Annotated in this window: 53 protein-coding genes and 1 tRNA gene (1 of these 54 cut by a window edge); 34 read left to right on the top strand and 20 right to left on the bottom strand. The window is 71.3% G+C overall.

The window, feature by feature from the left end:
- The 5 genes from EDF23_RS13080 to EDF23_RS13060 form a co-directional block, all read right to left on the bottom strand.
- Window positions 1-562 carry the 5' portion of a FadR/GntR family transcriptional regulator gene (locus EDF23_RS13080; RefSeq protein ID WP_111086323.1) on the bottom strand. 116 nt of this gene lie to the left of the window's left edge, so the window shows 562 of its 678 coding nt (coding positions 1-562); it begins with the start codon at window positions 560-562; the stop codon falls past the left edge of the window.
- 87 nt (window positions 563-649) lie between these two features.
- Entirely contained in the window at window positions 650-1,477 is an 828-nt protein-coding gene (locus EDF23_RS13075; protein WP_131921886.1) for an SDR family oxidoreductase, read from the bottom strand.
- A complete protein-coding gene (locus tag EDF23_RS13070) occupies window positions 1,477-2,346 on the bottom strand; it encodes a fumarylacetoacetate hydrolase family protein (protein ID WP_131921885.1) in 870 nt (289 codons plus the stop codon). Before EDF23_RS13070 ends, EDF23_RS13075 begins: the two co-directional genes overlap by 1 nt.
- A gap of 42 nt (window positions 2,347-2,388) precedes the next feature.
- Window positions 2,389-3,228, bottom strand: a complete 840-nt coding sequence (locus EDF23_RS13065) for an amidohydrolase family protein (protein ID WP_131921884.1) — start codon at window positions 3,226-3,228, stop codon at window positions 2,389-2,391.
- Window positions 3,229-3,622: 394 nt separating this feature from the next.
- Window positions 3,623-3,898: a glutaredoxin domain-containing protein gene (locus EDF23_RS13060; RefSeq protein WP_123340820.1), complete on the bottom strand. Its 276-nt coding sequence runs from the start codon at window positions 3,896-3,898 to the stop codon at window positions 3,623-3,625.
- A gap of 49 nt (window positions 3,899-3,947) precedes the next feature.
- Between EDF23_RS13060 and EDF23_RS13055 the strand changes: the two genes are divergently transcribed.
- From EDF23_RS13055 to EDF23_RS13025, 7 genes are all read left to right on the top strand, one after another.
- Window positions 3,948-5,636 (top strand): adenosylhomocysteinase, encoded by a 1,689-nt coding sequence (locus EDF23_RS13055; RefSeq protein ID WP_165901126.1) that lies wholly within the window; start codon window positions 3,948-3,950, stop codon window positions 5,634-5,636.
- 92 nt (window positions 5,637-5,728) lie between these two features.
- Window positions 5,729-7,069 carry an amidohydrolase family protein gene (locus EDF23_RS13050; RefSeq protein ID WP_243648926.1) on the top strand — a complete coding sequence of 447 codons (1,341 nt, stop codon included), beginning with the start codon at window positions 5,729-5,731 and terminating at the stop codon, window positions 7,067-7,069.
- Window positions 7,066-7,563, top strand: a complete 498-nt coding sequence (locus tag EDF23_RS13045) for a cupin domain-containing protein (RefSeq protein WP_235035774.1) — start codon at window positions 7,066-7,068, stop codon at window positions 7,561-7,563. Before EDF23_RS13050 ends, EDF23_RS13045 begins: the two co-directional genes overlap by 4 nt.
- Before the next feature lie 25 nt (window positions 7,564-7,588).
- Entirely contained in the window at window positions 7,589-8,386 is a 798-nt protein-coding gene (locus EDF23_RS13040) for a DUF3800 domain-containing protein (protein ID WP_131921882.1), read from the top strand.
- 243 nt (window positions 8,387-8,629) lie between these two features.
- Window positions 8,630-9,451, top strand: coding sequence for an ABC transporter substrate-binding protein (locus tag EDF23_RS13035; protein WP_131921881.1), 822 nt, complete (start codon window positions 8,630-8,632; stop codon window positions 9,449-9,451).
- A gap of 4 nt (window positions 9,452-9,455) precedes the next feature.
- Complete coding sequence (locus EDF23_RS13030; RefSeq protein ID WP_131877411.1) at window positions 9,456-10,334, top strand: amino acid ABC transporter permease; 879 nt, start codon at window positions 9,456-9,458, stop codon at window positions 10,332-10,334.
- A complete protein-coding gene (locus tag EDF23_RS13025; protein ID WP_123936818.1) occupies window positions 10,331-11,107 on the top strand; it encodes an amino acid ABC transporter ATP-binding protein in 777 nt (258 codons plus the stop codon). The genes EDF23_RS13030 and EDF23_RS13025 overlap by 4 nt, the downstream gene beginning before the upstream one ends.
- A 15-nt stretch (window positions 11,108-11,122) precedes the next feature.
- Here the strand turns inward: EDF23_RS13025 and EDF23_RS13020 are convergent, their stop codons facing one another.
- A complete protein-coding gene (locus EDF23_RS13020; RefSeq protein ID WP_123936817.1) occupies window positions 11,123-12,565 on the bottom strand; it encodes a DHA2 family efflux MFS transporter permease subunit in 1,443 nt (480 codons plus the stop codon).
- Between the two features lie 76 nt (window positions 12,566-12,641).
- On the opposite strand from EDF23_RS13020, the gene EDF23_RS13015 reads away from it, so the two are divergent.
- Entirely contained in the window at window positions 12,642-13,301 is a 660-nt protein-coding gene (locus EDF23_RS13015; RefSeq protein WP_134195304.1) for a TetR/AcrR family transcriptional regulator, read from the top strand.
- Here the strand turns inward: EDF23_RS13015 and EDF23_RS13010 are convergent.
- On the bottom strand, window positions 13,298-14,263 hold the full coding sequence (locus EDF23_RS13010) for an NAD(P)H-quinone oxidoreductase (protein ID WP_131921880.1): 966 nt from the start codon (window positions 14,261-14,263) through the stop codon (window positions 13,298-13,300). The two genes, EDF23_RS13015 and EDF23_RS13010, sit on opposite strands and share 4 nt — an antisense overlap.
- Before the next feature lie 114 nt (window positions 14,264-14,377).
- On the opposite strand from EDF23_RS13010, the gene EDF23_RS13005 reads away from it, so the two are divergent.
- Entirely contained in the window at window positions 14,378-14,788 is a 411-nt protein-coding gene (locus EDF23_RS13005) for a hypothetical protein (RefSeq protein ID WP_123936814.1), read from the top strand.
- Window positions 14,788-15,273: a hypothetical protein gene (locus EDF23_RS13000; protein ID WP_131921879.1), complete on the top strand. Its 486-nt coding sequence runs from the start codon at window positions 14,788-14,790 to the stop codon at window positions 15,271-15,273. The genes EDF23_RS13005 and EDF23_RS13000 overlap by 1 nt, the downstream gene beginning before the upstream one ends.
- A 95-nt stretch (window positions 15,274-15,368) precedes the next feature.
- On the opposite strand, the gene EDF23_RS12995 is transcribed toward EDF23_RS13000, so the two are convergent.
- From EDF23_RS12995 to EDF23_RS12980, 4 genes are all read right to left on the bottom strand, one after another.
- Window positions 15,369-16,247 (bottom strand): aldo/keto reductase, encoded by an 879-nt coding sequence (locus EDF23_RS12995; RefSeq protein ID WP_123936812.1) that lies wholly within the window; start codon window positions 16,245-16,247, stop codon window positions 15,369-15,371.
- A 145-nt stretch (window positions 16,248-16,392) separates the two neighbouring features.
- Window positions 16,393-17,640, bottom strand: coding sequence for an FAD-dependent oxidoreductase (locus tag EDF23_RS12990; RefSeq protein WP_131921878.1), 1,248 nt, complete (start codon window positions 17,638-17,640; stop codon window positions 16,393-16,395).
- 108 nt (window positions 17,641-17,748) lie between these two features.
- Window positions 17,749-18,216 carry a DUF6264 family protein gene (locus EDF23_RS12985; protein ID WP_131921877.1) on the bottom strand — a complete coding sequence of 156 codons (468 nt, stop codon included), beginning with the start codon at window positions 18,214-18,216 and terminating at the stop codon, window positions 17,749-17,751.
- Window positions 18,217-18,226: 10 nt separating this feature from the next.
- Window positions 18,227-19,099, bottom strand: coding sequence for a CoA ester lyase (locus EDF23_RS12980; RefSeq protein WP_111086303.1), 873 nt, complete (start codon window positions 19,097-19,099; stop codon window positions 18,227-18,229).
- Window positions 19,100-19,240: 141 nt separating this feature from the next.
- Here EDF23_RS12980 and EDF23_RS12975 point away from each other — a divergent pair, with 141 nt between their 5' ends.
- Together EDF23_RS12975 and EDF23_RS12970 are read left to right on the top strand one after the other, a co-directional pair.
- Window positions 19,241-23,113: an ATP-binding protein gene (locus EDF23_RS12975; RefSeq protein ID WP_131846099.1), complete on the top strand. Its 3,873-nt coding sequence runs from the start codon at window positions 19,241-19,243 to the stop codon at window positions 23,111-23,113.
- 367 nt (window positions 23,114-23,480) lie between these two features.
- Window positions 23,481-24,065, top strand: coding sequence for a CDP-alcohol phosphatidyltransferase family protein (locus tag EDF23_RS12970; RefSeq protein WP_131921876.1), 585 nt, complete (start codon window positions 23,481-23,483; stop codon window positions 24,063-24,065).
- An 88-nt stretch (window positions 24,066-24,153) separates the two neighbouring features.
- Here EDF23_RS12970 and mscL read toward each other — a convergent pair whose 3' ends face one another.
- The 3 genes from mscL to EDF23_RS12955 form a co-directional block, all read right to left on the bottom strand.
- The gene (mscL, locus tag EDF23_RS12965; protein WP_131921875.1) at window positions 24,154-24,654 is read right to left on the bottom strand and encodes a large conductance mechanosensitive channel protein MscL; all 501 of its coding nucleotides are present in this window, start codon (window positions 24,652-24,654) and stop codon (window positions 24,154-24,156) included.
- A gap of 71 nt (window positions 24,655-24,725) precedes the next feature.
- On the bottom strand, window positions 24,726-25,010 hold the full coding sequence (locus EDF23_RS12960; protein ID WP_131921874.1) for an FmdB family zinc ribbon protein: 285 nt from the start codon (window positions 25,008-25,010) through the stop codon (window positions 24,726-24,728).
- A gap of 1 nt (window position 25,011) precedes the next feature.
- Window positions 25,012-25,596, bottom strand: a complete 585-nt coding sequence (locus EDF23_RS12955; RefSeq protein WP_131921873.1) for a 5-formyltetrahydrofolate cyclo-ligase — start codon at window positions 25,594-25,596, stop codon at window positions 25,012-25,014.
- 115 nt (window positions 25,597-25,711) lie between these two features.
- Between EDF23_RS12955 and galU the strand changes: the two genes are divergently transcribed.
- The 5 genes from galU to EDF23_RS12930 all read left to right on the top strand — a co-directional run bounded on the left by galU (window position 25,712) and on the right by EDF23_RS12930 (window position 30,735).
- On the top strand, window positions 25,712-26,602 hold the full coding sequence (gene galU / locus EDF23_RS12950; RefSeq protein WP_111086297.1) for a UTP--glucose-1-phosphate uridylyltransferase GalU: 891 nt from the start codon (window positions 25,712-25,714) through the stop codon (window positions 26,600-26,602).
- A gap of 87 nt (window positions 26,603-26,689) precedes the next feature.
- A complete protein-coding gene (locus EDF23_RS12945) occupies window positions 26,690-27,349 on the top strand; it encodes a GNAT family protein (protein WP_111086296.1) in 660 nt (219 codons plus the stop codon).
- A gap of 99 nt (window positions 27,350-27,448) precedes the next feature.
- Entirely contained in the window at window positions 27,449-28,540 is a 1,092-nt protein-coding gene (locus EDF23_RS12940) for a hypothetical protein (RefSeq protein ID WP_131921872.1), read from the top strand.
- A gap of 73 nt (window positions 28,541-28,613) precedes the next feature.
- Window positions 28,614-28,689, top strand: a tRNA-Ala gene (locus EDF23_RS12935).
- 213 nt (window positions 28,690-28,902) lie between these two features.
- A complete protein-coding gene (locus EDF23_RS12930) occupies window positions 28,903-30,735 on the top strand; it encodes a hypothetical protein (protein ID WP_131921871.1) in 1,833 nt (610 codons plus the stop codon).
- A gap of 87 nt (window positions 30,736-30,822) precedes the next feature.
- Here the strand turns inward: EDF23_RS12930 and EDF23_RS12925 are convergent, their stop codons facing one another.
- Window positions 30,823-31,206, bottom strand: a complete 384-nt coding sequence (locus EDF23_RS12925) for a hypothetical protein (RefSeq protein WP_131921870.1) — start codon at window positions 31,204-31,206, stop codon at window positions 30,823-30,825.
- Window positions 31,207-31,316: 110 nt separating this feature from the next.
- Here EDF23_RS12925 and EDF23_RS12920 point away from each other — a divergent pair, with 110 nt between their 5' ends.
- Window positions 31,317-32,366 carry an amidase domain-containing protein gene (locus tag EDF23_RS12920; RefSeq protein ID WP_243648918.1) on the top strand — a complete coding sequence of 350 codons (1,050 nt, stop codon included), beginning with the start codon at window positions 31,317-31,319 and terminating at the stop codon, window positions 32,364-32,366.
- 30 nt (window positions 32,367-32,396) lie between these two features.
- Here the strand turns inward: EDF23_RS12920 and EDF23_RS12915 are convergent, their stop codons facing one another.
- The 4 genes from EDF23_RS12915 to EDF23_RS12900 form a co-directional block, all read right to left on the bottom strand.
- Entirely contained in the window at window positions 32,397-33,626 is a 1,230-nt protein-coding gene (locus EDF23_RS12915; RefSeq protein WP_207895500.1) for a hypothetical protein, read from the bottom strand.
- 151 nt (window positions 33,627-33,777) lie between these two features.
- Complete coding sequence (locus tag EDF23_RS12910) at window positions 33,778-35,640, bottom strand: glycoside hydrolase family 2 TIM barrel-domain containing protein (RefSeq protein ID WP_131921869.1); 1,863 nt, start codon at window positions 35,638-35,640, stop codon at window positions 33,778-33,780.
- 87 nt (window positions 35,641-35,727) lie between these two features.
- Entirely contained in the window at window positions 35,728-36,183 is a 456-nt protein-coding gene (locus EDF23_RS12905; protein WP_123293369.1) for a MaoC/PaaZ C-terminal domain-containing protein, read from the bottom strand.
- 49 nt (window positions 36,184-36,232) lie between these two features.
- Complete coding sequence (locus tag EDF23_RS12900) at window positions 36,233-37,693, bottom strand: CHAD domain-containing protein (RefSeq protein WP_131921868.1); 1,461 nt, start codon at window positions 37,691-37,693, stop codon at window positions 36,233-36,235.
- 141 nt (window positions 37,694-37,834) lie between these two features.
- Between EDF23_RS12900 and EDF23_RS12895 the strand changes: the two genes are divergently transcribed.
- Window positions 37,835-39,151: a phosphotransferase gene (locus EDF23_RS12895; protein WP_131921867.1), complete on the top strand. Its 1,317-nt coding sequence runs from the start codon at window positions 37,835-37,837 to the stop codon at window positions 39,149-39,151.
- 102 nt (window positions 39,152-39,253) lie between these two features.
- On the opposite strand, the gene EDF23_RS12890 is transcribed toward EDF23_RS12895, so the two are convergent.
- Window positions 39,254-39,610, bottom strand: a complete 357-nt coding sequence (locus EDF23_RS12890) for a DUF1844 domain-containing protein (RefSeq protein ID WP_173170823.1) — start codon at window positions 39,608-39,610, stop codon at window positions 39,254-39,256.
- Between the two features lie 288 nt (window positions 39,611-39,898).
- Between EDF23_RS12890 and infC the strand changes: the two genes are divergently transcribed.
- The 15 genes from infC to tyrS all read left to right on the top strand — a co-directional run bounded on the left by infC (window position 39,899) and on the right by tyrS (window position 56,204).
- A complete protein-coding gene (infC, locus tag EDF23_RS12885) occupies window positions 39,899-40,594 on the top strand; it encodes a translation initiation factor IF-3 (RefSeq protein ID WP_123293372.1) in 696 nt (231 codons plus the stop codon).
- Between the two features lie 60 nt (window positions 40,595-40,654).
- A complete protein-coding gene (gene rpmI / locus EDF23_RS12880; protein ID WP_111086286.1) occupies window positions 40,655-40,849 on the top strand; it encodes a 50S ribosomal protein L35 in 195 nt (64 codons plus the stop codon).
- 27 nt (window positions 40,850-40,876) lie between these two features.
- Window positions 40,877-41,260, top strand: a complete 384-nt coding sequence (rplT, locus tag EDF23_RS12875; RefSeq protein ID WP_111086285.1) for a 50S ribosomal protein L20 — start codon at window positions 40,877-40,879, stop codon at window positions 41,258-41,260.
- A gap of 65 nt (window positions 41,261-41,325) precedes the next feature.
- Window positions 41,326-42,189, top strand: a complete 864-nt coding sequence (locus tag EDF23_RS12870; protein ID WP_123293373.1) for an RNA methyltransferase — start codon at window positions 41,326-41,328, stop codon at window positions 42,187-42,189.
- A 92-nt stretch (window positions 42,190-42,281) separates the two neighbouring features.
- The gene (gene pheS / locus EDF23_RS12865; protein WP_111086283.1) at window positions 42,282-43,322 is read left to right on the top strand and encodes a phenylalanine--tRNA ligase subunit alpha; all 1,041 of its coding nucleotides are present in this window, start codon (window positions 42,282-42,284) and stop codon (window positions 43,320-43,322) included.
- Window positions 43,322-45,814 (top strand): phenylalanine--tRNA ligase subunit beta, encoded by a 2,493-nt coding sequence (gene pheT, locus EDF23_RS12860; protein WP_131921866.1) that lies wholly within the window; start codon window positions 43,322-43,324, stop codon window positions 45,812-45,814. Before pheS ends, pheT begins: the two co-directional genes overlap by 1 nt.
- A gap of 78 nt (window positions 45,815-45,892) precedes the next feature.
- Window positions 45,893-46,990 (top strand): NAGSA dehydrogenase family protein, encoded by a 1,098-nt coding sequence (locus tag EDF23_RS12855; RefSeq protein ID WP_123293375.1) that lies wholly within the window; start codon window positions 45,893-45,895, stop codon window positions 46,988-46,990.
- Window positions 46,987-48,195 carry a bifunctional glutamate N-acetyltransferase/amino-acid acetyltransferase ArgJ gene (argJ, locus tag EDF23_RS12850; protein WP_243648917.1) on the top strand — a complete coding sequence of 403 codons (1,209 nt, stop codon included), beginning with the start codon at window positions 46,987-46,989 and terminating at the stop codon, window positions 48,193-48,195. Before EDF23_RS12855 ends, argJ begins: the two co-directional genes overlap by 4 nt.
- Complete coding sequence (gene argB / locus EDF23_RS12845) at window positions 48,195-49,247, top strand: acetylglutamate kinase (protein ID WP_123293376.1); 1,053 nt, start codon at window positions 48,195-48,197, stop codon at window positions 49,245-49,247. The genes argJ and argB overlap by 1 nt, the downstream gene beginning before the upstream one ends.
- On the top strand, window positions 49,244-50,467 hold the full coding sequence (locus EDF23_RS12840; protein ID WP_131877375.1) for an acetylornithine transaminase: 1,224 nt from the start codon (window positions 49,244-49,246) through the stop codon (window positions 50,465-50,467). The genes argB and EDF23_RS12840 overlap by 4 nt, the downstream gene beginning before the upstream one ends.
- On the top strand, window positions 50,464-51,390 hold the full coding sequence (argF, locus tag EDF23_RS12835; RefSeq protein ID WP_131921865.1) for an ornithine carbamoyltransferase: 927 nt from the start codon (window positions 50,464-50,466) through the stop codon (window positions 51,388-51,390). Before EDF23_RS12840 ends, argF begins: the two co-directional genes overlap by 4 nt.
- Before the next feature lie 5 nt (window positions 51,391-51,395).
- On the top strand, window positions 51,396-52,592 hold the full coding sequence (locus EDF23_RS12830; RefSeq protein ID WP_131921864.1) for an argininosuccinate synthase: 1,197 nt from the start codon (window positions 51,396-51,398) through the stop codon (window positions 52,590-52,592).
- 42 nt (window positions 52,593-52,634) lie between these two features.
- The gene (gene argH / locus EDF23_RS12825; protein ID WP_123293380.1) at window positions 52,635-54,071 is read left to right on the top strand and encodes an argininosuccinate lyase; all 1,437 of its coding nucleotides are present in this window, start codon (window positions 52,635-52,637) and stop codon (window positions 54,069-54,071) included.
- Window positions 54,068-54,763 carry a DNA-3-methyladenine glycosylase gene (locus EDF23_RS12820; RefSeq protein WP_131921863.1) on the top strand — a complete coding sequence of 232 codons (696 nt, stop codon included), beginning with the start codon at window positions 54,068-54,070 and terminating at the stop codon, window positions 54,761-54,763. Before argH ends, EDF23_RS12820 begins: the two co-directional genes overlap by 4 nt.
- A 127-nt stretch (window positions 54,764-54,890) precedes the next feature.
- On the top strand, window positions 54,891-56,204 hold the full coding sequence (tyrS, locus tag EDF23_RS12815) for a tyrosine--tRNA ligase (protein WP_123936793.1): 1,314 nt from the start codon (window positions 54,891-54,893) through the stop codon (window positions 56,202-56,204).
- The last annotated feature ends 542 nt before the right edge of the window (window positions 56,205-56,746 follow it).

Below are 56,746 nucleotides of genomic sequence, written 5' to 3'. Positions count from 1 at the left end.
CGAGGGTGCGTTGCACAGAGCCGTTCTGCGTCAGCCCGCGCCAGACCCGCACCCGCACGGTCTTGCTCGACAGCGCGTCGAGCAGCCCGGACAGGTACTGGTTGCCGCCGATGCCCGCGATGGTCGAGTGGAACAGCAGGTCGTGCGCGACGAGGTCCTCGACGCCGGTGTCCTCACCGACGGACTGCATCAGCGTGGCGAGCTCGTCGATCTGCTGCTCCGAGGCCCGCGCGGTCGCCAGGACGGCGGACGCGGGCTCGAGGATGCGGCGGACCTCGAGCAGGTCGACGAGGGACCGGTCGTGGTGCATGTCGACGACGAACGACACGGCCTCGAGCAGGACACCGGGTTCGAGCGACGTCACGTAGGTTCCGTCGCCGCGGCGGACGTCGAGCACGCGGATGAGTTCGAGGGCCTTCACCGCCTCGCGCAGGCTGTTCCGCGACAGGCCGAGCGACTCGCTCAGTTCCTTCTCGGGCGGGAGGCGCTGCCCGGGTTGGAGCTCACCGCTCACGATCATCTGCTGGATGCGTGCGATCGCATCGTCGGTCAGCGACGCCACGTCACCACCTCCTGATCCCGGCCCGCTCGCGGACGCGAGCCGACAGGTCGACGATAGCCGGGCCTCCCGGTCGTCACGGCCGGACCATCAGGCGGGCCGCAGCCGGAGGGCCTGCATCCCGCCGTCGACGGCCAGGTCGACGCCCGTCGTGGACCGGGCGAGCGGGCTCGTCAGGTAGGCGACCGCCTCGGCGACCTCCTCCGCCTGGACGAGCCGACCGTGCGGCTGCCGGGCCTCGAGGGCAGCGCGCTCGGCGGCCGGGTCGCCCGCCGTGGACAGCAACCGCGCGACCCACGGGGTGTCGGCCGTGCCGGGGTTGACGGCGTTGACCCGGATGCCCTCGCGGATGTGGTCGGCGGCCATCGCGCGGGTCAGGGCGGCGATCGCACCCTTGGTCGCCGAGTACAGCGCCCGCTGGGGCAGCCCTGCGGTGGCGGCGATCGAGCAGGTGTTCACGATGCTCGCGTTGCCCGATGCCCGCAGGTGGGGGAGCGCAGCGCGCGACAGTCGCACGGCCCCGAGGACGTTGACCTCGTACACGCGGCGCCACTCGTCGTCGTCGTTGTCCTCGACCGTGCCCTGGGCGCCGATGCCGGCGTTGTTGACCAGGACGTCGAGGCCGCCGAGTTGCTCGACGGCGGTTGCGACGGCGGTGCGGACCGAGGCGTCGTCGCTGACGTCGCACGTGACCGAGAGGAACCCCTCGGCGGTCGACGGCTGTAGGTCGAGCACGGCGACCGTCGCACCGCGGTCCCGCAGGGCGGCGGCGATCGCCGCGCCGATGCCGGACGCGCCCCCGGTGACGATGGCCCGGACGCCGTCGTGGCTGCCGGCGCTGCCGGAGCCGGTTCCGCCGGCGCTGCTAGTGCGGCCGGCGCCGCCGCCGGTGCCGGCGCTGCCGGTTGCGTCCGCCATCAGGCTGCTCCGACCGTCTGGCGCTGCGAGCCGAGCCCGTCGGCGGTGAGCTCGACGACGTCGCCGGGCTGCAGGTAGGGCGCGTGTCCGGCCAGCGCGACGCCCGCCGGGGTCCCCGTGCTGATGACGTCGCCGGGGTACAGCACCATGAACTGCGACAGGTACCGGACGATCTCCACAGGACGGAAGATCATGTCGGCGGTGGTGCCGTCCTGCCGGACCTCGCCGTTGACGGTCAGCCGGAGCGTGAGTGCCGCGGGGTCGAGGCCGGCGGCGGTGAGCGACCCGGGCGTCACCAGCCACGGTCCGAGCGGGTTGAAGGTCTCGCAGGACTTCCCCTTGTCCCACTGCCCGCCGCGTTCGAGCTGGAACTCCCGCTCGGACACGTCGTTCGCGATGGCGTAGCCGGCGATGGAGGCCTCGGCGTCCGCATCGGTCTCGCAGTACCGGGCCGTGCGGCCGATGACGATCGCGAGCTCGATCTCCCAGTCGGTCTTCGTGCTGTTCCGGGGGATCAGGACCTCGTCGTCGGGGCCGATCACCGTCATCGGGTCCTTCATGAACACGATCGGTTCGGTGGGGATGTCGGCGCCGGTCTCGGCGGCGTGGTCGCGGTAGTTCAGGCCGATGCAGACGACCTTGCCGGGGCGGGCGATCGGTGCCCCGCGCCGCATGCCGTCGGCCCGGTCTCGCCCGATGATCGTCAGGTCGCCGGCGCTGCGGGCGTGGTCGACGCGGCCGACCGGGTCCGAGGCCAGGAAGGCCCCGCTGATGTCACTGGTGATCGAGCGGAGGTCGAAGACCTCGCCGTCGGTGTCGATGGCCACGGGGATCTCGCTCCCCGCCGGGCCGAGTCGTGCGAACTGCATCGTTCCTCGCTCTCCGGCTGCGCCAGTGCAGCCAGAAACATCCTATGTCTGCGTGGTCATCGGGACAAGGTAGATGCGCTCCGCGGTTCCGCCGAAGACGGCGTCGTGCTCGGTCGTCGACAGGTCGGCGAGTGCGTCCGTCGTCCGCTGCACGACCTCGGCGTACCCGGTCGCCAGGGTCGACACCGGCCAGTCCGAGCCGAACAGCGACCGCTCGGGGCCGAACTGCTCCACGACCGCGCGGACGTACCGGTCGACCGGGCGGTCGCGCCAGTCCGGTCCGGCCTCGGTGAGCAAGCCGGAGACCTTGCACGTGACGTTCGGGCGTGCAGCGAAGTCGGCCATCCGTCCGCGCCAGGCCGGGTCACCCGTGTCGATCGATGGTTTGCCGGCGTGGTCCAGCACGAACGATGCGTCGGGGACGGCGTCGACCAGGGCCAGCGCGGCCGAGTGCTCTCGGGCGCGGACGAGCAAGTCGAACACCAGGCCTGAACCGGCGAGGACTCGCACCCCGCGGGCGACGTCGGGGCGGCCGAGCCAGCCGGGGTCCGGTTCGTCCTGTGCCAGGTGCCGGATGCCGACGAGGCGATCACCGCCGGGGAGCGCACGGACGGCGGCGATCCGGTCCGCCACGTCCGGTGCGGTCAGGTCCACCCAGCCGACGACGCCCGCGACCGGTCGGGGCTGCTCGAGGAGCCAGGCCGTCTCGTCGGGATCGTGCACGGCCTGCACGACGATGGTCCGCGTCACGCCGGTGTCCTGCGTCGCTGCGCGGAGGTCCTCCACGTCGAACCGGCGGCGGATCGGGGCGACGGAGTCGTCCATCCAGGGGTACGGCCGGTCGGCGGGGTCCCAGAGGTGGTGGTGAGCGTCGATGATCACGCCCTCATGATGCCCGATTCATCCGATGTCCGCCCGGTTGCTCGGTGTGCTTGGTGCGAAAGCGACAGAAGTCGCCGTCATCTGCCGGTCGGTCCGCCAGAGCGACAGTGTGCCGCCGATGTTCGGCGGCACACTGTCGCTTTCGCGGAAGCGCAAAGCGTCACCCTCGCTCGACCACGCAGGTGGGCCCTGGACACGACCACGGCCGGGAGGCACGGTGCGGGTCGGGCGCGCACCGCGCCTCCTGGCCGGGTTGATCCCAGAGCATCCTGCGAAGGCGACAGATCTCGTCCCGTCGCACGGTCGGTGCCGCCAGCGCGACAGACTGCCGCCGATGTTCGGCGACAGACTGTCGCTTTCGCGGAAGCGGCCGGCCGGCCGAGCCGCCCGCAGCTCAGACGGCGCCGGAGGCCTCGAGCTCGGCGCGCAGCTCGGCGTCCGACGGCTCGACGAAGTGCTTGCCGTTCGGCAGCACCACGACGGGGATGTTCTTCCGCCCGCTGATCGCCTCGGCACGGTCGGCCGCCGACAGGTCCTGCTCGACGTCGACGTACTCGTAGTCGACGCCGAGGGTGTCGAGCAGCGCCTTGGACCGGCGGCAGTCGCGGCACCAGTCCGCACCGAACATCGTCACCTTGTCGAACACTTCGGTCGTGGATGCATCGCTCATGCCCAGAGAGTACGTCGGCGGACCCCCGCGCATTCCCTACGATTGGGGCATGCCGCCAGGACCCGACCCCGAGACGCGATCCTGGGCGTCGGCGGCCGTCCGGCGCTTCGCCGCGGTCACGAACCTGCTCGTCGCGGCCCGTCGGTTCCGCATCGTCGGTGGCGACCTCCGCGACGCGTCGGCGCTGCACGGCCTGCTGACCGGCCTCGGTGCGCGCCCGGCCGCGGAGCACGAACCGATCGACCAGCTCTGGTGCCTCGGTTCCCCCGAGGACTCCACCCCCGTCATCGAGCGCGAGGCCGACCGCCCCCGCGGCGCCACGCTCATCGTGATCGACGCCGGCCGGCACCTGCCCGCGGTCGACGAGGACGCCTTCGGCCCCGTCGTCACCGCCCGCCCGGGCGTGCTCGGCGTCCCAATGCTCTCCGACGACGTCTTCCTGGTCTCCACCGGCCGCGACCCCGAGGACGACCCGGCCGCCGACGCCCGGCTGCGCTGGGCGCGACGCTCGATGCCCGTCTCGCGCGCGGTCGCCGCCGAACTCCGCGACGGTGGACTGCTCCGCGGCACCCGCATCGGCGTCGCGATGTTCCTCGAGCCGAAGACGGCGGTGCTGAGCCTGCTCCTCCGCGACGCCGGTGCGGAGGTCGTCGTCTACGCGCACGCCGACGAGACCGACGACGCCGTGGCCGCGTCGCTCCGGGCAGCTGGTCTCACGGTGCACGCGAGCAGCGCGGCCTCGCTGCCGGAGCAGAAGTCGCTCGCCCTCGCGATGCTCGACACCCGCCCGCACATCCTGCTCGACGACGGTTCCCACGTCATCCGGCTCGCCCACCAGGAGCGTCCGGACCTGCTGCCGACGATGCTCGGCGCGGCCGAGGAGACCACGAGCGGCCTCCGACCCCTGCGCGTGATGGCGTCGCGGGGCGAGCTCGGCATCCCCGTGGTCGCCGTCAACGACGCCCGCACCAAGACGTTCTTCGACAACCGGTACGGCACCGGGCAGTCGACGGTGTTCGCGATGCTCGACCTGGTCGACGGGCTCCCGTCCGGTACGCACCGAGCGATCTCGGGAGGCGCGGCGGTCGTCGCCGGGTTCGGGCACGTCGGCGAGGGGGTCGCGTTGGTGCTCACCGCCCTCGGTTTCCGGGTCACGGTCGCCGAGACCGACCCGGTGCGCGCCCTGCAGGCGCTGTTCGCCGGCCACGCCGTCGCGCCGCTCGCCGAGGCCGTGCAGGACGCCGACCTCGTGGTGAGCGCCACCGGGGTCGCCGACACCATCGACCTGCGCGTGCTGCGCTCGTGCGCGGACGGGGCCGTCGTCGCCGTCGCGGGTGGGGTCGACCACGAGGTCGCGCTCGACGACGCCCGCGCCGCCGGAGCCGGACTGCGGCCAGTGGGTCCGAAGGCCGAGCGCCTAGTGTTCCCCGACGCCGAGGGCGGACCGATCGTGCTCGACCGCGGCGGCTGCATCAACATCACCGCGGCCGAGGGCAACCCGATCGAGATCATGGACCTGTCCTTCGCCGCGCAGCTCGGGGCCGTCCGCATGCTGCTGGAGCGCGGCGACGAACTGGAGCGAGCCGTCGTGCCCATCGATCCCGCGGTCGACGACGCGACCGCCCGCGTGGCGCTCGCCGCGTTCGGAGCGCGCCCCGTTCCTCCCGGCCTTCCCGCCGAACACCCTGCGGACCGCGAGCCGGACGTCCGGACGCGTCGTTTCGGAGACCCCGCATGAGCGCCGTGCACCCGAGCGACGTGCACCCGATCGCCGCGCACCCGCGTGCCGACCACTCCGTCGTCGTGCACTCGGCGCGCGTCGTCGTGCCGATGACCGCGCCGCCGATCGCCGACGGCGCGGTCGCGGTGCAGGACGGCCGCATCCTGCACGTCGGCGACCGTTCCTGGGTCGTCGACCAGCTCGCCGGCTCGGGTGCGACGTTCACCGAACGGCAGTGGCGCGGAGCCCTCCTGCCGGGTCTCGTCAACGCGCACTCGCACCTGCAGTACACCGGCATGGCCAGTGTTGGCCGAGGTCAGTACGACGGTTTCGAGGACTGGGCGTCCGCGTTCAACCGGGACTACGCCGAACCGCACGACTGGCGGGCCGAAGCAGCCGCTGGCGCCGCCGCCTCGATCCGCGCGGGCGTGACGAGCATCGCGGACATCGTCACCGACATCGAGGCCTCCACCGCGCTCGAGGATGCCGGGCTCGGCGGCATCGCCTACTGGGAGGTGATGGACTGGGAGAACGACGCCTGGCAGTCGCACGGCCGCGACCAGGTGCTCGACGAACTCGCCCGGATCCCGACGAACCCCGGCGCCGGTCTGTCGCCGCATGCGCCGTACTCGCTCGAGGTCGCGCCCCTCCTCGAACTCCCCGACATCGTCCGGCAGCGTGGGCTCCGCCTGCACCTGCACCTCGGCGAGGCCGCCTTCGAAGGTGAGCGCATCGCCCTCGGACCGGTCCCCGGACTCGACGGCGTCGACGGCGTCGGCCACGGCAACGACTGGCACCTGGCGAACGTGCCCTCGTTCCGGGCGCTCCGGGCACTCGGGTTCGGGGCGAGCGCCACCGCGTTCGTCGACCGGCTCGGGGTGCTCGGCCCGGACTGCCACATCGCGCACGGCGTCTACATGACCGCTGCCGACCGGGCGCTCCTGCGCGCTCGCGGCACCGCAGTCGCACTGTGCCCGCGCTCGAACGCCGTCATCGGCCTCGATCCGCCACCGGTCGCCGACTACCTGCGCGAGGGCAGCCCGATCGCCATCGGCACCGACTCGCTGTCGTCGTCACCGTCCCTCGACCTGATGGCCGACGTCACGGCGTTGCACCGGATCGCCCGTGCTCAGGGGTACGGCCACCGCGACCTGCACGAGCGGCTCCTGGCGGCGGCGACCCTCGGCGGTGCGCACGCCATGGGACTCGCCGTCGGCCCGGACCGCATCGGCCACCTCGCAGTGGGGGCCCGCGCCGACCTGGCCGTCTTCGACGTCGACGCCCGGACCGTGCCCGACGCACTCGCCGAACTCGTCGAGGACGGAGCCGGGCGTGCGTCCGCGACCGTCATCCGCGGGGTCGTCCGCGCCGTCGACGGGGCACTGACCGGCGTGCCCACGTCGTCGCCCGACCGCCCTGCCCGCCCTGTCATCCCTGTGGAGGAATCATGACCGAGACCGCACCCCGCCCCGGCATGGCCGCCCGTCGCACCGTCGACGGCGAACTGATCGAGTGGCTCGACGTGCCGAAGCGCGCCATCGCCCTCGGCATGGAGCCGCACCCCGAAGGTGGTTGGTACGTCCGCACCTGGACCTCGCCGGCCACGGTGACGACGCCCGCGGGGGACCGCCCCGCCGCGACCCTGATCCACTTCCTGCTGCCCCCGGGCGAGGCCTCGGCCTGGCACCGGGTGACGAGCGACGAGATCTGGATGTGGCACGGTCCGGACACCGTCGAGCTCGAACTCGGCGGCTCCGGCGATGCTCCCGAGCCCGGTGCGCGGATCACCCTCGGGCCCGACGCCGGACGTGACCGGGTGAACGACGCACAGGCGTTCGTGCGCGGCGGCGTGTGGCAGCGGACGATCCCGAACGACGGCGAGGTGCTGCTGAGCTGCCTGGTGTCGCCGGGCTTCTCGTTCGAGGACTTCACGATGGCCGACTGACGTACCACATTGGTATGTTGGTCGGATGGAATCCGGTCGCGTTCCCGCCCTCGCCCGTGCGGCGCTCGACGCTCCGTTCGAGTTCGAGTTCGCGTACGTGGACGAGACCGGTGACAAGGGGGATCCGGCTGTGTCCCCGGGCGCGACGCGCACCTGCACGCTGGGATGCGTGCTCGTCCCTGGCGGTGACTGGACCGATCGTCTCGACTGGCTGACGGGGGTCCGTCGCGAGATCCGGGACACGTACGGCATCCTCCTCCGCCATGAGCTCAAGGCGAACGTGCTCCTGCGCGGGCGAGGGGACCTCCGCCACCTCGGGCTCGGTGGCGGCCAGCGTCGCGACGTGTTCCGCAGATCGCTCGGTGCGCTGAGCGTCGTGGCCTCCGGGGTCTTCGCCATCGTCATCGACAAGGAAGCCCGGCCGATGGACTACCGGCCCGAGGACCGGGCTTGGACCTACCTGCTCCAGCGTCTCCGGATCCGGTCCGAGCAATCCGGCAAGCCGATCATCCTCGTGCACGACGCGGGCGACGACGCGACGGTCCGCGCGATCCACCGGCGCTTCCGGCGGCACAGCTTCGCACCAGGGGGTTCTCGCGTCAGCGCGCCGCTGCTCGTCGAGGATCCGGTCCCTCGTGACTCGGCGTCGTCCTACTTCGTCCAGGCGGCCGACCTGGTCGCGTACGCGGGGTTCCGGCGGTTCCAGGCACCCGGCGCGAAGAGCGGCAGCGTCTGCGACGAGACGATGTGGGACGAGCTGCGGCCCGTCTGGCGCACCGAGGTGACGAACGCTCGGCGCGACGCCATCGTCGTCTGGCCGTGATCGCGTTCGGGAGCGTTCCGAGAACAGAAAGGGGGCGCCCCGTGCTGGGACGCCCCTTGATCTCAGACCTCAGCCGAGCATGCGCTCGGTTCAGCCCGCGTCGCCAGATTACCAGCCAGACGTCGACCCGTCGACTGGTGTGTGACACGAGACCGGGTCACGAGGAGCGCCCGGAGTCGCGTTGGTATCCCACCGCGAAGTACACTTCGACCTGCCCCCACCCCCTCGCACGAAGGCCCGACCGTGACCCGATCCCTCCGCCTCACCCTCGCCGTCGCAACAGCCGCGGTCGCCGCCCTCGCCCTGACGTCGTGCGCCGCCGGCAGCGGCAGCAACGAAGACGGCACCGTCACCGACGGCAAGCTGACGGTCGCCACCGGTGAGCCGGCGTACTCGCCGTGGATCGAGGACAACAAGCCGGAGTCCGGCAAGGGCTTCGAGTCCGCCGTCGCCTACGCGGTCGCGAAGGAGATGGGCTACAGCAAGTCCGACGTCGTGTGGAAGCGCAGCACCTTCGACAGTGCGATCGCACCGGGCCCGAAGGACTGGGACCTCAACGTCCAGCAGTTCTCGATCGACGCGAAGCGCAAGAAGGCCGTCGACATGTCGAGCGCGTACTACACGACCACGCAGGCCGTGGTGACGACCAGCACCTCGAAGGCCGTCGACGACACGAGCATCGCCGCGCTCAAGAAGGACGCCATCGGCGTCGCCACCGGGTCCACGTCGATCGCGAGCGTGAAGAGCGTGCTCGGGATCACCCCGCAGGTCTTCAACTCGAACGACGACGCCGTCCTCGCACTGAAGTCGGGCCAGATCGACGCGATCGTCACCGACCTGCCGACGGCGTTCTACATGGCCGCAGCGCAGCTCGACGACGGCACGGTGTCGGCGCAGTTCCCGTCCGACGGCACGGGCGACCAGTTCGGTTTCGTCCTGCCGAAGGGCTCGGAGCTCACGAGCAAGGTCGACAAGGCGCTCAAGTCGCTGACGGACGACGGCACGCTCGAGGACCTGCAGACCAAGTGGCTCTCCTCGGAGACCAACACCCCGGTCCTGAAGTAACCGCATGACCGTGCCAGCAGGCGCCGGGACCCCGGTCGCCGCAGCCGCGCCGAGCCAGGTCGAGCTCGAACGTCGGCTCTACCGCCGCCAGCGCGGACGCCGGTCGATCGTGGTGTCGGTGGTGTCGACGCTCGTGGTGATCGCGATCGCCTACTTCGGTGTCGTGAACACCCCCGGCTGGGCAGCGGTCCAGCAGTCGTTCTTCGACCCGCAGACCGCGATCGACACGTTCCCGGACATCCTGCTGGGCCTCTGGCTGAACGTCCGGATCCTGTTCTTCAGCGCCATCGGCGTCGCCGTGTTCGGCACCCTGCTCGCAGTGGTGCGGGGCCTGCGGAACCCGGTCTTCTTCCCGCTGCGGATGCTCGCGACCGGCTACACGGACCTGTTCCGCGGCCTGCCGCTCATCATCGTGCTGTACCTGGTCGGCTACGGGATCCCCGGCCTCGGGGTGTTCCCGCGGCTGCCCGCCGAGGTCTGGGGCACCATCGCGATCGTCCTGACGTACTCGTCGTACATCGCCGAGGTCCTGCGCGCCGGCATGGAGGCCGTGCACCCCTCGCAACGTCTGGCCGCCCGGTCGCTCGGGCTCTCGCACGCCAAGACCCTGCGGCTCGTGGTGCTGCCGCAGGCGATCCGCAAGGTCACGCCGGCACTGATGAACGACTTCGTCTCGATGCAGAAGGACGTCGGCCTGGTGTCGATCCTCGGCGCGGTCGATGCGGTCCGTTCGGCGCAGATCGCGCAGGCGGAGACCTACAACTTCACGCCGTACTTCGTCGCGGGGCTGCTGTTCGTGGTGATCAGCCTGCCGCTGATCCGCGTCACGGACGCGATCGCGCGCCGCCAGCAGCGGCGCGAGCAGATCGGAGGAACCGTATGAGCGAGGTCGGCCAGGAGGCCCGTGGTGCGTCGGGTGCGGACGCTGCGGTCCTCGAGCTGCGCGGGTTGCGCAAGGCCTTCGGCGAGCACGAGGTCCTGCGCGGCATCGACCTGACGCTGCACCGCCACGAGGTCATCTGCGTCATCGGGGCGTCCGGCTCGGGCAAGTCGACCCTGCTCAAGACGGTGAACCTGCTCGAGGGCATCGACGACGGCGAGATCCTGCTGCAGGGCACCGACATCGCCGATCCCCGCGTCGCGGTCGACGGTGTCCGTGCGCGGATCGGCGTGGTCTTCCAGCAGTTCAACCTGTTCCCGCACATGCGCGTGCTCGACAACGTGACACTCGCCTCACGGCAGGTGCACGGCGTCGGCCGGGCCGAGGCGGAGGCGACCGCGCGTCGGCTGCTCGAACGGATCGGGCTCGCGGAGTTCGCCGACGCCTACCCGGACCGGCTCTCCGGCGGCCAGCAGCAGCGTGTGGCCATCGTCCGGGCGATCGCGTCCGACCCCGAGCTCCTGCTGCTCGACGAGGTCACGAGCGCCCTCGACCCCCAGCTCGTCGGCGAGGTGCTCGACCTGGTCACCGAGCTGAAGCGGCAGGGGTCGACGATCCTGATGACCACGCACGAGATGCACTTCGCGCGGAACGTGGCCGACCGGATCGTGTTCCTGCACCGGGGCGAGGTCGTCGAGCAGGGCGTCCCCGCCGAGGTCCTCGACGCCCCGCAGCACCCGGCGCTGGTCGAGTTCCTCTCCCGCGTCCACGCCTAGGACCAGACCGGGCGCTTACGCGACGGGAGCCGGGACGGCGGGCGTGGGGCGCGCCTCCCGAGCATCATCGGCGACCACGTCGGGGACGTGGGATCCGCGACCCGCCGGCAGGAACACGGCGACGAGCGCCGAGGCTGCGACGACGGCCGCTCCGACCAGCACGGCGGGCTGTGCCGCGTCGACGTAGCCGGTGGGCGTGAGCTGGCCGCCGGCACCGGTGAACACGGCGGTGAGCACCGCGATGCCGAGTGCGACGCCGATCTCGCGCAGGGTGGAGTTCGCGCCGGAGGCCTTCGCGTGGTCGTCCTGCGGCATCCGCGCGAGCACGGCGGTCGAGATCGGCCCGAACACGGCGCCCATGCCGATGCCGGCGAGCAGGAAGCCGGGCAGGAGGCCGGTGAAGGTGACGTCGGCGGACATCGTGGCGGCGATCCAGAACAGTCCGGCGGACAGGAACGCCATGCCGCCGGCGATGAGCACCCGGGTGCCGACCCGTGGTGCGATGATCCCGGCGAGCGGCGCGACGATCATCGGTGCGAGCGTCCACGGCATCGTCCAGACGCCGGCCTCGAGCGGTGACCGGCCCTGCACCACCTGCAGGAACTGGATCAGGATGAAGACCGACCCGAACGCGCCGAACGAGAACGTCATGGCGACGAGGTTGGCGAGGGTGAAGCTGCGGTCGCGGAAGAACCGGAGCGGCAGGAGCGGTGCGGCCGTCGTGGCCTGGCGGACGACGAACGCGACGAGCAGTGCGCCGCCACCGATGAGGCCGACCAGCACCTCGGTGCTCGTCCAGCCCGCGTCGTTGCCGCGGACGATGCCGAACACGACGCCGAGCACCCCGAGACCCGCGAACACGACGCCGAGGACGTCGGTCCGGACCCGGGCGCCACGGGTGTTCGGCAGGGCGAACAGGGCGAGCGGGATCGCGATCACGCCGACGGGGACGTTGAGCCAGAAGATCGCCTCCCAGCTCCAGCTCTCGACGACGGCTCCGCCGATGAGCGGGCCGAGCGCGACGCCGAGGCCGGAGATGCCGCCCCAGACGCCGATGCCCACGGTCCGCAGGCGGTCCGGGACGCTGCCGACGAGCAGGGTCAGCGACAGGGGCATGATCGCCGCGGCGCCGGCCCCCTCGACCGCGCGCCAGACGATGAGGGCGGTCGGGTCGGTGCTCATCGCCGCGAAGGCCGACGAGACGGTGAAGACGCCGATGCCGGCGATGAACAGGTGGCGGCGGCCGATGCGGTCGCCGAGGCCGACGGCCAGCAGCATCAGGGCGGCGAAGGCGAGCGTGTAGGCGTTGGTGATCCACTGCAGCTCCTCGACCGAGGCGCCGAGGTCGGCGTGCACGGCGGGGAGTGCGCTGGTGACGACGAGGTTGTCGAGCGTCGCCATGAACATCGGGAGGGATGCGGCGGCGATCGCGAGCCACACGGGGATGCGTCGGGACATGGTGTCTCCAGTCGTTGGTAATCCGATGATTACTTGTCTCGACGGACTGTAGTAATCGACTGATAACATGTCAACCATGAGCACGGAGACAGCCGTCCGGATGCCGGCAGCGCAGCGTCGCGCGATGATCCTCGAAGCCGCACGCGGGGTGTTCGGCCGCCAGGGGTACCACGGCACCACCACCGACCAGATCGCCTCGGCGGCGGGCATCAGCCAGCCGTACGTCGTCCGGATGTTCGGGTCGAAGGAAGCGCTGTTCCTCGAGGTCTTCCGCGACACCCTCGGCATCCTGCTCGACGCCTGGCGCGAGACCCTGACGACCCTCGGCCCGGACGACGTGCCGGCGCACGTCATCGGTGAGCAGTTCGTCGACCTCGCTGCCGAGCAGGGCCTGCACACCGTGCTGCTGCAGGGGTTCGTCTCCGGTGCCGAGCCCGCGATCGGTGCGGCCGCACGCGACGGCTTCCTCGAGATCTACCGGTTCCTGCGGGACGAGGCGGGGATCCCGGACGACCAGGTGCAGGGCTTCCTCGGCAGCGGGATGATCTTCGCGATCATGCTCGCGATCGACATGCCCGCACGGTTCGACGAGGACCGCGACGCGGCGGACCTGCTCCGTGCGACGTTCGGCGCGAAGTGCGGGCAGGTACTCGACCTGGTGCGGCCGAGCGCGGCAGACCCGGGCGCAGCGCACCCGGGCGCAGGGCACCCGGGCGCAGCCCGCCCACGCGCCTAGAGCGTCAGCAGCACCTTCCCGACGACCTCGCCGTCGCGGACCTTCCGGTGCGCCTCTTCGACCTCGGCGAGCGGAAGGACAGTGTCGATGACCGGGCGGACGCTGCCGTCGGCGACGAAGGGCCAGACGTGCTCACGGACGGCGGCGACGATCGCGGCCTTCTCGGCGAGCGGCCGGGCGCGCAGGGTCGTCCCGCTGATCGACGCCCGCTTCCGCATCAGCGCACCGAGGTCGAGCTCGGCGGTGCTGCCGCTGCCCGAGGCGATGACGGCGATGTGCCCGTTGGGTGCGAGGGCCTGCAGGTTCCGCGCCAGGTACGACGGTCCGACGACGTCGAGCACCACGTCGACCCCGACGCCGTCCGTGAACGCGAGGACGCGCTCGACGAAGTCCTCGGTGCGGTGGTCGACCACCAGATCGGCACCCAGGTCACGCGACGCCTGGACCTTGCGGTCACCGCCGCTCGTCGCGATCACCGTGGCACCGAGGGCCTTCGCCCACAGGACGGCGTGCGAGCCCATGCCGCCGGTGCCACCGTGCACGAGCAGGGTCTGCCCGGGGCGGAGTCCGGCGAGCGTGCCGATGTTCGAGTACACGGTGCAGGCGGCTTCGGGCAGGCCGGCAGCCTCGACCAGGTCGACCGCGTCGGGGACCGGCAGCACCTGCGTCGCGGGAGCCACGACGAGCGAGGCGTAGCCGCCGCCGGACAGCAGGGCGCACACGCGGTCGCCGACGGCCACCGAGGTCACGCCGTCGCCGAGTGCCCGGACGGTGCCGGAGACCTCGAGCCCGAGGATCTCCGAGGCTCCGGGCGGCGGCGGGTAGTTCCCCGCGCGCTGCTGCAGGTCGGCGTTGTTCACCCCGGCGGCGGCGACCTCGATGAGCACCTCGCCCGCGGCGGGCACCGGGTCGGGCAGGTCGGTCACGGACATGGTGGTGTCGTCGAACGTGATGGCGCGCATGCCCTCGACGGTACGCCGGGCGGCCGGTCATCCTGTGAGTGCCGCATGTACGCTCGATGACGGATCTGCACCTCATCCGGGGGAGTGCGGACCGATCGAGGGGGACTCTCCACCATGCCGAAGAACAAGTTCATCGCGCTCGCCACCGCTGGCCTCGCGCTCACCCTGCTCGCCGGTTGCTCGACCGGGCCGTCGAAGGCCGACCAGTGCACCCAGTTCGAGAAGACGGTCAAGTCCGCCGCCGAGGGCGTGCAGTCCGAAGCCGCGAACCTGCAGTCCGACCCGGACGCCGCCGTCACGAAGCTCAAGGAGCTCGACGAGAAGATCTCCGACGGCGTCGACGACCTGTCCGACGACGCCCTGCAGGACAAGGGCGAGGCGTTCGAGGACGCCTACGGCGACCTCGTCGACCAGATCGAGGACATCGCGAAGGACCCGCAGTCGGCGGACGTCTCGGCGCTCACGAAGTCCAGCACCAAGGTGCAGGACGCCGGCAATGCCTTCCAGAAGGAGTGCAACTCCTGATGCGCCGCACCCTCACCGCGGTGACCACGGCGCTCGTCGCCGTGGCGCTGCTGGCGGGCTGCTCCGGCGGCTCGTCCAGCGACGGCGGCTCGTCCGACGACGGCGCCTCGACGGAGACGTCGAAGACGTCCGCCCCGTCGAAGACCTCGGCCGCCGCTCCCGCGCAGACGAAGGCCGAGGCGTGCACCCTGGTCGAGAACGAGCTCAAGTCGTTCATCGCCGAGCAGACGTCTTCCTCGGCACCGGCGGACCCCGCTGCGCGGGCGAAGCTCGTCGGCGAGTTCACCGACCGTCTCGACGCGGCACTGCCGAAGGTCACCAACGACGACGTCCACGACGCCTTCGAGGACTTCACCGAGGACGCGAAGGCGTACGCCTCGGCGCTCACCTCCAGCGGCTCGAGCGACTCCGCCGAGGCGAAGGACGCCCAGACCGACGTGCAGTCCTCGCTCAACGAGGTCTCGGCGGTCTGCCCGAGCAACTAGTCGCCACACCCGGCCCCGACACCACGACGCCCCGCAGCTCCGACCGGAACTGCGGGGCGTCGCCACGCGCCGTGGAGCGGCAGGACGACGCCGCCTCAGACGGCCGCCGGCTGCGACGCGTCCAGACGGGCGACGTCCTCCGGCCGCAGCTTCACGGTCGGTGCGGTCAGCGAGTTGAGGATCGACTGCGGCCGCGACGCCCCGGGGATCGGGACGACCACGTCGCTCTTCTGCAGCTCCCACGCGAGCGCGATGACCTGCGGGGTCACGCCACGGTCGCGTGCGATGTACGCGAAGTCCTCGTAGGCGGTGCCGAGGTCGGCGGCGTTCGCGATGCCACCGAGCGGGCTCCACGGCAGGAACGCGATCCCGAGCTCGTCGCAGAGCTCGAGTTCCGGCTCGCTCGACCGGAACTTCGGCGAGAACTGGTTCTGCACCGAGGCGAGTCGTCCGTCGAGGACCTCGTTCGCCGTCCGGATCTGGTCGGGGTCTGCGTTCGAGATGCCGGCCATCCGGATGACGCCCTCGTCGAGCAGCTCGCCGAGCGCGCCGACGGATTCGGCGTAGGGCACCGCGGGGTCCGGACGGTGGAACTGGTACAGGCCGATCGCCTCGACGCCGAGGCGCTTCGCCGACGCCTTCGCCGCCTGCTTCAGGTACTCCGGGTGGCCGTCCTGCGCCCAGGCGCCAGCTTCCGGTCGCAGGTGTCCGCCCTTCGTGGCGATGAGGATCGACTCGGTGTCGCCGTGGAACTCGCGGACCGCCCGGGCGATGAGCTCCTCGTTGTGCCCCACCTCGTCGTGGGCGGCCAGGTGGTACGCGTCCGCGGTGTCGATGAGCGTGACACCGTTCTCGAGCGCGGCGTGGATGGTCGCGATGGACTGTCGTTCGTCGGGGCGCCCCTCGATCGACATGGGCATCCCGCCCAGACCGATGGCGCTGACCGACACGTCTCCGATGACTCGTTGCTTCATGGCCCCAGCATGCGCCGGGGGTGCGCGGTCGCGCACAGGGTGCGTCGCGCAGTGGTGGTGACCACCCGCCGACCGGGAGGCCCGTGGCGGCCCCGCCCCGCGCCTCCCGTCCGCCGTCCGGTCCCGTCCACCGCGCCCGCTCCGTTCAGCGCCGCGCCCAGCTCGGCGCGTGCTCCGGAAGCGGCCCGAACGCGATGCCCCGGGCGTAGAGACCCCGCGACGGCGGCACGTACCGGGCGAGCAGCACGGGCAGCAGGGGAGGCCCGTCCTGCAGTCGTCCGGCGAAGGCCCGCTCGAACACGACGCGGTGCAGCACGGCCTGCGCCGACTGGACGATCACTGCCGGCGGCCTCCGGCGGCGTTGCACCGCGGCCAACGCACCGTCCAGCCCTGCACCTCGGAGCTCGTGCCGCAACGACGGGACCAGGATCCCCGCGGTCGCCACGGCGTCCTGCACCGCCAGGTTGATCCCCACCCCGCCCGCGGGCGACATCGCGTGCGCCGCGTCGCCGATGCACAGCAGCCCCGGCCGCCACCACCGCCGCAACCGGTCCATCCGGACGTCGAGCACGTGCACGTCGTCCATCGACCCGATCGCGTCGACCCGGTCGGCGAAGTCCGGACGGAGCCGCGCCACCCGCTCCCGGAAGGCGTCGATCCCCTCAGCCCGCAGCGCCGCGTCCGAGCCCTTCGGAGCGAAGTACGCGACCTGGTGGTAGTCGGGCCGCGGGAAGCTCAGCAGCACGTCGTTGCCCGAGAACGCGGGGGTCAGGGCGCTCGCCGCGTCGCCCGACCGACGGGGGAGCCGGAACCACCAGGTGTCGAACGGCACCGGGAACGCCCGTGGCACGAGCCCCGCTGCCCGGCGCAGGACCGAGTTCCGTCCGTCGCACGCGATCACGACGTCGGCGCGGAGCTCCTCGGGTTCGCCGCTGCCGTCGCATGGGCGGAGGTGGACCCCGGTGACCACACCGTTCTCCTCGATCAGCCCGGTCGCCGCGCGGCCCATCGCGATGTCGAACGACGGTTCCTGCCGGGCAGCGGTCACGAGCAGGTCGAGCAGGTCCCACTGCGGCACCATCGCCACGTGGTCGTACGGGGGGTCGAGCCGTGAGAAGTCGCCGAGCAGCAGCCGTGACCCGTCGGGCATGGGCAGGGAGAAGTCGTCGAGCCGTGACTGCGGCAGGGCCCGGAAGCGGTCGCCGAGGCCGAGCTCGTCGAGCAGCCGGATCGTCGAGGCGTGCACGGTGTCGCCCCGGAAGTCCCGGTTGAAGTCGTCGTGCTGCTCGATGACGCGCACCGCGATGCCGGCCCGGGCGAGCAGCAGGCCGAGGACGACACCGGCGGGGCCACCACCGACCACCGCGACCGTCGTCCGCGACACCGTCACCATGCCGTGGACGCTACGCCCTGTCGGACCCGCGCACTGTGCGCACGCACAACGCGACAGGACACGAGGTGATCACCTCGTGTCCTGTCGGAGAAGTGGTGCGCGACGGGGCTAGGCGCTCGCGGACACCGAGGACGACGCGGTCTCGTCGTCGGCGGCGTTCGCGAAGACGACCCCACCCCACGTGATGACGGCGATCGCGAGCACGAAGCCGACCGCGGCGATCCACCACGACGACTTCCGACGGATCCACGCGCCGATCGCCAGCACGATCGTGGCGACGCCGATCACGAACGCGCCGCCGACCGCGATGGCCGTGCCGCCGATGTACCCGCCGGGCGAGCACCCGGCCGAGGCATCGCAGGTCGCGGTCGCCGAGATGACCGCGATGATGCCGACGACGGCGGTGACGATCGTCATCACGGCGCCGAAGGCCAGCAGCAGCACGGTCGAGATCCGGTCGGCGAGCCTCGCCGGCGGGAACAACGTGGTGCCGCTGTGCTCCCAGGCCGCGCGCTGCGGGTCCTGGGGGCCGGGCGAGGACTGCGGCGGACCGCCGGGGACGTTGGACCAGGTCATGGGAGCAGTCCTACCGCGCTTCCACGCCGAACGCCTGTGCGAGCCGCTGGATCTTCTGCGCCCGACCCAGGCGGGGCAGGTCGGAACCGTCGCGGATGACCTTGCCGCGGGCCTCGAAGTCGTCGAGGAAGTCCTGCGCCCAGGCGACGTCGGTCGGGGTGGGGGAGATGACCTCGTTGATGACGGGCAGCTGCTCGGTGTCCAGGCAGAGCTTGCCGGTCAGGCCGAGTGACACCGCGACCTGGGACTGCTCGCGCAGGATCGGGTGCGACGACCCCACCGTCGGGCCGTCGATCGGGCCGGGCAGGTCGCCGACGCGCGAGGCGACGACGAGCTTCGACCGCGGGTACGCCATCGCCAGGGTGTCGGCGCTCGTGCCGGTGTCGCGGCGGTAGTCGCCGGAGCCGAACGCCAGCCGGAACGCGCCCTGGGCCCGCGCGATCGAGACGGACTCCTCGATGCCGAGCGCCGACTCGACCAGGGCGATCACCGGGGTCTGGCCGCCGAGCCGGTGCCACGTGTCGGTGACCTGGGCCGGGGACTCGGTCTTCGCGAGCATCACGCCCTGCAGTCCGGGCAGGCCGCGGAGTTCTTCGACGTCGTCGGCCCAGAAGTCGGTCGTGACGTCGTTGATCCGGACCCAGGCCTCGCCGCCTCCGGCCAGCCACGCGGCGACGCCCTGCCGTGCCGAGGGCTTGGCGGCGGGGTCGACGGCGTCCTCGATGTCCAGGATGATCTGGTCGGCGCGGGACCGCTGGGACTTCTCGAACCGGTCGGTCGCGGTGCCGGAGACGAGCAGCCACGAGCGGGAGATCTCGGCGGGGACCGATCGACGCCGGTTCGGCGTGGGGGCGGACGGGGTGGTGCGGTCGTCGATGGCCATGCCCCGTTGGTACCACATCGGGCGCGTCGGGCGCGGACCCTGAGCGCTTCACCGTGCACCGGAAACCCCGAAACCTCGGTTCATTGCCAGAGAGGGCGCTCGTTCCCGCCTACAGTGTCGGATGTGTGGCGAGCGGACAGGGTGACCGACGGTGAGGACGACGTGAACGACGACGTCCCCGTCGAGGGTGCCCACGAGCGCCCCGACGACGAGCGAGACGACCGCGGTCAGCGCGACCACCGCGACGAGCGAGACGACCGAGACGAGCAGCAGGACGTGGACGAGGACCGGACCGACGACGAACCGGACCGCACGCTCCGCCCGGAACTGCAGCTGACCAGCCCGCAGGCGATCAGCCTCGGCGATCCCCGGCTGCAGGCGGGCAACGCGGCCGAACCGACGTGGGACGGCTGGCGCGGCCAGCTCACCGGCGTCGGCGGAACGAGCCCGCTCACCCACTTCAGCGACCACCCCCGCGCGCGCATCGAACTGTCGACGACGCACCCGGGCGGCCTCGCCCAGTTCATCACCGGCAAGACCACCCTGCTGTCCAGCCTGATCCGCGACGAGGTGGCGCTCCGTGCCGCCCGCGTCGCCGCCGGCCAGGTCGAGGCGAAGGGCACCGAGCTCGCCACCGTGCGTGGGATCGACGCCGTGAAGCTCGGCATCGGCATGGCCGACTGGAAGCACGGCGACGAGCAGTTCCGCGGCCCGGTGCTCCTGCGCCCGCTGGCGATCCGCCGCCACGGCCGTGACTTCGAGGTCCGGCTCCTCGGCGAACCCGTGCTCAACCCGGGTCTCGCCGACGCCCTGCACGAGCAGTTCGGCGTCATCCTCGACGCGCAGTCCTTCGTGGCGCTCGCGCAGCAGGACGGCTCGTTCACCCCGAACCCCGTCATCGACCGCCTGCGTGGCCTCACCGCGCACATCCCCGGCTTCTCCGTGCACGCCCGGCTCGTGGTCTCCACGTTCGCCGAGGTCGCGACCGGTCTGGTCGAGGACACCGGCGACCTGTCCCACCCCGTGCTCGACGCCCTGGCCGGCAACCCGAGCGCCAAGTGGCAGGTCGAGCAGTCGTACCACCCGGTCGAGCAGACCCCGTCGGACGAGCGCAGCCCGGAGACCGACACGCTGCTGCTCGACGCCGACGACGAGCAGGAGAACGTGATCGCGCAGATCGCGGCCGGCAACTCCATCGTCGTCAAGACCCTGCCCGGCACCGGCGGCACCCAGACGATCGTGAACGCGCTGGGCGGTCTGGTCGCCGCGAACAAGCGCGTCCTCGTGGTGAGCCCGCGCCGTGCGACCCTGCGGGGCATCGCGGCGCGCTTCGGCGAGGTCCAGCTGCCCGGCGTCGCGGTCACGCCGTCGACCCTGCGCCGCGACGTCGTCCGTGCCATCGCCCGGAACGAGAAGGCGGCCCGTCCGAACCTGCGCGAGGTCGACGACGCCCTGGTCCGGCTCCGCAAGGTCCTGAAGGACTACCGCGGTTCGCTCACCCGCAAGGACGCCGACTTCGGCGTCTCGGTGCTCGACTGCCTGGTCGAGCTCTCGCGCCTGTCGCTCCTGCCGGTCCCGCCGTCGACGACCGCGCGGCTGTCGAAGCAGTCCGTGGCGTCCATGGTCGAGGGGCGCTCGCGCGTCGCCGAGACGATGGTCAGCGCGGCCAACCTCGGTGAGTTCCGCTACGGCCCCGACGACTCGCCCTGGTACGGCGCGAAGTTCTCCACCAGCGACGGTGCCCAGCGCGCCCACCGCATCGCGAAGGACCTCGACTCCGACGGGCTGCCGACGCTGCTCCGCCGGGCGCACGACCTGGTGAGCTCGACGCACATGCGCCAGTTCACGACGATCAACGAGCTCGGCATCTACCTGCGCCTGCTCACCGAGATCCGTGACACCCTCGACCGCTTCCTGCCGGTGGTCTTCGACCGTTCGGTGTCCGAGCTCGTCGCCGCCACCGCCCCTCGTGGCGAGGGCGCTCCGATGTCGTCGACGAACCGCCGTCGCCTGAAGAAGCTCGCTCGCGAGTACGTCCGCCCCGGCGTGCACGTCTCCGACCTGCACGAGGCCCTGACCCGGGTGCAGCAGCAGCGCGTGCTCTGGCAGCGCTACGTCGCCGCCGGCGTGAACCCCGAGGTGCCCACGGGCATCGCGGACGTGCAGGTGCTGTTCTCGAACGTCGCCGAGGACCTCGCGCGCCTCGACGAGCCGCTCGGCCGGACCGAGCGCGACCGTCAGCTCGCGAACACCCCGGTCGACCAGCTCGTCCCCACCATCGCCGAGCTCGCGGCCGAGTCCGACGTCCTGCACAACCTGCAGGAGCGCACCGAGCTCATGCAGACCCTGCGCGACCTGCAGCTCGAGCCGCTCATCACCGACCTGGCGAACCGGCACGTGCCGGACCTGCAGGTGCCGGCCGAGCTCGAACTGGCCTGGTGGCAGTCCGCGCTCGAGACCATGCTCGAGTCCGACCGGGCGCTGCTCGGCGCGAACACCGACATGCTCGACCGGGTCGAGGCCGACTTCCGCCTCGTCGACGACGCCCACGCGGCCGGGGTCTCCCAGGGCCTGGCGTGGCAGCTCGCCGAGAACTGGAAGGTCGGACTCGTCGACTGGCCGGAAGAGGCCACGGCGCTGAAGACCCAGCTGCGCGAGGGTGCGATCACCTCGCGGCTGCTCCAGGACTCCGCACCGCACCTGTCCCGGTCGATCGCACCCGTGTGGCTCGCGAGCCCGTACGAGGTGTCGCAGATCGCCGACACGATGCCGTTCGACACCGTGATCCTGGTCGACGCCGGCGCCGTGACCATCGCCGAGACCGTCGGAGCCGTCCGTCGTGCGCGCCAGACCGTCGTCTTCGGTGACCCGGTCACGCAGACGCCGTCGCCGTTCCGCATCGCGGTCGACCCCGAGCACCGTGCGCTGCAGGTCGACGAGGGCACCCTCGACGCCTTCCACGCCGACTCCGCCCTGGCGAAGCTCTCCACGCTGCTGCCGACCCTGTCGCTCTCGCGGTCGTACCGCGCCGGCGGCGAGGACCTGGCCGAGCTCGTGAACCGTCGCTTCTACGGCGGCAAGATCGAGTCGCTGCCGTGGGCAGGCTCGTTCCTCGGGCACGGCTCGATCGCGCTCGACTACGTCAGCGACGGCAAGGCCGTGCCGGACCCCGAGTCCGGCGCCGTCGAGAGCGTCGACGCCGAGGTGGACCGCGTCGTCCGCCTCGTCATCGACCACGCCCGCACCCGCCCGTCCGAGTCGCTCATGGTCATCACCGCCTCGGCGAAGCACGCCGTGCGCGTCGAGCAGGCCGTGCTGACCGCGGCGCAGGGCCACAAGGACCTGACCGAGTTCGTCATCGGCGACCGCGCCGAGCCGTTCATCGTGGCGACGCTCGAGCAGTCGGTCGCGCAGAGCCGCGACCGCGTCGTGTTCTCCATCGGCTACGGCCGCACCCCGCACGGCCGCGTCCTGCGGGACTTCGGTCCGCTCGGCAAGCCCGGCGGCGAGCGGCTGCTCGCGGTCGCGATGACCCGTGCGCGCCGCTCGATGGTGATCGTGACGTGCTTCCAGCCGTCCGACATCGAGGCCGAGCGCATGGGCCACGGCACCGTCGCCCTCGCCGAGATCCTGGCCGAGGTGCGTGCGCGCACCACCGCCGAGTACGTGCCGGACGACTCCGACCCGCTGCTCGTCGACCTGGCCCGCCGACTCGAGATGCGCGGCATCCCGGTCGCACTCGGGCACCGCGGCAAGCTCGGCCTGGTGGCCGCGCACGGCGGGGTCTGCGTCACGATCGAGACCGACGCGTCGCTTGTCAAGGGGTCGCTGCGCGAGTCACTCCGCCTCCGCCCGGAGGTCCTGCGCCGACTCGGCTGGCACTACGTCCGCGTGCACGCGTTCCAGCTGTTCTCCGACCCGGACCGCGTCGCGAACACCGTCGCCGCCGTGCTCGGTGTCGACCGTGGCGCCACGCAGGAGATCTCGATCCCCCCGATCCCCGCCCGCCGGTGAACACGCAAGATCTCGATCCCCGCGTGCCCGCCATCGGCCCCGCACGCCGATGACCGACCGGCCGAGTCGGCGGGCCTCCCGGCCCGCCGGTCCGGTGACGCCGGAGACGGACCAGCTGGTGGGCACGTGGACGCGAGCCGACGACGCGTCGTCAGCCGCGCCTCCCGTCCGGTCAGCGTCTCCGGAACGCGACACGGACGACCTGTCGGGAGGCCCGGTGCGGCGCCGCAGACGCGTCACCACCCAGCCGGTGCCGGGCTCGGACCCCACCCCCGCGCCGGAGCCGGCGCGGCACGGAACCGGCGAGAACGATGTCCGTCTCCGGGCGGACGTCCCGCCCCACTGGTAGCAGGTAGCCTGGCCTGCGATGACTGACACCGTGCGGGAGCGCCCCGACTGGCAGACCTGGCCGAACCTGATCTCGCTGTTCCGGCTGCTGCTGATCCCGGTCTTCGTGTGGCTCGTCGTCGCCGGACACCCGGGCTGGGCGTTGGTCGCACTCGTCGTCATCGGCGTGAGCGACTGGGCGGACGGCTTCATCGCGCGCAAGTTCGACCAGGGCTCGAAGCTCGGCAAGGCGATCGACCCCGTCGCCGACCGACTCGCCATCATCGCGACCGTGCTGTCGCTCGTGCTGACCGGCCTGCTGCCGTGGTGGGTCGTCGCCGTCGTCGTGCTCGTCGACCTGGTGCTCGTGGTGCTGTCGAGCGTGCTGTTCCACGGCAACCCGGACCTCGACGTCACGTGGACCGGCAAGATCCGCTCCGCGCTGCTCTTCGTGGGCCTGCCGGTGCTGCTGTTCTCGGCCGTGCACGCCGTCGACGAGAACGCGCCGTGGGTGCGGGTCGTCGCACTGGTCTTCGTCTACCTCGGCACCGTGGGCCACGTCCTGGCGGGTATCCAGTACGCGACGGCGATGTTCGCCAAGCGCCGCCGCGTGCCCGTCGCCTGACGCCCCCCCCCCCCGAACGAACCCAGGTTCCGGACACAGCACCGCGGATCTCCGTGGTGTCGTGTCCGGAACCTGGTTCCGGGTCGCGCTAGAGCTTCGTCGAGCCGCCGATGCCGGGGCCCTCGGGCGCGGTGTTCGGGGCGATGTGCGCGCCGGTCCCCGTGCTCGTGGAGACGCCGTTCTGGGAGCGGAGCAGGTCGCGGATCTCGAGCAGCACCTCGACGTCGGTCGGGGGCACGTCCTGCGGGGTCTGCTCCTCGTCGTTCTTGACGCGCTCGAACGCCACCTTCTTCAGGTGGTTCACGGGCACGACGAGGGCGAAGTACACGACGGCGGCGACGATCACGAAGTTGATGACCGCGCCGATGATCGTGCCGAACAGGATCTTCGCGCTTCCGCCGGACACCGTCGGGATGGACCAGACGAGCGCCTTGTCGAGGCTCGACGCGTTGAAGACCGCGCCGATCAGGGGGTTGATGAGGCTGGTGACGATCGCGGTGACGATCGCGGTGAACGCAGCACCGATGACGACTGCGACGGCCAGGTCGATGACGTTGCCGCGGAGCAGGAACTCCTTGAAGCCCTTCACGGGACTCCTTCCGGTCGAGGACAGTCGCCGGACGGCGACCCCCTCAACCTATCGGCGAGGAGTGCTCGTGGTCAGGAGGCGCTGGGCTTCGGCGTGCTCGGCTTCGACTCGGTCTTCGCCGGGGCGGACTTCGTCTCCGACTTGGCCGGCGTGCTCGACGAGCCCTCGGACTTCGGCGCCGGGCGGGAGTCGGTGCGGTAGAAGCCGCCCCCGTTGAACGTCACGCCGACGGGGGAGAACACCTTGCGCAGGACACCGCCGCACACCGGGCACTCGGTCAGGGTGGCGTCGGAGAACGACTGCTTGATGTCGAACGCGTTGTCGCACTCGGTGCAACGGTACGAGTAAGTAGGCACGTCAGCTCCGGAACGTGATGATGCGCGACGGCGTGATGATGCCGTCGACGGGTTCGTCGTGGGGTTCGCGCGGGACCTCGTCGAGGTACTCCGCGTCGAAGATCACAGCATAGACGGGCGGGCGCTTCGCCATGGAGCCGAGGGTCTTGTCGTAGTAGCCGCGACCCCATCCCATCCGGACGCCGTCGTGCCCGACCGCAGCCGCGGGGGCGAGGATCGCGTCGACGTCGTTGATGGCGATCGGGGACAGGACCTCGCCGACGACCTCGGGCATGCCGAAGATTCCCTCGGTCTCGCTCTCACCGTCGCCGACCGCCCAGTCGAGCAGCCCGTCCTCGCGCGTGACCGGCAGGAGCACGCGGATGTCGTGCGCGAACGCCCAGTTCAGGAACGGCCGCACGTTCGGCTCGTCCGACGCCGACAGGTAGAGCGCCAACGAGGTGACCTGGCGCTCCTCGGCGAAGCGCTGCAGGGTCGCGGTGAGCGCCGCGGTGTCCGCGTCGCGTTCCGTCGTGGTCCGGGTGCGCCGCCGCTGCCGGAGTTCGGCTCGCAGGGCGCGCTTCTCGTTCCCGAGATCAGCGATCATGCGCAGGAGTCTACCGAGCGCATCCGTTGCGGCTTCCCGCCGGGAAACGCGCTGATGCCGTGTCCCCAGTAGCGATGACATGCCCCGGAAACCCGGATCGGATACGGTCTGGGGCATGGGCTTCCAGATTTCCAAGGCGGTGATCCCAGCGGCAGGGCTGGGCACTCGCTTCCTCCCCGCGACCAAGGCGATGCCGAAGGAGATGCTCCCCGTCGTCGACAAGCCAGCCATCCAGTACGTGGTGGAAGAGGCTGTCGACGCAGGACTCACCGACGTCCTGATGATCACGGGCCGCAACAAGAACGCACTCGAGAACCACTTCGACCACGTGTCGGAGCTCGAGGAGACCCTGAAGAAGAAGGGTGACCACGAGAAGCTGCAGAAGGTCAACCAGTCGACGGACCTCGCCGACATGCACTACGTGCGTCAGGGTGACCCGCTCGGCCTCGGCCACGCGGTGCTCCGCGCGAAGATGCACGTCGGCCGCGAACCGTTCGCCGTGCTCCTCGGCGACGACATCATCGACGCCCGCGACCCGCTGCTCAAGCGCATGATCGAGGTCCAGGGCGAGAAGAACGCCACGATCGTGGCGCTGCTCGAGGTCCCCGAGTCGCAGACACACCTGTACGGCATCGCCACGGTCGAGCCGACCGACACCGACGACGTCGTGAAGATCACCGGGCTCGTCGAGAAGCCCCCGCAGGGCGAGGCGCCCTCGAACCTGGCCATCATCGGCCGCTACGTCATCCGCCCCGAGGTCTTCGACGTCCTCGAGAAGCAGGAGCCCGGCAAGGGCGGCGAGATCCAGCTCACCGACGCGCTCATGAAGATGGCGAGCGCCGAGGAGTGGACCGGCGGCGTGTACGGCGTCGTGTTCCGTGGACGCCGGTACGACACCGGTGACAAACTCGACTACATCAAGGCGATCGTGCAGCTCGCCTCGGACCGCGAAGACCTCGGCCCCGACCTCAAGTCGTGGCTGAAGGAGTTCAACGCGGGCGAATGAGTCGGCCATCCCGCCCGGGACCGTGCACACGGACCCGGGCGGGACACCCCGTCCCGCACAGCGGCGGGATCCCGGAGGAACCAAGCGATGACGACGATCCCGACCCTGTCCCACGGGCGGGTCACCATCCGGCCCCTCCGGCTCCGTGACACGCGCGACCTCGACCTCGCGCTGGCGTCCAACCGTTCGTGGCTCCGCACCTGGGAGGCCACGAACCCCTCAGGACACGTCTCCACCGACGTCCGCGGCAGCATCCGCGCGCTCCAGGCCAACGCCCGCGCGGGACTCGGACTGCCGTTCGCGATGGAACTCGACGGCCGGTTCGTCGGGCAGCTGAACGTCTCCGGCATCACCTACGGGTCGCTGGCCAGCGCCTCGATCGGCTACTGGGTCGTCGAGGACGCCGCCGGACACAACGTGACCCCGATCTCGGTCGCCCTGGCCGTCGACCACTGCTTCCGCGCGGTCGGCGTGCACCGCATCGAGATCTGCATCCGACCCGAGAACGCCCCGTCGCTCCGCGTCGTCGAGAAGCTGGGCTTCCGGTACGAAGGGCTGCGCCGCCGGTACATCCACATCAACGGCGATTGGCGCGACCACTTCTGCTTCGCGCTCGTCGCCGAAGAGGTCCGTGAGGGCGTCCTCGAGCGCTGGGTCCGCGGGCAGGTGCCGCCCGGCCTCGGTGCCGTGCCGCTCGCGGCCCGTGACGAAGCGGCGCTGCCGATCACCACCACGCCGCGTCTCTGACGGGAGGCCCGTGGCACGTCCCACGGATTCCGCCGCGACACGCGCAACACGCGTTCCGCAATCACGCGACGGGGATACCCCCGCCCCTACCGTGTCCCCATGGCAGGAATCGGCTCGTGGGGTGGCGGCATCGTCCTGCTCGTCGCGGCCGTCCTCTGGCTCGTCTACCTGATGCCGTCGTGGGCTGCCCGACGCCAGTACCTGGCCACCGAACGCAACGCGATCCGACTGCAGCAGACCCTGCGGATCCTGGCGCAGACCGCTGAACTGCCCGACGAGGTCCGTGTCGAGATGAACGCGAAGTCCCTGGCCGAGGCGCAGCGCGTCGCCCGGTCCGAAGAGGCGAAGCGCACCGCCATCGTCCGCGCCCACGAGGCCGCACGCCAGCGCGAGATCACCCGCCGGCTCGCCGAGCAGGCCCCCGTCCTCGAGCGTGCGTCGTCGGTGCCCGCACTGACCGCGATGCGCATGCGACGCTCCCGGCTCGGAGCCACCCTGTTCGGCACGCTCGGCGTCGTCGTCGCGCTCGTCGTCTTCGTCGCAGCACCCGCCCTGTGGCTCGTCGGTGTCGCGGGGCTCCTCGCCGCGGGTGGGTCCGCAGCCGTCCTGGCCCAGCTGCACCAGGTGGCGACGGCACGGAAGACCCGTGTCGCGGCGGCCGAGGCGGGCGCGACCCGTGCCTCCCGGCCTGCGAGCACGTGGACGGACCCGGCGCCGCCGCTGACGACCGAGCAGTCCGCAGAACCCGCGCAGGACCGCAGCTGGACCCCGAACCGGGTGCCGAAGCCGCTGTACGTGGAGCGACCGACAGCGCCCGCTGCCTCACCGGAGTCGTCCGCCGAGCTCGCCGCGCGACTCAAGGAGCGCGTCGCCGAGGCCAAGGCGGAGGCGGATGCCGAAGCCGCTGCCATCCGAGCGGCCGAGGCCGACCCGTCGCTCGCCCGGGTGTCACGCATGCGGCCCGAGCTCGAGGAAGCTGCCGCGTCGCTGTCCGCCCACGACCAGGGGCGTCTCGCCGAACGGCTGGGGCTCCGTGCTCCCGCCGTCCCGGAGCTCGTCTCCGAGACGCCGGACGAGCCGACCACGCCGACTGGTCCGCCGAGCAAGTGGGCCGGCATGGGTGTCCTGGACGACGACGCGTACCAGCAGGCCGACCTCGACGCGATCATGCGTCGGCGCCGCGCGGTCTGAGTCGCGGCTCGCCCGACCGGCTGTCCACGATTTCGGATCGGCCGAACGGTGGTGCTAGTGTGGTCGAGCACTTGGGGCTATGGCGCAGTTGGTAGCGCGTCTCGTTCGCAATGAGAAGGTCAGGGGTTCGAATCCCCTTAGCTCCACCAAGGCAATGCAGAACGGCCCGGAACCGACAGGTTCCGGGCCGTTCTGCGTTCGTTGAGTTCCACAGGCTTGCGCCACTGTGTCGTCGTGCACAGTTCGCGAACAGGGGTGGTGTGTTGCTGAGCGCATCGTTCTAGACTCCCGGTGCGCCAAGGGGGCGCGGGGAACGGGGGAACACGTTGCGCTTCAGGACTGCCATCGCATCGATCGGGACGGTGCTCGCCGTCACTGCCGGGCTGCTCGTGGTCGCCCCGGTGGCACCGGCGTCCGCCGCAGCGCCGACCACCGGCAGGTTCACGCCGGTGGCACCCGCGCGAGCCTGGTCCGGCACCGCGACGAGCAAGCTGACGACCGTCACGCTCGGCGGTCGCAACGGCATCCCGTCGAACGCGACCGCGGTCGTGCTGACGGCGACCGTGACCTCCCCGAGCGCGGCGGCGTACGTGAGCGTCGCCCCGTTCGGCAGCACCGCCAGCCCCGCCATCCAGAACTTCGCCAGGGCGCAACCGATCTCCGGCACCACCACGGTCGGACTCACCAGCGGCAAGGCCCAGGTGAAGGTCTCGGCCGGCAAGGCGACCGTCGCCCTCGACGTCGCCGGTTGGTACGGCACCAGCGCCACCGGGTCGACCTACACGCCGCTCGCGCCGACGAACGTGCTGAACGGCACCGTGACCACCGGCGCCAAGCGCATCGTCGTCGCGGGCAAGGCGGGCGTGCCGTCGAACGCCACCGCCGTCGTGCTGCAGGCCGACGTGTCCCGTCCTGCGACGAGCGGCCGGCTGCGCCTCACCCCGTACGGCAACAACGCGGGCGTCGTCTCGCTCATGTACTCCAAGGGCACCACCGTCGCGAACACGACGACGGTCCGGCTGTCCGGCGGTGCCGTCCAGGCCAAGGTCTCCTCCGGGTCCGCGCGCGTGCTCGCCGACGTCGTCGGGTACTACGCACCGAACGCCAACGGATCCGTGTTCGTGTCGGCGCACCCGGTTCGCGCCGCGACCGTCGCAGCGGGCACCACCGCTACGAAGGTCACCGTCGCCGGGACCGCGGGTGTCCCGCGCAACGCAACCGCGGCCGTCATCAACGCCAAGGTCGGCGGCGGCAGCGTCGGGGGATCGCTCCGCGTCGTCGGTGCGGGGCTCGCCTCGAGCGTGCCGACGCAGATCTACGCCAAGGGGCAGACGATCGGCAACGCGCTCATCGCGCCGCTGGCGTCCGGTGGGCAGGTGCAGGCGAAGGTGTCCGCGGGCAGGGCCACCGTGTACGTCGACGTCGTGGGGTACTTCCTCAACGGCAACAGCGGGTCGGGGACGGGCGTGGACGTCTCGTACCCGCAGTGCGGCAAGAGCGTGCCGACCGACCAGTCCTTCAGCATCGTCGGGGTGAACTCGAGCCTCGGCAACACCACGAACCCGTGCCTGCAGCAGCAGCTGTCCTGGGCGGCGGCATCGGCGGGTGGCACCGCGCAGCCGAAGACGCAGGTGTACGCGCTGTTCGCCAACCCCGGGGCAGCGGCAGCATCGGTCTGGCCGACGTCCAACGCCGCGCCGAACGGGCAGTCCGTGACGAACCCGTACGGCACGTGCACGGCACAGTCCGGCGCGAAGCCGACCTGGAAGACGACGTCGGCGTGCTCGTACATGTACGGCTACGCCAGGGCCTACGAAGCAGCGAACACCCGGGGCGTCGCCAACCCGGGGCAGTACCGCTGGTGGCTCGACGTCGAGACCGGCCTGTCCCACCTGAGCGACACCGGTCAGAACCGGGTGGCACTCGAGGGCATGGTCGCGGCCCTGAAGAGCAGCGGTGTCACGCAGATCGGCGTGTACTCGACCTCGTACCAGTTCCGCACGATCATGGGCACCGTGCCGACCACGAGCCCGCTCCGGCCGCTGCCGAGCTGGATCGCGATCGGCGACGGCCGTCTCGACCAGGCGCAGGCAGCATGCTCCGGCGCACGGCTGCTCGGTGGCCCGATCGCGATGACGCAGTACAAGACGCCGTTCGGCTCGACGGAGATCGACCGCAACTGGTCCTGCTCCTGACGAGGCCGCACGCGGTTCGCGACGATCCACGAGTCGTTCGTCGGGTGTCCTGTCGGAAAACGCGTGCCAGCGCCCGCGGCGACCGCGTCAGCTCGCGAAGCTGTCCGTCAGGACACCCGTCCGCGCGAAGGACGTGTGGATCGCGTTCGCGGCCTGCTCGAACGCGCGGTTGCCACGCGAGATCCCGATCGCCCCGCCCTTGATCGCGGACTTGCCGGAGCCGCGCAGCAGTCGAGCGACGGTGCGGCCGTCCGCGGTGACCATGATCTGCACGTCGAGCCGGGTGTGGAAGGTGCGGTCGTTCGCGAGACCGCCGATGAGGAGCGTCAGGCCCATGCTGCCGCGGGTGGCCCGGAGCGCGCCCTGTTCGGCGTCGTCCACCGTGTAGCCCTCGCGGCTGAGGGCGAGTCGGACCTGACCGCGAGCAGTCTCGGGGTCGGTGGCGACGAAGAAGTCGTGGCTCTCGGGCATGGTCTGCTGATCCTCTCGAAAGCGTCCGTGCGGACACGGAGGACGCTCGCCCCCCGGAGACGATCATGCCGTGTCGGAACGTCAGGTGCGTCGCTTACGCTGACTGTGTCATGACTGCCTCGATGAACCGCCGCGCACTCCTGTCCCTCGCCGGTGTCGCCGGGATCGGGCTCGCGGTCGCCGCGTGCTCGTCCGGCAGCGACGATGCCGGCAAGAAGAGTGGCAGCAGCGGCACGGACGACAACGCCGAGGGCGGCACGAGCACGACCACCCCGAAGCCCGCCGCGAAGTCCCTGACCCCGGCGCAGGTCCCGCTCGTCGGCGGCGTCACGGTCACCGTCGCGGGCACCGGTCTCGCCGCGGTCAAGGGCGTCACCGTCGGCGGGGTCGCTGCCCGCGACGTCACGGCCACCGAGTCGAAGGTCACCTTCACGGCTCCACACCAGGCGATGTACACCGCCGGTGACGCCGCCGTCGCGCTCTTCACCGAGTCGATCGAGCCGACCCCGTCCGCCAACCAGTCGTCCGACGGCAACGGCAGCGCCGCGAACGACGGGCAGACCGGCGCGACGCAGGACTCGGCCACTGCGACGCCGACCCCCACGGCAGCGCCGGTGCCCGATGCGTCCACCGCGGTGGCGACGTCGTCGATGGCCTACGCCGCGTTGACCGACGTCGACCGGCAGCTCCAGTACGCGATGGCGCACTGGAAGGACTACAACCTGTCCGAGTACGGCACCATGAACCCGATCGGCGGCGACTGCGCGAACTACGTCAGCCAGACGCTCATCGCCCGCGGCTGGGAGCAGCGCTCCGACTGGTACAACCGGGCCGCCGGCGCCGAGCACAGCGCCACGTGGACGTACTGCCCGACGATGGACCCGTGGCTCGAGACGAACGCTGCGGAGTTCGGGCTCACCCGGCGCTCCTCGGACGAGCGTGACAAGGTCAAGGTCGGTGACATCGTGTTCTACGACTGGAACGCGAACGGTTCGCCGGACCACACCACCATCGTGTCCGAGGTCTTCACCGAGTCGGACGGCACCATCCGCATCAAGTCGGCGAGCCACAACCAGGACGGCCCGTACCGCGACCTCGACGAGATGATCACGGTGCAGCACCCGGGCGGAAGCGCCTGGTTCCACACCTTCGACGCGTAGCCCGACAGGCCGGCAGCATCGGCCCGCCGCTCAGGGGTACCCGAGGAACCAGAGCAGCACGATCGCGACGGGCTGCAGGCACACGCCGACCACGAGCCACGTCACCGCTCGCCGCCGCGTCCGCACGAACACGTCCGACCCGAGCAACGGCGCCATCGGCATGAGCAGCCGCGGCAACGACTGCTGCGGCAGGAACACCGCGACCAGGTACAGCCCGTACGACGCCGTGAACGCGAGCACGTCGGTGCCCAGGGCCCTGGTGCTCCTGCGCGAGAACAACCACACCGCGCCGACGAGCACCGCGACGACGAGCACGATGCCGAGCGGTCCGAGCCACGTCGATGCCATCGTGAACCACGGCGTCAGCGGGGCGAAGTGCTGTCGCCCGACGAACCCCACCCACCACGACAGTTCGGTGTCCAGGTAGGCGTTCGGCCGCCCGGTCACCGCCGAGGCGATCACCGGCCAGGCCAGACCCGCCGCCGCGACGACGAGCCCGGACGCCACGATCGTGATGCGGTCACGCCACGGGAACAGCTCGGCAGGTCGAGCAGACCGGCGGGACCCGACCCACCGGACGACCAGGTGCACGGCCAGCGCCACGGCCAACGCGAGGACCCCGGGTTTCGTGAACGCCGCGACCACCCCGAGCGGCGCGATCAGCCAGTACCGCCGTCGGACCAGCGCCAGCAGCGCTCCGAACAGCAGCACGAGCAGCAGGCTCTCGGCGTAGGCGACCTGCAGCAGGAACCCGGTCGGCGCGAACGCGAACAGTGCGGTGGCCCAGCGGGCCCGGTGCGAGCAGCCCACCGCGAGCACGAGCCGGTACAGCAGGACGCAGGCGCCGGCACCCGCGATCGTCGCGACGAGCACGCCCGCGACCCAGAACGACGCACCCGTCAGCGTCATGACGGCCCGCACGATGGCTGGGAACACCGGCAGGAACGCCCAGGCGTTCGGCGCGACGTGACCCGCATCGTCGAGGGGGAGTGTGGCCGGGTACCCGTGCTCCGCGATGGTCCGGTAGAACGAGGCGTCCCACGATCCGGAGAAGGTGAAGAACGACGGGTCCTGCCGGTACGACGCGAACGTCCAGTCGTTCGCGGTCGCCAGCACGTACATGGTGGCGAGCAGCAGCGTGCTCACCAGGCGCGAGGCGGCCCAGATGAGCAGGGGCGCGGTCCACGCGCTGCGGGGTCCGGTCAGCAGGCTGCGCACCCCCGACCGGGAGGCCCGGCTCGTCTCCGCCACGCTCGTCACCCGCCCGATCCTCGCAGACCAGGGCTCGGGCCCGCGCCAGCGGGCGGCCGTGCGTCGGGCTGCGCGCTGACCTGCCCTCATCGTGAGCAGCGATGGTCGGGTCCACCTGCCGGACCCGACCATTGCTGCACACGAAGTGCGGGCCTCCCGGCTAGCGACCGGTGACCGCGCGACGGATCTGCTCGATCGGGACCTTCGGGGAGCGGTCGGCGTTGAGCAGGCCGTTCGTCTCCTGCATGGTGTCGGTCAGCTGCGTGTAGCAGGAGCCGGCCAGGAACGAGCTCGCCCGGATCGCGTCGTACAGTGCCGTGATGCGGGTGACCCAGTCGTCGCCGTCGGTGGCCGAGGTGTAGCCCCAGCCGTCCTCGCGCTGTGCACCCGGCTGGTAGTTCACGCCACCGAACTCGGTGAGCATCACCGGCTGGCCGAGGTCCTGCGCGCCACCCACGAGCACCCAGCGGTCCGACGGGCCGAAGTGGGTGAACAGCGCCGTGCGTGCTGCGTCGTCGGCGTAGGTGCGGGCGAGGGCGTCGCCGGCACCCTCGTAGTCGTGGATCGTGACGATGTCGGAGTTGGTGTGCTCCCACCCGTCGTTCGAGATCACCGGACGCGTCGGGTCGATCGCCCGCGTGACGTCGGCCAGGGACCGGGCGTAGGCCTGCTGCGCCGGGTCGGTGGCGATGTGCTGCACGCCCCAGCTCTCGTTCGCCGGCACCCACGTGACGATCGACGGGTGCGAGGCATCACGCTCGACGGCGTCCATCCACTCGCGCATCAGGCGTTGGACGGCTCGCGGCGAGAAGGCGTAGGCGCCGGGGGCCTCGCCCCAGACCAGGATGCCGAGTCGGTCCGCCCAGTACAGGAACCGGGGGTCCTCGATCTTCTGGTGGTTGCGGGCCGCGTTGAAGCCGAGCTCCTTGATGAGCTCGACCTCGCGGCGCAGTGCTCCGCGCGACGGTGCGGCGATGTGCGAGTCCGGCCAGTAGCCCTGGTTCAGGACACTGCGGACGTCGTAGCTGCGGCCGTTCAGCAGGAAGGTGCCGCCGTCGACGCCGACGGTGCGGAGCCCGAAGTAGGACGCGACGGAGTCGATCGGCGTCGTGCCGGCACGGGGGAGGAGCGAGACCGTGGCATCGACCAGGCACGGGGCGTCCGGGGTCCAGTGCAGTTCGTCCTCGGCCTGCCCGTTCGTCTGGCGCGCGATCGGCACGACCACGTCGAACTCGTCCGAGGTGTCGCCGAGCGTGGCCTCGACGGTGGCGAGGTGCTCGTCGCGCTCGTCCCACCGGGCGACGACGCGCAGGCGCTCGCCGCCGGTGCGGCCGCCAGCGATCCGGACCGTCAGGCGGACGGTGGCGTGGTCGACGTTCGTCCAACGCAGGTACTCGATCGAGGCGGTCGGCACGGCTTCGAGCCACACGGTCTGCCAGATGCCCGTGGTGCGGCGGTACCAGATGGCGTGCGGGTCCTCGTGCCAGTCCTGCTTGCCGCGGGGCTGGGTCAGGTCGTGCGGGTCGTCCTCGGCGCGGACGACCAGGGTGTGGACAGCGTCGGGGTCGGTGGCGAGGGCGTCGGTCACGTCGAACGAGAACGGCGTGTGGCCGCCCTCGTGCTCGCCGATGAACTGGCCGTCGATCCAGACGCGGGCGCAGTAGTCGACGGCGCCGAAGTGCAGGACCAGTCGGGGTGCGGCGGTGCCGTGACCGGCGGCCTCGAGGTCGGCGCGGGTGACCGCACGGGAGTACCAGACCACCGGGTGGAAGCCGGGCTCGTCGATGCCCGAGGCGACCGACTCGGGCGGGAACGGCACGACGATGTCGCGGGCGTCGGGGAACCCGGTGCGCCAGGCGGTGTCGTCGCCGTCGTTCCGGAAGGACCACGTGCCGTCGAGGTCAGCCCACGCGGTGCGGAGCATCTGCGGCCGGGGGTAGGTGCCGTCCTGCCGCGAAGCGAGGGGGAGTGCGGGAGCGGATGCGGTGTCAGGTGCGGCCACGGTGCCGTCGAGCGTGCTCATGGGTCCATGCTCCCGCGCCGGTACATCGTTGTAAAGAGCGTCGCAACGATTGCCATCCGGAGAACTCGGTGGGTGCTCGGGGCGACGTCAGGCGATCGCGGCGTCGCGCGTCAGGACCATCACGTCCATGCGTCCCTGCTGCACGACGTCGCCGCGCTGGTTCCGCAGTGAGACCGTCCGCTCGACGATGCCGGTCGTGCCGGAGCTCGTCAGGCGCGTCGACAGGATCTCGACCTCGCAGGTCACGGTGTCCCCGATGAACACCGGCGCGGTGAACCGCCACTGGTCGATCCCGAGCAGTGCCACGGCCGACCCCTCGAACACCCCGGTCCGTGCGATCAGCCCCAGGCAGAGCGAGGTGCCGAGCAGCCCGTGCACGACCCGCTGGCCGTACCGGGTCTTGCCGGCGAACTCGACGTCGGTGTGCACCTGGTTGTTGTCGTTCGTCCACGAGGCGAAGGACACGACGTCCGCCTCGGTGATCGTGCGACCCGGGGTCGTGAAGGTCTGTCCGGCGGCGAGGTCCTCGAGGTAGTGGGGCACGTCCGCGATTCTCGCAGAGGAGCGCGACGAGCCTCACGCCCGGCCGCGCTCACAGTCGGGCGAGCACCTTCCGCGAACGTCGCAGCCCCCGCTCGAGCACGGCGTGCTCGGCCGTCGTCAGCGCCCCGTACCCGAAGGTGTCGGCGCCGTCCCGGGCCGCGGGCCCGGAGAGCCGCCGGTAGGCATCTGCCGCGTGTGCCGCGTCGAGGGCGTCACCGAGCGTCTCCTGCACCCGCCGCAGCCGGCTGAGCCGCCGCTTCCCGAGGTCGGCGACGTCACCGGCTGCTTCCAGCGCGTACCGCAGGCGCCGTGCCGCCTTTCGGATCTCGTGCAGGACGTCGAGACCCGCCGCGCCACCGTCGACCAGTCGTCGGACCCGAGCGCGCTCGCGGTCGATGCGCTTCGCGACGAAGGCGGCGGCGGCGTCGTCGGCGTGCGGTCCGGCCGGGGCGCGGAGCAGCAGTTGATCGAGCGCGTCGAGGGTACGGAACCAGTCGTCCGAGCGCAGCGCCTGGCGGAGTTCCGCTGCGGCCGCGCTGCGGAGAGCCGCCGCCTGCTCGCCGATCCGGTCCAGCGTGGGGGCGTCGACGAAGCCCTCGGGGGCCCGAGCCGCCGACCGGAACAGCCCGCCGTGCAGGACCTCGGCATCGCGGGCGACCCCGGCGACCCGTCCGGCTTCGGCGAGGGCGGCCCGCAGTGCCTCGGTCGCCTCGCGGTCGAGGGCTCCGCGGTACGCCGCGAGCACGCTCCGCAGCCGACGGACCACCTTCCGGAAGTCGTGCACCGACTCGTGGTCGTCGGCGCGGACTCGGGGGTCGACCGCGACGAGGTCGGCGCGGAGTGACTCGAGGACCCGCAGCACGAACGCCGCAGCGGTGCCCGAACGTGGTCGCTTCGTCCGGTTGCCGCGCCGCTCCGGGGCGAGCACGGGTGCTGGCGGGACCGCGACCGCCGAGGTCGCCGGCGGCTCGGTGGCCGCGTCGTCCAGGGCCCGCTCGGCCGCTCGTGCCGTGGTGCCGTCGCGCCCGTCGTCCGACAGCGCCCACCACCGTGCGGACCGCAGCACGGAGGTGTCCGGGTCGCCTTCGTCCACGCGGACGTCGGCGATCTCGGCCCGCACCCGACCGTCCTTGCCGCGCAGGGTCACGAGCGTCGTCGTGGTGTCCCGGACGCGGACCGTCGCCATCGCCCGCCCGCGCAGGAACACCTCGATCCCGTCACGCGGGGGCTGCTCGCCGTTCGGTCGATCGAGGTCCGCGCCCACCGGCACCGGGCCGTCGCCGTGGTCGAGGCTCCAGGAACCGTCCTGGGCGCGGGTGAGCGTCACCCCTTCGGCCGCGAGCACGCGCTCGTCGGAGTCCCACACGGTCTCGCGGAGCGACACGGGCTCGTGCCGTTCGACGGCGGATGCGAGAGGCTCGAGTGCCGGCAACCGGCGGTCGTCGGGGATCCGCCAGCTCCGGCGGGGATCGGTGCGGGCGGTGTCGGGGGCGGGGTGCTGGCTCGGCATGTCCGCAAGTGTCGTCCGACGGTGCCCGTGCGGTCCGAGCGCAGGCGCGTTCTGTGGACGGGCGGCCCAGAACCGCCCCCTGTGCAGGGATGAGTGACGGACTCGGCACCTCGCCAGCACTCGGCGCGTACGGTCCGCTGCATGAGCGACGGAGCCCGCCACCCCAGCGACACCGCACCCCCGAGCGCCACCGCGCCCCCGAGCGACACCGCCCCGAGCGACCACGACCTCGAGTCCTGGATCGCCGACCGCCGGTGGTACGCCTCGAAGGGGTCCGTGCCGCGCCTCCGCACCCTCTCCACCGCCGACGGCACCCGGCTCGTCCTCGACGAAGCCCCCGCAGCACCAGCGGCTCCGGTCCTCTACCAGTCACCCGTGACCAGCGGCCCCGACGGCACCATCGCCGACGCCACCGCCGACCACGCGTGGATCACGGCGCTCGCCGCACGCATCGACGCGGACCCGCAGAGCCTCCGCCCCATCGGCACCGTCACGGCTGCCCGCGTCCTGACCGGCGAGCAGTCCAACACCTCGGTCATCTGCGACACCGAGTCCGGTGCCCGCGTCATCATCAAGGTGTTCCGCGTCCTGCACCACGGCGACAACCCCGACGTCACGACGCAGCTCGCGTTGTCCGCAGCCGGCAGTGCTCGCGTCCCCCAGGTCTACGGCGCACTGCGGGGCAGCTGGCCCGACGTCGGGCAGGGCAGCGGCACGGCGACCGGTCACCTCGCGTTCGCGCAGGAGTTCCTGCCGGGCCTCGAGGACGCCTGGCGCGTGGCCCTCGAGGAAGCGCACGGCGGCACGCCCTTCGGCGATCGGGCCGAGCAGCTCGGGGCGGCGCTCGCCGACGTCCACCGCACCCTCGCCGAGGCGCTGCCGTCCGAGCCCGCCGACGAGGCGCGACGACGGACCGCCGTCGCGACGATGCACGAGCGGCTCGACACCGCCGCGCGTGAGGCCCCGGCCGTCGCCGAGCACGCAGACGCGATCCGAGCGGTGTACGCGGCGGCGACGGCGACGCCCTGGCCGGACCTGCAGCGCATCCACGGCGACCTGCACCTCGGGCAGGTGCTCGCTGCCCCCGAGCCGCGCGGGTGGGTCTTCCTCGACTTCGAGGGGGAGCCGCTCCGCCCGCTGGCCGAACGCTCGTTGCCGGACGTCACGCTCCGTGACGTGGCCGGCATGCTCCGGTCGTTCGACTACGTCGCCGGAGCCCTGGCGCACGACGCGGAACCGGTCGACGCAGCGGGCTGGGCGGACGAGGCACGCGTGCGGTTCCTCGACGGGTACCAGCGGGGGACCGGCGCCGACCTCCGCGCGCACCGCGAGCTCCTGGATGCGTTCGAGCTCGACAAGGCCGTCTACGAGGTCGTCTACGAGACCCGGAACCGACCCGACTGGGTCGGCATCCCGCTCGCGGCCGTCACGCGCCTGGTCGGCCGCAGCGGGTCCTGACCGCGCACCCGAAGGCGGACGGGAGGCCCGTGGCGATCCCGCCACGGGCCTCCCGTCGGACGCCGTGACGGACAGTGCCCGTCGTGCGTCAGCCGCCAGCCGTCAGTTGACGGGGCCGGTGTACTTCTCGCCCGGTCCGGCGCCCGGTGCGTCCGGGATCGCCGACGCCTCGCGGAACGCGAGCTGCACCGAGCGCAGCCCGTCGCGCAGCGGACGGGCGTGGTGGTCGCCGATCTCGGTCGCCGCAGCGGTGACCAGTCCGGCCAGTGCGGTGATGAGCTTGCGCGCTTCGTCCAGGTCGGTCTGCTCCTGGGGGTCGTCGGCCAGGCCGACCTTCACGGCGGCGGCACTGAGCAGGTGCACGGCCACGGTGTTGATGAGTTCGACGGCCGGCACCTCCGAGATGTCCCTGGCGGCGTCGATGCCGCTGCCGTCGTCGTCGATCGGGGTGTCGGTCACGGTGCTCCTCTGCTAGACTCGCTCGCGGCAGATGCTGTCCGTGTGCCATCAGGTTCTCCTGAAGCGCTCGGACGGTGTCACGAAAGAGGAGTCTCTCCCACCCGCGGCCGCGTTCCACCAGGCTACCGGGTCACCACCGCTCCACGAGTGCACAGCAACTGGGTGCACACGTCGGTCGGGTCCACGGATCCGACGCAGGGCGGCTGCCGAACGGGTTCCGATCCGTGCGTCAGATCTCCTCTCTCGTGCTGTCGTCCAGGGCAAACGTCCCGGACGACCACCACCTGATTGAAGGAGCTCCGCATCACCGATCCCCGTACCAACGACCGAATCCGCGTTCCCGAAGTCCGACTCGTCGGCCCGCAGGGTGAGCAGGTCGGCGTTGTCCCGATCGCCATGGCACTGCGCCTCGCGCAGGAAGCCGAACTGGATCTGGTCGAGGTCGCGCCGAACTCGAAGCCGCCCGTGGCCAAGATCATGGACTACGGCAAGTTCAAGTACGAAGCCGCTCAGAAGGCCAAGGAAGCCCGTCGCAACCAGGTGAACACGGACCTGAAAGAGGTCCGTTTCCGCCTGAAGATCGACGTGCACGACTACGAGACGAAGCGCAAGCGCGCCGAGGGGTTCCTCCTCGGTGGCGACAAGGTGAAGGCGATGATCCTCTTCCGTGGCCGCGAGCAGTCGCGTCCGGAGCAGGGTGTCCGTCTCCTCCACAAGTTCGCGGAGGAGATCGCCGAGTTCGGCGTCGTCGAGTCCCGTCCCACCCAGGACGGCCGCAACATGACGATGATCATCGCCCCCCTGAAGAACAAGTCCGACGTCAAGGGCGAGCAGAACGCGAAGCGCGCTGCACAGAAGGCCGAGCGTCGTGCCACCGAGCACGCTGCGAAGGACCACTCGGACGCCGAGACGGAGACCGAGGCCCCGGCCGAGGCTCCCGCGCAGGACACGGCACCGGCCAAGAGCGACGCTCCCGCCGAGTAGGTCACCCAGACCGACCCCGCAACGACGCGGCTCCCATCCATCCCACGGAAAGGCACCACCATGCCCAAGCAGAAGACCCACTCCGGGTCGAAGAAGCGCTTCAAGATCACCGGTACCGGCAAGGTCATGAAGCAGCAGGCCGGTATGCGTCACAACCTCGAGGTCAAGAGCTCCAAGCGCAAGGCCCGCCTGAACGAGGACCAGGTCCTCTCCAAGGCAGACGCGAAGAACGTCAAGAAGCTCCTCGGCCACTGAGCCCCCGGATCGTAAAGGAATAGTGCAATGGCACGAGTAAAGAGAGCGGTCAACGCCGCCAAGAAGCGCCGCGTCATCCTCGAGCGCGCCGAGGGTTACCGCGGCCAGCGTTCGCGTCTGTACCGCAAGGCCAAGGAGCAGGTCACCCACTCCCTGGTCTACGCGTACCGCGACCGTCACGCGAAGAAGGGCGAGTTCCGTCGCCTGTGGATCCAGCGCATCAACGCTGCGTCCCGTGCGAACGGCCTGACCTACAACCGTCTGATCCAGGGTCTGGGTCTCGCCGGTGTCGAGGTCGACCGTCGCATCCTCGCCGACCTCGCGGTGAACAACCCCGAGACCTTCACCGCGCTCGTCGAGACCGCGAAGAAGGCCCTCCCGGCCGACACCTCGGCCCCGAAGGCTGCGTAGTCAGTTCTTCTGCTCGCGAAACCCCCGCCGTACGGCGGGGGTTTCGTCGTTCCTAGACTTGGGTCGTGAGCGAACTCCTCGAGAACCCCCGTGCCGGACGCGTGAAGGCCGTCGCGGCCCTGTCGAAGAAGGACGTCCGTGCCGAAACGGGCCTCTTCCTGCTGGAGGGGCCGCAGGCGGTGCGTGAAGCACTCGAGTACGCCCCGGAGCTGCTGCGCGAGCTCTACGTGACGCCGACGGCCGCAGCCCGCTACGGCCTCGACGACGCGCCGGTCGACACCTGGTTCGTGACGGAGCAGGTCCTCGACGCGATGGCCGACACCGTGACGCCGCAGGGCGTCGTCGCCGTCTGCCAGCAGTTCCCGACGTCGGTCAAGGACGTCTTCCCGGACCGTCGCGTCGGTGATGCTGCTGCTGCCGTCGACCTGGAGGCCCGTGGGGACGCCGACGAGCCGGCCGCGTTGCCGGGGCTGGTCGCCATCCTCGAAGAGGTACGGGACCCGGGGAACGCCGGCACGATCATCCGCGCCGCCGACTCCGCCGGCGCCGACGCGGTGGTCCTCACCGGGCGGTCGGTGGACCCGTACAACCCGAAGGTCGTCCGGTCGACCACGGGCTCGCTCTTCCACGTGCCGGTGTCGGTCGGCGTGACCCTGGCCGACACGATCGCGCGGGCGAAGGCACTCGGGTACACCGTGCTCGCGGCCGACGTCTCGGGTGACGACCTGCCGGTGGTCCGGGCCGAGGGCATGCTCGACGGTCCGACCGCGTGGGTGTTCGGCAACGAGGCCCGTGGGCTCACGACCGAGGACCTCGCGCTCGTCGACCGTGCGGTGAAGGTGCCGATCTACGGCCAGGCGGAGTCGATGAACTTGGCGACGGCGGCCTCGGTCTGCCTGTACGAGTCGGCGTTCGCACTCCGGAGCTGACCCCCCTCCACAGTTCGGTCGTCGGCATCGGCCATCCACAGTCCGACCGGTGCAGGCGGGTGGTATCCCGTCGGCCGGTAGGCTTGGGTCTCGTGTCAGAACCTCTCGAGATCAGCGAATCGGCCGTCGCCGACGCCGTGGACGCAGCACTCGCCGCCGTCCGCGCCACGACGACGGTCGCCGAACTGAAGCAGGCCAGGGCCGAGCACACCGGTGAGCAGTCGCCGCTGGCTCGGATGAACGCGTCGATGCGCAGCGTCCCGCCGGAGCAGAAGGCCGCGGCCGGCAAGCTCGTCGGTCAGGCCCGCGGGCGGCTGAACGCGGCGATCGCGGAGCAGGAGTCGGTCCTCGCCGTGGCCGAAGAGCGCGCGCGGCTCGAAGCCGAGCGCGTCGACGTCACCGCGTTGCCGACCCACCGCCCGACCGGCTCGCGCCACCCGCTCTCGCTGCTCAACGAAGCCGTCGCGGACATCTTCGTCGGCATGGGGTGGGAAGTGGCAGAGGGCCCCGAGCTCGAGCACGAGTGGTTCAACTTCGACGCCCTGAACTTCGACCAGGACCACCCGGCCCGGGCCATGGCGGACACGATCTTCGTCGAGCCGGTCGACCGGCACCTGGTCATGCGCACCCACACGTCGCCCGTGCAGGTGCGGTCCCTGCTGTCCCGCGACCTCCCGCTCTACGTCATCGCTCCGGGCCGCGTGTACCGCGCCGACGAGCTCGACGCCACGCACCTGCCGGTCTTCACCCAGGTCGAGGGCATCGCGATCGACAAGGGCCTGACGATGGCACACCTGCGCGGCACGCTCGAGCACTTCGCCCGCCAGGTCTTCGGCGCCGAGGCGCAGATCCGTCTGCGCCCGAACTACTTCCCGTTCACCGAGCCCAGCGCCGAGATGGACGTCTGGCAGCCGAACGCCAAGGGTGGCGCGCGGTGGGTCGAGTGGGGCGGCTGCGGCATGGTCAACCCCAACGTCCTGCGTGCCGCCGGCATCGACCCGGACGAGTACCAGGGCTTCGCCTTCGGCATGGGCATCGAGCGGACGCTGCAGTTCCGCAACGGCCTGAACGACATGCGTGACTTCCTCGAGGGCGACATCCGCTTCTCGCAGCAGTTCGGAACGGTGGTCTGATGCGCGTCCCACTCCGCTGGCTCGGCGAGTCCGTCGACCTCCCCGAGGACGTCACCCTCGAGCACGTCCACGCGGCGCTCGTGTCGGTCGGCTTCGAGGAAGAGGACGTCCACACGTTCGACCTGACCGGCCCCGTCGTGGTCGGCCGGGTGCTCGAGCGCGTCCCGGAACCGCAGAAGAACGGCAAGACGATCAACTGGTGCCAGGTGGACGTCGGCGAGCCCGAGCCCCGCGGCATCGTCTGCGGTGCGCACAACTTCGACGTGGGCGACCTCGTCGTCGTGACGCTGCCCGGCGCCGTGCTGCCCGGACCGTTCCCGATCGCGGCCCGCAAGACCTACGGCCACGTCTCCGACGGCATGATCGCCTCAGCACGCGAGCTCGGTCTCGGTGACGAGCACGAGGGCATCCTCCGCTTCGCAGACCTCGACATGGAGCCCGACGTCGGCCAGGACGCCATCGCGCTCCTCGGCCTCGACGACGCGGCGGTCGAGATCAACGTCACGCCGGACCGCGGGTACGTGCTGAGCATGCGCGGTGTCGCACGTGAGTACGCCCACGCCACCGGCGCGAGCTTCCACGACCCCGTCGACCGCGTCGCACCCCGCACGGCCGAGGGCTTCTCGGTCACGATCGACGACCAGGCCCCGATCCGCGGTCGCGTCGGCGCGAGCACCTTCGTCACCCGCGTCGTCCGAGGCATCGACCCCACCGCGAAGACACCGGCCTGGATGGTGTCGCGTCTCGCCCTGGCAGGCGTCCGTTCGATCTCGCTGCCGGTCGACATCACGAACTACGTCATGTTCGAGCTCGGCCAGCCGCTGCACGGCTACGACCTGTCGACCGTCCGCGGCGGCCTGGGTGTCCGTCGTGCGGCTGTCGGCGAGACGCTCGAGACCCTCGACGGCGCCGTGCGGAAGCTCGACCCCGAGGACCTCGTCATCACCGACCACGACGGCCCCGTCGGGCTCGCCGGCGTGATGGGCGGTGCCCGGACCGAGATCTCGGCGAGCACGACCGACGTCCTGATCGAGGCAGCTGGCTTCGACCAGGTCTCGATCGCGCGGACCGCTCGCCGCCACAAGCTGCCGAGCGAGGCCTCCCGTCGGTTCGAGCGCGGCGTCGACCCGCTCGTGGCCGAGGCTGCTGCGAACCGCGCCGTCGACCTCCTCGTCGAGCTGGCCGGCGGCACGGCCGATGCTCTCGGTTCCACGCTCGTCGACACCGAGCCCCGTGCAACGGTCGCCATGCGGACCTCGCGTCCGGCCGAGCTCATCGGCGTGGACTACAGCGACGCCGAGGTCGTGGACACCCTCCGTGCGATCGGCGCGACGGTGCAGGTCGACGGTGCGCAGCTCGCCGTCACCCCGCCGACCTGGCGTCCGGACCTGACCGACGACACCACGTTGGTCGAAGAGGTCGCGCGGATCGTCGGGTACGACCGCATCCCGAGCGTGCTGCCCGTGGCCCCGCCCGGACGCGGGCTCACCCCGCACCAGCAGGCGCGCCGCCGGGTCTCCGCGGCCCTCGCCGCCGCGGGTCTGGTCGAAGCGGTGACGGCGCCGTTCGTCTCCGCCGCGACGCAGGACGCCTACCCGGGGATCGACCCGGAGGGCGGCCCGAGCGTCGTCCTCGCCAACGCCCTCGACAGCGAGCAGAACCTGCTCCGCCGCAGTGGTGTGCCCGCCCTCGTCGACGCCGCTCGCCGGAACGTCTCGCGCGGCCTGCTCGACGTCGCGCTCTACGAGACCTCGCGGGTGTTCCTGCCGATGACGGGCGTGACGCTCGGCACCGACGAGGTCCCGGCCGGTGCCGCGCTGCCCGACCGCGCGACGCTCGAGGCGCTCGACGCGTCCCTGCCCGCACAGCCGTTCCACGTGTCCGCCCTGCTCACCGGCAACCGCGTCGGCAAGCAGGCGGGTGTCGCGGCGGAGCCGTACGGCATCGCCGACGCGATCGACGCGGCCCGCCAGGTCGCGTGGGCCGTCGGCGTGGAACTGCGCGTCGCGCAGACCACCCACCCGTCCCTGCACCCGGGTCGCGCGGCGTCGCTGCTCGTGGGCGACACCGTCGTGGGCGTCGCCGGCGAACTCCTGCCGGAACTGTCCGCCGCTGCGGTGCTGCCCCGCGTGGTGGCCGTGGTCGAGCTCGACCTCGACGCCATGGTGGCCGCGGCCCCCGACCTCGTCGCGGTCGCGCCGATCGTGTCGTACCCGGCAGCGACGCAGGACCTGTCCCTGGTCGTCGACGCCGGGGTGCCGGCCGGTGACGTGTTGGATGCGGTCCGCTCTGGTGCCGGAGACCTGTTGGAGTATGCTCGGCTCGTGGATGACTACCGGGGCTCCGGCGTGGACGAGGGACAGAAGTCCCTGACGTTCGCCCTGCGCTTCCGTGCCACGGACCGCACGCTGACCGCTGCCGAGGCCACCGAGGCCCGTGACGGCGCAGTCCGACGTGCCGGCGAGCGATTCGGGGCGACCCTGCGCGACTGACCCACGACGGGATCAGCACCGCCCGGGGTCGCCGCCTCCGACTCTCTCGACGACCAGTCCGACCAAAGGTGGAATCCCATGTCCGTATCCGTCGCCGTGGCGGGAGCCTCCGGCTACGCGGGTGGTGAGCTCCTGCGCGTGCTCTCCGCCCATCCCGAGTTCGACGTCAGGACGGTGACGGCGTTCTCGAACGCCGGACAGCCGTTGATCGCGACGCAGCCGCACCTCCGGTCGCTGTCGCACCTGACCCTCGAGAAGACGACGGCCGAGACGCTCCGCGGGCACGACGTCGTGTTCCTGGCGCTGCCGCACGGTCAGTCGGGGGCGATCACCGAGGAGCTCGGCGACGACGCCCTCGTGGTGGACTGCGGCGCGGACCACCGTCTGACGGACCCCGCAGCCTGGGAGCAGTTCTACGGCGGCGACTACCACGGCGCCTGGACCTACGGCCTGCCGGAGCTCCTGCTCGCCGCCCCGACCCCGGGTTCGGCCGACGAGTGGCGCGAGGTCGAGGACATCGCGTCGCAGGGCAAGCAGCGTTCGGCCCTGGTCGGCACCAAGCGGATCGCGGTCCCCGGGTGCAACGTCACCGCGGTGACGCTCGGCATCCAGCCGGGCATCCAGGCCGGGCTCGTCGAGTCGGACGACATCGTCGCCGTGCTGAGCGTCGGCCCGAGCGGTGCCGGCAAGAAGCTCGCCAACACCTACTTGGCGTCCGAGATCATGGGTTCCGCCAGCGCCTACGCGGTGGGCGGCACGCACCGGCACGTCCCGGAGATCCAGCAGAACCTGGTCGTGGCGGGCGCTGCCGACGTGACGATCTCGTTCACGCCCGTGCTCGTCCCGATGTCGCGGGGCATCCTCGCGACGACGACGGCCAAGCTCACCCCGGGTGTCAGCGCCCGCGACGTGCGGCTCGCCTGGGAGCAGGCCTACGCCGACGAGCCGTTCGTGCACCTGTTGCCCGAGGGCGAGTTCCCCCGGGTCGCGGACACCATCGGTGCGAACACCGCACTCGTCGGCATCGCGGTGGACGAGGCCGCAGGCCGCGTCGTCGCCGTGACGGCTCTCGACAACCTCGCGAAGGGCACGGCGGGTGCCGCCGTCCAGTCGACCAACATCGCCCTGGGTCTGCCGGAGACCCTGGGCCTCAGCGTGGACGGAGTCGCACCGTGACCGACCTCACCGACGTGAGCAAGCCCACCCAGGGCGAACCGGGCCTCCAGGGCGTCACCGCGGCAGCGGGTTTCCGCGCTGCCGGCGTGACCGCCGGCCTGAAGACCAGCGGCAAGCCGGACGTGGCCCTCGTCGTCAACGACGGCCCCGACGCGGCCGTGGCCGCGGTCTTCACCAGCAACCGCGCGCAGGCGCACCCGGTGATCTGGTCCCGCCAGGTCGTCGGTGACGGCGTCGCGCGCGCCGTCGTCCTGAACTCCGGCGGCGCCAACTGCTTCACGGGCCCCTTCGGCTTCCAGACCACGCACCTGACCGCCGAAGCCGTCGGTGACGCCCTCGGCATCGGAGCGGGCGACGTCGTCGTCTGCTCCACCGGCCTCATCGGGGTGGGCGACCAGACGTTCCGCGACAACGTGCTCCGGGGCGTCGACCTCGCCGGCGCTGCGCTCAGCGCCGACGGCGGCCCGGACGCGGCCACCGCGATCATGACGACCGACACCAGGGCGAAGCAGTCCGTGGTGACCGAGGACGGCTGGACCGTCGGTGGCATGGCGAAGGGTGCGGGCATGCTCGCACCCGGACTCGCGACGATGCTCGTCGTGATCACCACCGACGCCGTGCAGACCCCGGACCAGCTCGACCAGGCGCTCCGCGCGGCCACCCGCATCACCTTCGACCGCGTCGACTCGGACGGCTGCATGTCGACGAACGACACCGTCGTGCTGCTGTCGTCGGGTGCGAGCGGGGTGACGCCCGAGGTCGGCGACTTCCAGGAAGCCCTGACCGCGGTCTGCGCCGATCTGGCCCGCCAGCTGCAGCAGGACGCCGAGGGCGCCAGCCACGACATCGCGATCGAGGTCGTGCACGCCGCGACCGAGGACGACGCCGTCACCGTCGGCCGGAGTGTCGCGCGCAACAACCTGTTCAAGGCGGCCGTCTTCGGCAACGACCCGAACTGGGGCCGAGTCCTCGCGGCCATCGGCACCACGGACGCCGACTTCGACCCGTACGCGGTCGACGTCAGCATGAACGGTGTCCGGGTCTGCCACGCCGGCGCCCCGGACCAGCCGAGCGACACCGTCGACCTGACGCCGCGGGACACCCACGTGCGCATCGACCTCGGCGTCGGGACGCACTCGGCGACGATCCTGACCAACGACCTCACGCACGACTACGTGCACGAGAACAGCGCGTACTCCAGCTGATGGCGAACGACACCGAAGGGGCCGGGACGCCCCTCACGAAGGAAGAAGAGCACGAGTTCGCCGCCGTCAAGGCCGCGACCCTGATCGAGTCCCTGCCGTGGCTCAAGCGGTTCTCCGGCAAGGTCGTCGTCGTCAAGTTCGGCGGCAACGCGATGGTGAACGAGGACCTCAAGCGTGCGTTCGCCGAGGACATGGTCTACCTCCGCTACGCGGGACTGCACCCCGTGGTCGTGCACGGCGGGGGTCCGCAGATCTCGGCCGCGCTCAAGGAACAGGGCATCGAGTCCGAGTTCCGTGGCGGCTACCGCGTCACCACGACCGAGGCGATCTCGGTCGTCCGCGACGTCCTGGCTGGCGAGGTCAACCGCGAGATCGTCGACCTGATGAACGAGCACGGCGAGGGCCTGGCCGTCGGTGTGTTCGGCGACGGCGGGTCCCTGTTCACCGGCGAGCAGAAGGGCGTGGTCGTCGACGGGCAGGAGTACGACCTCGGCCACGTCGGTGACATCACCCACGTCGACCCGTCAGGGGTGCTCGCCGCGATCGAGGCCGGCCGCATCCCGGTGGTCTCGAGCATCGCGATCGACGATGCCCACCCGGACCAGGCGCTCAACGTGAACGCCGACGCAGCCGCGGGTGCCCTGGCGATCGCGCTGCGTGCGTCGAAGCTCATCATGCTCACCGACGTCCCCGGCCTCTACCGCAACTGGCCGGACCGTGACTCGCTCGTCGACCTCATCGCGGTCGAGGAGCTCCGCGCGCTCCTGCCGTCCCTCGAGTCGGGCATGATCCCGAAGATGACCGCGTGCCTCGACGCCGTGGTCGGCGGGGTCGGCGGGGCGACGATCATCGACGGTCGGATCCCGCACTCGATCCTGCTCGAGGTCTTCACCCTGCGCGGTGCGGGCACCGAGGTGATCCCGGACCCGAGCCGACGCACCGAGAACCAGATGACCCACGCCGAGATCGGCCGACGCGTCGCAGCACCGTCGACGAGCACCAGCACCGGCCAACACGTGGCCAGCACGACCGAGAAGGGGCAGCAGCCGTGAGCAGCGAGACGCAGACCGAGACCTGGAACGACCGGTTCGGGGCGTCGCTCATGCGATCCCTGACCCCGCCGAAGATCATGCTCGAGCGCGGACAGGGCTGCCGTGTCTGGGACGTCGAGGGCAACGAGTACCTCGACTTCCTGGCGGGCATCGCCGTCAACTCGCTCGGCCACGCGCACCCCGTCCTGGTCGAGGCGATCGCCGACCAGGCCGCGAAGCTCGTGCACGTGTCGAACTACTTCGCGACGCCGCCCCAGCTCGAGCTGGCGGAGCGCCTCAAGCGCATCACCGGTGCGGGCGACGCCGGGCGGGTGTACTTCGGCAACTCCGGGGCAGAGGCGAACGAGGCCGCGTTCAAGCTCGCGCGCCTGAACAAGGGCGCCGACGGGCAGAAGACCCGCATCCTCGCGCTGAAGCAGGGGTTCCACGGCCGGACGATGGGGGCACTCGCGCTCACCGGCAAGCCCGCGCTGCAGCAGGACTTCCTGCCGATGATCCCGGGCGTCGAGCACATCGACTCCACCGTCGCAGCGCTCGAGGCGTCCATCGACGACACGGTCGCGGCGATCGTCATCGAGCCGATCAAGGGCGAGGCCGGCGTCGTCGACCTGCCCGAGGGCTTCCTGCTCGCCGCGCGCCGGCTGACCGAGGAGCACGGTGCGCTGCTGATCCTCGACGAGATCCAGACCGGTGTCGGCCGGACGGGCAACTGGTTCACCTACCAGGGCCACGGCTTCACCCCCGACGCCGTCACGGTGGCCAAGGGCATCGCCGGCGGCTTCCCGATCGGTGCGCTCGTGACCTTCGGGTGGGCGTCCGACCTGTTCTCGGCCGGTCAGCACGGTTCGACCTTCGGCGGCAACCCGCTCGGCACCCGCGTGGCGAACGCGGTGCTCGAGGAGATCGAACGCGCGGACCTCGTCGCTGCCGCCGTGGTCAAGGGCGAGCGGATCCGGACCGGCATCGCCGGCATCGGCTCACCGCTCGTCGAAGAGGTCCGCGGCACCGGTCTGCTCATCGGCGTCGGGCTCACCGGCCCGATCGCGGCCGCGGTCAACGCCGCCGCCCTCGAGCGTGGCCTCATCATCAACGCCCCGAACGAGTCGAGCCTGCGCCTCGCGCCGCCGCTCATCGTGTCCGACGCCGAGATCGACGAGTTCGTGTCGATCCTCGCCCAGAGCCTCGCGGCCGTCGCTGCCGCCCAGGAGACCTCCGCATGACCCGCCACTTCCTCCGGGACGACGACCTCAGCCAGGCCGAGCAGTCCGCGATCCTCGACATCGCCGACCAGATGAAGGCCGACCGTTGGGGTGCGAAGCCCCTCGCCGGCCCGCAGAGCGTCGCGGTCATCTTCGACAAGTCGTCGACCCGCACCCGGGTGTCGTTCCACGTCGGCATCTCCGACCTGGGCGGCAGCCCGCTCATCATCTCGACGGCGAACAGCCAGCTCGGCGGCAAGGAGACCCCGTCGGACACCGCCCGCGTGCTCGAGCGCATGGTGTCGGCGATCGTCTGGCGCACCTACGGGCAGGCCGGTCTCGAGGAGATGGCCGCCGGCACGACCGTCCCCGTCGTCAACGCACTGTCCGACGACTTCCACCCCTGCCAGCTGCTCGCCGACCTGCTCACCATCCGCGAGCACCGCGGCACGCTGGCGGGCCAGACCGTGGCGTTCATCGGCGACGGCGCGAGCAACATGGCGCAGTCGTACCTGCTCGCCGGCGCGACCGCGGGCATGCACGTCCGCGTCGCGGCTCCCGCCGAGTTCTCGCCGTCCCCGCAGGTCGTCACCGACGCCGAGCACCGTTCGGCCGAGACCGGCGGTTCCGTCCTGGTCGTCACCGACCCGGTGGCAGCGGTCGCCGGTGCCGACGTCGTGGTCACCGACACCTGGGTGTCGATGGGCAAGGAGTCCGAGAAGCAGTCGCGCCTCGACACCTTCTCCGGGTACCGCGTGGACGACGCCCTGATGGCGCACGCTGCCGACGACGCGGTGTTCATGCACTGCCTGCCCGCCGACCGTGGCTACGAGGTGACCGCCGACGTCATCGACGGGCCGCGCAGCATCATCTGGGACGAGGCGGAGAACCGTCTGCACGCCCAGAAGGCGCTGCTGGCCTGGCTCCTCGCCGCGAACGTCTGAGCACCATGGCTGACCGCGTCGTCCTCGCCTACTCCGGCGGCCTCGACACCTCCGTCGGGATCGGCTGGCTGCGTGACGCCACCGGCAAAGAGGTGGTGGCGCTGGCGGTCGACGTCGGCCAGGGCGGCGAGGACCTCGACGCGATCCGACAGCGCGCGCTCGACTGCGGGGCCGTCGAGTCGATCGTGGTCGACGCCAAGGACGAGTACGCCGACGAGTACATCGTGCCGGCCCTCAAGGCCAACGCGCTGTACCAAAAGCGCTACCCGCTGGTGTCGGCGCTGAGCCGCCCGCTCATCGCGAAGCACCTCGCGCTGACGGCGAAGCAGCTCGGTGCCGACAGCGTCGCGCACGGCTGCACCGGCAAGGGCAACGACCAGGTCCGGTTCGAAGCCGCCGTCGCGGCGATCGCCCCGGACCTGCGGAGCGTGGCACCGGTGCGTGACCTCGCCCTGACCCGGGACAAGGCGATCGCGTACGCCGAGCAGCACGCCCTGCCGATCCAGCAGTCGCAGCGGTCGCCGTACTCGATCGACCAGAACGTGTGGGGCCGGGCCGTCGAGACCGGCTTCCTCGAAGACCCGTGGAACGCCCCGACCGAGGACCTGTACGCGTACACGCAGGACCCCGCCGTCCCGCGCGAGCCGGACGAGGTGACCATCACGTTCGAGCGCGGCGTCCCGGTGGCGCTCGACGGGCAGCGCTTCAGCGTGCTGCGGATCGTGCAGGAGCTGAACGCCGTGGCCGGCAAGCACGGCGTCGGTCGGATCGACGTCGTCGAGGACCGCCTCGTCGGCATCAAGTCGCGCGAGGTGTACGAGGCCCCTGCGGCGATCGCGCTCATCACGGCGCACGAGGAGCTCGAGCGCCTCACCCTCGAGCGCGACGTGAACCGCTACAAGCGCGGTGTCGAGTCGGAGTGGGCCGACCTGGTCTACGACGGTCTGTGGTTCGGCGGGCTGAAGCGCAGCCTCGACGCCTTCGTCGACCACACTCAGCAGCACGTCTCCGGCGACGTCCGCCTCCAGCTGCACGGCGGTCGGGCGACGGTGACCGGCCGTCGCTCGGAGCAGAGCCTGTACGACTTCGACCTCGCCACGTGCGACACCGGCGACACGTTCGACCAGTCCCTCTCGAAGGGCTTCATCGAACTCTGGTCGCTCCCCAGCAAGATCTCCGCCCGCCGCGACGCGGCGAACTGACACCCGCCGCCACCCGGCCCGACGACAACGACGCAGGACGACATGACCGACGAGAAGACCGACGCCACCAACACCGGAGCCCTCTGGGGCGCCCGCTTCGCCGACGGCCCGAGTGCGGCCCTGGCAGCGCTGTCGAAGTCGACGCACTTCGACTGGCAGCTCGCCCCGTACGACATCGCCGGCTCCCGCGCGCACGCCCGGGCCCTGCACACGGCCGGGTACCTGACGGCGGACGAGCTCGAGCGCATGCTCGCCGGACTCGACCGGCTCGAGGCCGCGCACGCCGACGGCACGCTGCAGCCCGACGAGTCCGACGAGGACGTCCACGGTGCCCTCGAGCGCCTCCTCATCGCCGACCTCGGTCCGGAGCTCGGCGGCAAGCTCCGCGCCGGCCGCAGCCGCAACGACCAGATCGCGACGCTCGGCCGCATGCACATGCTCGACCACGGGCGCCGGATCGGTCGGCTCGTGATCGACCTGGTCGACGCGATCACCCAGCAGGCCAACGAGCACCCGTCGGCGATCATGCCGGGTCGCACGCACCTGCAGCACGCGCAGCCCGTCCTCCTCGCGCACCACCTGCTGGCGCACGCGTGGCCGTTGGTCCGCGACCTCGAGCGCCTCCGCGACTGGGCGGGCCGCGCGAGCGTGAGCCCGTACGGCGCCGGTGCCCTCGCCGGCAGTTCGCTCGGTCTCGACCCCGCCGCGATCGCCGCGGAGCTCGGGTTCGACCGCCCGGCCGACAACTCGATCGACGCCACGGCCGCCCGCGACGTCGTCGCCGAGTTCGCGTTCGTCCTCGCGCAGATCGGCATCGACGTCTCGCGTCTGTCGGAAGAGGTCATCCTCTGGAACACGAAGGAGTTCGGCTTCGTCCGGCTCCACGACGCCTTCTCGACCGGCTCGAGCATCATGCCGCAGAAGAAGAACCCGGACATCGCCGAGCTCGCGCGCGGCAAGTCCGGTCGTCTGATCGGCAACCTGACGGGCCTGCTCGCGACCTTGAAGGGACTGCCGCTCGCCTACAACCGCGACCTGCAGGAGGACAAGGAGCCCGTCTTCGACTCGGTCGCCACGCTCGAGGTCCTGCTGCCGGCCTTCACCGGCATGATCGCGACGCTCACGTTCGACACGGACCGGATGGCCGAGCTCGCGCCGCAGGGCTTCTCGCTCGCGACCGACGTGGCCGAGTGGCTGGTCCGTCAGGGCGTCCCGTTCCGCGATGCGCACGAGGTGTCCGGTGCGCTGGTCCGGTACTGCGAACAGCGGGGCATCGAGCTCGACGACCCGACCGACGACGAGTACCGGTCGGTCTCCGAGCACCTGACCCCCGGGGTCCGTGCCGTGCTCACGATCGAGGGCAGTGTCGCGTCCCGCTCGGGTGTCGGCGGAACCGCTCCGGACCGTGTGGCCGAGCAGCTGGCGTCCGTCACGCGTCGCGTCCACGACCTGGCCGAGGGCGCACCCTTCACGCGATGACCGAGGGGCTGCTCGCGATGCTCGCTAAGCCGGCGCCGCGCATCGCCCCGGCGCTGCTCGGCGCGACGATCGCGGGCCGAGGCGTGACCCTGCGCATCACCGAGGTCGAGGCCTACTTCGGCCCCACCGACCCCGGCTCGCACGGGCACCGCGGTCCGACCGAGCGCAACCGCCACCTGTTCGGGTCGCCGGGCACCCTGTACGCGTACCGCTCGTACGGCATCCACACCTGCGTCAACGTCGTGAGTGCACCGGCCGGCACCTCCTCCGGTTCCCTGCTCCGCGGTGCGCAGGTGATCGAGGGCGTCGACACCGCACGCGGACGACGTGGCCCGTCGGTCGCCGACGTCGCGTTGGCGCGTGGCCCCGGCAACCTCGGTGGCGCCCTCGGCGCGGTGCTCGGACAGGACGACGGCACCTCGCTGCTCGACGGGTCCGGTCCGTTCGTGCTCACGTTGGCACCCGGCCTGGAGGCGCGGCTCGCCTCCGCCTCTCCGGCCCGCGTCGTCGAGGAACTCCTGACCGAGACCGCACCCGGCCCCGGCGGGACGGGTCCGGTCCCGCGCATCTCGCGCGGACCGCGCACCGGCGTCGGCGGCATCGCCGGCGGTGCGCAGTACCCCTGGCGCTTCTGGTTGACGGGCGACCCGACGGTCTCGACGTACCGACGGCACAAGGGTGCCCTCGACTGATCCCCACCGGCACGGCCGGCCCGCCGCTGGCGCGTCGCGCCGGAACCGGCGGCGTGGGCCCAGACGCACCACGGGCCTCCCGGTCGACGGCGCGCTGTCGGTGGTGCGCCGCCGCTACGATGGCGGGGTGTCCAGTGATACCGCTCAAGACGTCCTGACGCGCCAGCAGAACGACCCCACCTTCGCCTCGGTGTGGGACGAACTGCGCTGGCGCGGTCTGGTGCAGGTCTCGACCGACGAGACCGCACTCCAAGAGGCCCTCGACGGTGATCCGATCACGTACTACTGCGGCTTCGACCCCACGGCACCGTCGCTGCACTGCGGCAACCTGCTGCAGCTCCTGACCATGCGTCGGTTGCAGCTCGCCGGGCACAAGCCGCTGGCGCTCGTCGGGGGATCGACGGGGCTCATCGGCGACCCGCGTCCGACGGCGGAGCGCACGCTGAACACCCGCGAGACCGTCGCCGAGTGGGTGGCGCGTCTGCAGGGACAGGTGTCGCGGTTCCTCAGTCCGGACGGTGACAACGGCGTCCGGCTGGTGAACAACCTCGACTGGACGTCACCGATGTCCGCCATCGACTTCCTGCGCGACGTCGGCAAGTACTTCCGGGTGAACTCGATGCTCAAGAAGGACGCCGTCGCCGCGCGGCTGAACTCCGACGCGGGCATCAGCTACACGGAGTTCAGCTACCAGATCCTGCAGGGCCTCGACTACCGCGAGCTCTTCCGGCAGTACGGCTGCACGCTGCAGACGGGTGGCTCGGACCAGTGGGGCAACCTGACCTCGGGGACGGAGCTCATCCGTCGTGCCGAGGGTGCGACGGTGCACGCGCTCGGGACACCCTTGATCACGAACTCGGACGGCACGAAGTTCGGCAAGAGCGAGGGCAACGCCATCTGGCTCGACGCCGAGATGACGTCGCCGTACGCGCTGTACCAGTTCTGGCTCAACACGGCGGATGCCGACGTGATCGCCCGGTTGCGGGAGTTCACGTTCCTGTCCCGTGCCGAGATCGAGCGACTCGAGCAGGCGGTCGCCGACGAACCGTTCCGGCGCGAAGCGCAGCGGACCCTCGCGTTCGAGGTCACCTCGCTCGTGCACGGGTTCGACGCCACCCAGGCCGCGATCGACGCTGCGGCCGCGCTGTTCGGCAACGGGGACCTCGGTGCGCTGGATCCGGACACCCTGCGGTCGGCGATCGCGGAGCTGCCGGGGTCGGTCACCATCGAGGCCGGAGCCGACGTGGCCCGGGCACTCGTCGAGACCGAGCTCGTGAAGTCCCTCGGCGAAGCGCGCCGGGCGATCGACCAGGGCGGCGTGTACGTGAACAACGTCCGAGCCGAGGACGCCACCGCACCGCTGTCGGACCTCGCCCTGCCCGGGGGAGTCCTCGTGCTCCGCCGCGGCAAGAAGACCCTCGCCGGCGTGACGCTGGCCTGATCGCCCCGGCACCCGGGCGACGCGTGTTGCACAACGCGACACGCCCGGGATCGGGCCTGGCTTGGCACACTCGCCCAGGCCTGCGTAAAGTTCCTACTCGTCACCCCAAAGGTGCGGCGGAGCGGCTGGAGCGAAAGCCCAGAGCACGTCGGCCCTCAAGCGGGACCATCCTCCACTGAAGATCAGATCTGGCCTTGTGCTCGATCGCTTCGACGCCTAGGATGACAAGCCCACCGGTTCTCTCCCCTCGGGGATGAGCCACAGGACCTCCGGGTCCGACGACACACCGGTGGCAAGCCAAGTACACAAGCCTCGTGGCTGGAGCTCGAACCTGAGCCGAAGAGCGAGTGCGTCTGGTCCTTGAGAACTCAACAGCGTGCACATTGTCAATGCCAATTTATTGATTGACCTCGTGCCTGGGCAGCTTTGGTTGTTCAGGTCATGATGCAATTCCTTTTGGATTGAAGATTGTCAGTAGACAGTCAACAGTCAGAATCAACTCGGTCTGATGCCCTTTGGGGTGTTGGGTCTGTATTTTTTTA

Origin of the sequence: Curtobacterium sp. PhB128 (assembly GCF_004340725.1) — a bacterium.
In the GTDB taxonomy this organism is placed as follows: Bacteria; Actinomycetota; Actinomycetes; order Actinomycetales; family Microbacteriaceae; genus Curtobacterium.
The sequence above is the reverse complement of the archived record's forward strand: the minus strand, read 5'-3'. Positions and strand labels throughout refer to the sequence as shown.

What these genes read in the sequence shown, in the direction of transcription:
- EDF23_RS13005 (WP_123936814.1), top strand. Translation starts at nt 14,378, where the DNA reads ATGCCGAAGAACAAGTTCATCGCGCTCGCCACCGCTGGCCTCGCGCTC.
- EDF23_RS12955 (WP_131921873.1), bottom strand. Translation starts at nt 25,596, where the DNA reads ATGATCGCTGATCTCGGGAACGAGAAGCGCGCCCTGCGAGCCGAACTC.
- EDF23_RS12985 (WP_131921877.1), bottom strand. Translation starts at nt 18,216, where the DNA reads ATGACCTGGTCCAACGTCCCCGGCGGTCCGCCGCAGTCCTCGCCCGGC.
- EDF23_RS13000 (WP_131921879.1), top strand. Translation starts at nt 14,788, where the DNA reads ATGCGCCGCACCCTCACCGCGGTGACCACGGCGCTCGTCGCCGTGGCG.
- EDF23_RS13070 (WP_131921885.1), bottom strand. Translation starts at nt 2,346, where the DNA reads ATGCAGTTCGCACGACTCGGCCCGGCGGGGAGCGAGATCCCCGTGGCC.
- EDF23_RS12910 (WP_131921869.1), bottom strand. Translation starts at nt 35,640, where the DNA reads ATGAGCACGCTCGACGGCACCGTGGCCGCACCTGACACCGCATCCGCT.
- EDF23_RS13050 (WP_243648926.1), top strand. Translation starts at nt 5,729, where the DNA reads ATGACCGCGCCGCCGATCGCCGACGGCGCGGTCGCGGTGCAGGACGGC.
- EDF23_RS13030 (WP_131877411.1), top strand. Translation starts at nt 9,456, where the DNA reads ATGACCGTGCCAGCAGGCGCCGGGACCCCGGTCGCCGCAGCCGCGCCG.
- EDF23_RS13055 (WP_165901126.1), top strand. Translation starts at nt 3,948, where the DNA reads ATGCCGCCAGGACCCGACCCCGAGACGCGATCCTGGGCGTCGGCGGCC.
- argB (WP_123293376.1), top strand. Translation starts at nt 48,195, where the DNA reads ATGGCGAACGACACCGAAGGGGCCGGGACGCCCCTCACGAAGGAAGAA.
- EDF23_RS13010 (WP_131921880.1), bottom strand. Translation starts at nt 14,263, where the DNA reads ATGCGCGCCATCACGTTCGACGACACCACCATGTCCGTGACCGACCTG.
- EDF23_RS12995 (WP_123936812.1), bottom strand. Translation starts at nt 16,247, where the DNA reads ATGAAGCAACGAGTCATCGGAGACGTGTCGGTCAGCGCCATCGGTCTG.
- EDF23_RS13045 (WP_235035774.1), top strand. Translation starts at nt 7,066, where the DNA reads ATGACCGAGACCGCACCCCGCCCCGGCATGGCCGCCCGTCGCACCGTC.
- EDF23_RS12940 (WP_131921872.1), top strand. Translation starts at nt 27,449, where the DNA reads ATGGCAGGAATCGGCTCGTGGGGTGGCGGCATCGTCCTGCTCGTCGCG.
- rplT (WP_111086285.1), top strand. Translation starts at nt 40,877, where the DNA reads ATGGCACGAGTAAAGAGAGCGGTCAACGCCGCCAAGAAGCGCCGCGTC.
- EDF23_RS13075 (WP_131921886.1), bottom strand. Translation starts at nt 1,477, where the DNA reads ATGGCGGACGCAACCGGCAGCGCCGGCACCGGCGGCGGCGCCGGCCGC.
- argF (WP_131921865.1), top strand. Translation starts at nt 50,464, where the DNA reads ATGACCCGCCACTTCCTCCGGGACGACGACCTCAGCCAGGCCGAGCAG.
- EDF23_RS12830 (WP_131921864.1), top strand. Translation starts at nt 51,396, where the DNA reads ATGGCTGACCGCGTCGTCCTCGCCTACTCCGGCGGCCTCGACACCTCC.
- EDF23_RS13015 (WP_134195304.1), top strand. Translation starts at nt 12,642, where the DNA reads ATGAGCACGGAGACAGCCGTCCGGATGCCGGCAGCGCAGCGTCGCGCG.
- EDF23_RS13060 (WP_123340820.1), bottom strand. Translation starts at nt 3,898, where the DNA reads ATGAGCGATGCATCCACGACCGAAGTGTTCGACAAGGTGACGATGTTC.
- EDF23_RS12900 (WP_131921868.1), bottom strand. Translation starts at nt 37,693, where the DNA reads ATGCCGAGCCAGCACCCCGCCCCCGACACCGCCCGCACCGATCCCCGC.
- galU (WP_111086297.1), top strand. Translation starts at nt 25,712, where the DNA reads ATGGGCTTCCAGATTTCCAAGGCGGTGATCCCAGCGGCAGGGCTGGGC.
- rpmI (WP_111086286.1), top strand. Translation starts at nt 40,655, where the DNA reads ATGCCCAAGCAGAAGACCCACTCCGGGTCGAAGAAGCGCTTCAAGATC.
- EDF23_RS13040 (WP_131921882.1), top strand. Translation starts at nt 7,589, where the DNA reads ATGGAATCCGGTCGCGTTCCCGCCCTCGCCCGTGCGGCGCTCGACGCT.
- EDF23_RS12945 (WP_111086296.1), top strand. Translation starts at nt 26,690, where the DNA reads ATGACGACGATCCCGACCCTGTCCCACGGGCGGGTCACCATCCGGCCC.
- EDF23_RS13020 (WP_123936817.1), bottom strand. Translation starts at nt 12,565, where the DNA reads ATGTCCCGACGCATCCCCGTGTGGCTCGCGATCGCCGCCGCATCCCTC.
- argH (WP_123293380.1), top strand. Translation starts at nt 52,635, where the DNA reads ATGACCGACGAGAAGACCGACGCCACCAACACCGGAGCCCTCTGGGGC.
- EDF23_RS12990 (WP_131921878.1), bottom strand. Translation starts at nt 17,640, where the DNA reads ATGGTGACGGTGTCGCGGACGACGGTCGCGGTGGTCGGTGGTGGCCCC.
- EDF23_RS12895 (WP_131921867.1), top strand. Translation starts at nt 37,835, where the DNA reads ATGAGCGACGGAGCCCGCCACCCCAGCGACACCGCACCCCCGAGCGCC.
- EDF23_RS12820 (WP_131921863.1), top strand. Translation starts at nt 54,068, where the DNA reads ATGACCGAGGGGCTGCTCGCGATGCTCGCTAAGCCGGCGCCGCGCATC.
- EDF23_RS12925 (WP_131921870.1), bottom strand. Translation starts at nt 31,206, where the DNA reads ATGCCCGAGAGCCACGACTTCTTCGTCGCCACCGACCCCGAGACTGCT.
- pheT (WP_131921866.1), top strand. Translation starts at nt 43,322, where the DNA reads ATGCGCGTCCCACTCCGCTGGCTCGGCGAGTCCGTCGACCTCCCCGAG.
- EDF23_RS13025 (WP_123936818.1), top strand. Translation starts at nt 10,331, where the DNA reads ATGAGCGAGGTCGGCCAGGAGGCCCGTGGTGCGTCGGGTGCGGACGCT.
- EDF23_RS12855 (WP_123293375.1), top strand. Translation starts at nt 45,893, where the DNA reads ATGTCCGTATCCGTCGCCGTGGCGGGAGCCTCCGGCTACGCGGGTGGT.
- EDF23_RS12980 (WP_111086303.1), bottom strand. Translation starts at nt 19,099, where the DNA reads ATGGCCATCGACGACCGCACCACCCCGTCCGCCCCCACGCCGAACCGG.
- EDF23_RS12920 (WP_243648918.1), top strand. Translation starts at nt 31,317, where the DNA reads ATGACTGCCTCGATGAACCGCCGCGCACTCCTGTCCCTCGCCGGTGTC.
- EDF23_RS12970 (WP_131921876.1), top strand. Translation starts at nt 23,481, where the DNA reads ATGACTGACACCGTGCGGGAGCGCCCCGACTGGCAGACCTGGCCGAAC.